Origin of the sequence: Bradyrhizobium sp. Ec3.3 (genome assembly GCF_000472925.1) — a bacterium.
Taxonomy (GTDB): Bacteria; Pseudomonadota; Alphaproteobacteria; order Rhizobiales; family Xanthobacteraceae; genus Bradyrhizobium.
This window is the reverse complement of sequence record NZ_AXAS01000043.1, coordinates 1-57,671: the sequence shown is the minus strand read 5'-3', so window position 1 is coordinate 57,671 and position 57,671 is coordinate 1. Positions and strand designations below refer to the sequence as shown.

Below are 57,671 nucleotides of genomic sequence, written 5' to 3'. Positions count from 1 at the left end.
TATCCGCTCGCCGCAAGGCTGTCGCAGCGGTTCGGACTGATCAACACAATGGTCTTCACACACATCCCCTCAAGCATCTGCCTGATCGCGGCCGCTCTCTTTCCGAATCTGACGGTCGTACTGGTCCTGCTTTCGATCCGAGCAGCGCTCTCGCAGATGGATGTGCCGACACGAACCTCCTACGTGATGGCAGTGGTCACGCCTGAGGAACGCCCGGCGGCGGCCAGCGTGACTGCCGTCCCGCGCAGTCTCGCCTCCGCAGTCAGTCCGAGCCTGGCCGGCGCGATGCTCGGTACGGCATTTTCGGGGCTTCCGCTCGTTATCTGCGGCGCTCTCAAGATCGCCTACGACATCACACTGCTCCTGTCGTTCCGTCACATCAAACCGCCCGAGGAAGTTGAAATGTCGATCGAGCAGGCAAGTGCTGGCGAGATTTCGAGGCCGGGGGGCATTCAATCGCGGAGAGCGGGATGACAGTCGATATAGAGCGCCGAAACTTTGTTGCAGGTGCGATCTCGGAGGCCGCTGGTCAGCACGCTCATCCTTGCGCAACACGACACGTCAGGTCGAAGCCTATTTGAAGCAGGCACAGTGAGCCGAGCCACGATTGGCTGATAAAGGCTGACACGCCAACGCAAGTGTTCTCGGTTGGTGGTTGGACCGGCAGTCGGTTAAGGGGCACAAGCGGACCTCGGCAGCTGCTCGACCTTTGGTCCGCTCATCTCCCGGAAGTACACATTGCGGCGGTCTCGGCAAAGGTCAGCTACGAGCCCATACCGGACACATTGCTCCGCAGCAGACAGGCAGTGATCCTCGGGCACGCAGAAACAGCTGCATCGCGTTGGTTCATCTTGATCTAGATCAAGGAATGTCCCCCTCGAAGCTCTGGTCTCCAGTCAAGAAGCAAGGGGATAAATCGAGATGCTTACGTTCAGGATCGCGATAACGGCGGCTGTGATCGCCTTCATTGCAACCCTGACGGCATGTCTTATTCTTGTCCAGCTCCAGACTTTTCATGCGGTCGCGAGAGCAGCGGCCTCTACCGCCATGGATGCTGCCAGTGCGAACACCCTTAGTCGGCTCGAGGCTGAGGTTTCCGGACTGAGCTCCGTCGTTGAAGTGCTGTCATCGAATCCGTCTCTCGCAGACTCCGACGACAGGAACGAGGAGGATAGCGCAATCGTCCTCTTCAAAGCTGCGCTCCAGAAACTGCAGCAGGTGGATAGCTTCTATATCGGGTACGAAAACGGTTGTTGGCTTCAGGTCCGGCGCCTCGATGTCCTCGAGCCGGCGGAGCGCCAAAAGCTGGGTGCCCCACCCGGTGCCGTTTACAACGTCAATTTGGTCCACCCGACTGCCGGCGGAGCATTGCCGATGCGGCGGATATTCGAAGACGCCGAAGGCAACAAGACTGACCAGGTCGATCTGCCGGACTACAATTATGACCCAAGAAAACGAGTCTGGTACCGCGATACGTTGCATGCAGGAAGGGCTCTCGTTTCGCCGCCATATGCTTCATTCAGCATCGGCACGCCGATGATCACCCTGAGTGCACCTCTGCACGGGCATGTCCGCGGCGTCATCGCCGCTGACCTCAAGCTTGATAAGTTCAGCGAGCTGGTCAACGCGCAACGCCCGGGGGAGCACGGAACAGCCGTCATCTTCGATTCGTTCGGCGTACTCATCGCTCACCCCGACTTCAAGCGGCTCGTGGATGAAGCCAGGGCTCATCCCTCGCGTCCGCAGCTCCCCGAGATTTGGGAAATCCGGACCGGGCTGGTCGGCGCCGTCATGCAAAGGTGGGACGGCCGCGATCGCTTTGAGGGGAGCGTGCGCGGCGAAGATGGACGAGACTACCTTTTTCGCGTGCAAAAATTTTCTCAAGGAGAGCAATACAGCGGCTATTCCATGTTGTTTGCGGCTGAAGATGATTTCTCACAGAACGTCAGGAAATTGCAGTTCAGGGGGCTAGTCATTGCCCTGATCGTCGGCAGCTGCTTTGTGCCCGCGGCCTGGGTCTTTGGCAGCCGGATGTCGACCTCGCTGAAACGGATAACTACCCAAGCGAGGGGACTCCAGGCTTTAGCGGCGCCGGGCGATGCTCCGGTCACATCGAATATCGCGGAGGTCAACGAACTCGGCAGGACGATGGCGGTTGCCCAGCGCAGCATCTGGTCGTTCGCACGCTTTGTCCCGAAGGACATCGTGAGAGGAATCGTCGATGGCTCGATCTCCACCGAGCTTGGGGGAACGAGGAGGGAGGTCTCCATCCTGTTTACCGACGTGACGAATTTTACCGGCATTTCCGAAGCCGCCGACCCTGACAGTCTGATGCGCCAGACCTCGCGCCATTTCGCGGCGCTGACGGAAGCGCTTCTTGCCGAGGGCGGAACCGTGGACAAGTTCATCGGAGACTCGGTGATGGTGTTTTGGAACGCTCCCCATTTGCAGGCCGATCATGTCGAGCGGGCCTGTCGGGCCGCCCTTTCGGCAAAGGCGGCGAGCGACGTGCTGAATGCTCAGTTTGAAGCCGAGGGGCTGCCACCGTTCGTCGCTCGCATTGGCATCCATGTCGGCGATGCCGTGGTGGGAAATGTCGGTTCGACGGAACGTATGAACTATACGGTTCTGGGTAACAGCGTGAATCTTGCTGCTCGTCTCGAAGGACTCAACAAGGCGTATGGGACGAGGATCCTTGTCAGTGAGGCTGTGCACAACCGCGTCGAGCATCGCTTTCGATTCAACGCCATCGGTTCGGTAACCGCCAAGGGGATGAAGGCGGAAACCCGCGTCTATGAGTTGGTCGAAGCCGTTGCGTAAATGACATCCGTTGGCCGCCGCTGCCCCGCCGGCAGCGAGGGACCGGGCCCCATGTTATTGGACCAGGCATGGGCCAGTACTGGCAGGATCGGGTTGCCAGCATGACGCACCGGTCTCGCTCATCAGGCGCTTCAGCGTCTCTGCCTCGCGATCGAGTACTGGGCGCGTCTTCTGCCCCCGCAAGACGATCAGCTGGAACGTCTCCATGAACACGCTGTCGAACTCGGCGTCGCGCTCGCCGAAGCCGACCGGCGGCAGCGCCGGCAGCGCATCCTTCGCCGACTGCATCTCTGCAATTGCACCGGCGCCCATCTTCAGGCCGAGATCAAGATCCGGCGGCAACTTCGCACTCACCACCGGGAAGAAGCCGACGGTACGAGCCAAGGTGATCTGCGTTGCAGGTTGGGTCAGATAGTCGATCAGCGCCATCGATTCAGCGATGTCGGGCGCGCCCTTCACCACCGCCAGGCCGACCAGAAGCGGCATGTAGCCGCGCCCCTTGGGTCCGGCGGGCGCGGGGAAGGCGACAAATTCGTTCGGTTTCTGACGCAGCGCCCCGAGCACGCGGGCGATGTGATCGAAGCCGATCCAGACGTCGCCGGAAAGCAAGGGCTGATCCATAAAATTGTAGCCGGTCGAGTTCGGGTTGACACTCCTCCATAACGACGCGAACTGCGTCCACATCGCTTCCGCCGCCTCCGAGCGGAACGGAACCACCACCCCGCCAGTATACGACGGGTAAAGGAAGCCCTCGAAAAAGCGATGCATCAACCCATGCGGGCCTGCTGGAAAACCGAGCAGGCGCTTGCCCGTCTTCTGCTGGAGCGTTATGGCCCACGTCCCGAGTTGATCGTAGGTGAGGGCATTGATGTCCGCTCCACTCGGCAAATAGGGTAGCGCCTGTTTGTTGGCGACCATGATGTAGCCAGCCTGCATCCAGGGTATATAGAGCTGGTGTGGGGAGCCAAATTTGCCAAGTGCCAACAGTCGATTGGGGATGCCGCGGCCAGCCAGCTTGCCAGCGAGGTCATCGAGCGGGACCAACGCGCCGAGGGTCGCGAGCGGCTGCAACTCTCCATGGAGCGCTCCCACGACATCTATGTTATGCATACCGACCTGTCGTTCCGTCTCTATGCGCGTCAGAAGTCGCTGCGGCAGATCGGTGATGTAGTCGACCTCAGGGGAGAACTCCTTGAGGACCAGGTTGCGCATCTTCTGCGCCTCGCCTATCGGCCGCAGTTGGGTCGACAGAAAGACCAGACGCCCGGTTGGGTCAGCTGCATCCGCGATGGTGGCCAGCAATCCGGCGCAAACCAACAAGCCGAACCAAGCCGGTGTTCGCCGCATATCGTCTCCCTCAAACGTGCCGCGCGCTCGTTCGTTGTCGAGTCTGTCGCGGGCCAAGATCAACGGGTTGAGATTGATCGAGGCTCTTGTTGCTGCCTCCGAGGCGCGCTGCGGCGTTTCCACCCTGTCGATCATCACCCCATTAAGAGCGGGAGTATGGCGGTCTCATCCCTGTCGCTTGTCTGCGATCCCTCGGATCACTCGTCGGCCACCGGCCGTGAAAACTCCGAATCGACCGGCTGTTCGCGAGTTTGTTGTGCTCCGCAATCGCCTATCTAATGTTTTCGATGAAACTGAACTATGCGCGCTGTTGGTAGCGGGTACTGGCAATTTGCGTGCGCAAACCTCAGCGTCCCGGGAGTAGATGAGAGCCGCGCGCTATCCACGTTCGGTCAAAGTCGGCGTGTGCAGCGCGGAGCAGGTTCCAGATCAAAAACTGGCGCCGCCAAAAGGATTGAGGTGGTCGATGCGCTGGAGGCACCGGCGGCTTCTATTTCGTGAACATTGGCCTTGGGGGCGTCGTTGGCGGCGTTGCCGCTGCAGGCGAAATATTGAACGTCAGCCAGAGGTTCCAGCCCGCGGGCCGACTGGCATTGGCGAATTCGCCGTAGGCCTTCAGGTTGAGGTAGCCCTGCAGCTTGTCTGCGAGCGGAAAGATGTAACCAACCTGCGGTCCGATGCCCTGCACCCGCGACCGGAAGCAGCCGACGCGATCACCGGAGCCGCTGTCGCAGCCGATCTCCTGATAGAGATAACCTACCAGGCCGACCTGCCACTGCTTGGTCAGGAATTGCGACGCGCCCCAGTCGAGGTGCATGTCGACACCGCTCTGATATTGAGTCGACGGGTTGACGAAGTTGTACGTGAAGCCGAGCACCGCCGAAAATTCGTGCCCGGTCTTTGGGTCAAAATAAGTGTAGCCGCCGCCGGCGTCGAGCGCCCAATGCCCGATCCCTATGTTGGCAAGACGGGCAGAGTCGTACATCCCGACCGGGATGTCCCCGGTGATGTAGGTCATGTAGTTGTTAACGCCGGCATTCCAGCGCAGCGCGAACTGCGGGTACACATCGCCAAATCCCATGATCGAGCTGTTGATGCTGTCGGAGCGCGAGAAAGGAAATGTGCCGCCGCCGGGGCCCGTCACCGTTCCCGTGAGGGTTCCAGCCAGCGACGTGCTGTTGGCGCCGTAGGCCGCAAGAAAGCCGGCGGAGGCCTGCCCGCCGAACACCGGCGTTTCGAAGGCGTAGTTCGCGATCAAAAAGCCAATATCCAGATTGGCGTGGACGTTGGCGTTCGCGGTGGCTGTGACATTCGCGGGAATATTGCCGAGGGTGATCTCCCGGGCGCGCGCCACGTCGCCGCTGGCAGAAACCGAGTCATGCCAATAAATGGTGGTCGCCGACCACCCCGGCGCCTGCTGGGGCACAGCTGCGAGGCTGCCATAGAGGCCGGGCACCCAAAAGCTGACGCCACCTTCGTCGGCGAGAGCGCTTCGAACTGGAAGCGCGAATAGAGCGGCAAACGATCCAATGCACAAAAGACGCAGTGCTGACCTCGATCCAAGATCCCACATGTGTCAGTCCCCTAATTCCTGGCCTTAATTCTCCCAAATCCCCCAAAATATGCCCACGACGTCAACATAGTCCGGTACCAGGGGGCTACGTCTATGCCGAATCGGCAAGCGTCCCGGCCTCCTGCTGTTTGTTCGAGACTGTGTCTCGGGTGTCACAGTTGCCGCGCACAACCCTGCCATTTTCCCACAGCGTCGCTCGACCGTCGTAAAGGTCGAGAGGCCATGGTGCGAAGTGTTGTTGAATGAGGGCTGAGCAAGGCAGCTGCCAAGCGTACTGCCGACGAAATCAGTGGGCGACAATGGTGGATCATTCTGGTGGGCGCGCCACCGCCTAGGTGGTGCTGGCCTAGTTCTGCTGCCCGCCTAGGCGAACAGAAGCGCCACTCACGATGCCGCCTCCCACGATGATAGCCCTAAAGGACCAGACTGGCACGGCATCAGCAGTGCATTCAGCCAATAGTCACGTATCAATGGCTATTGTTTCAAACGTGCGCGGAGTTCGTCGGTTAGACGAGCCAGGTTGCGGTCGTTTGGCGCGAGATGGGAGAGGCGCTCGAGATAGTCGAGTGCGGTACCTAGATCTCCGGAGTCGCGGCTGAAGGTTGCCAGCGCCAACAGGGTATCGCGATCTTCGGGATGCCGGGCCAGGTTCTCCTTCAGAACCTTCATCGACTCATCGATGCGGCCCGATGAATGCAGCGCCACGGCGTAAACATAGGCGTAGCGTGCCCGATCAGGTTCCAGCTCGGTCGCGTGGCGGAATTCGCCGAGTGCATCATCCGGCAACTTCTGTCGCGTCAGGGTGAGCCCGAGCGCATGGTGCAGTCCTGCGTCCCGGGGGGACGATACGATGGCTGTCCTCAGCACGCTCGCTCCGTCACCCTCACGGCCAAGTCGTCGGTACAAATCTGCGAGATTGATCGCGGCAGGCGCATATTGCGCGCTAAGGCGCAGTGCGCTCTTGTATTCGCTCTCTGCGTCGGTGGTGAGTCCGCGACTGACGAAGAAGTTTCCGAGCGCTGAGCGAGCTTCAGGTCGATCAGCGTTGAAACGTTGCGCGGCGATGAACTCGGCTGTTGCCGTCTCGTAAGCCGCACGATCGGAGACGGGCTGGTTGGCAGCGGGCACCGCAGCCAGCACCGACACTGCCCTGATACGAACGCCACGGCTTGAATCGGAGAGCAGGGGTGAGACCAGGGGCCAGAGCCGGTCGCCTGGAAGGCCGTCGAGCATCTCGAGGGCACCAATCCGAACCATCGGATCAGGATCGGCCAAGCCCTTGCGGGCAAGCTCGATAGTAGCGGGCGAGACCCGGGATCGAAGTTCGCTCAAAGCGCTTGCTCGCGCGATCGCCGGCATTGTGGGGCTAGCTGCAACGAACGCCAGCAGAGCGGCCGCGTCGCTACGATCAGTCCAAGAAGCCTGGAAGGCCTCAGCGTAATTCTGGAAACCTTTTCGACCCGGCCCATGCCAGCGCTCGACTGCATCGGTCGCCCATTGTGCGGATTTGTCGACGTGACAATTGTTGCAGGCGTTCGGCGTGCCAAGTTTCACGGAAAGATCCGGCCTGGGAATTCGAAGGCTGTGATCATGCCGCTTGTCAACCACCATATAGGTGCTGACCGGCATATGGCAGGACGCACAGGTGACTTTTGGTGTCACGTCACTGTGGTGGGTATGGGATGCAACCTCATAGCTGTCTGAAGCGTGGCACTGCAAGCACACGCCATCGTCGGACGCGCGCAATTTGGCGGCGTGCGGATCGTGGCAATCGCTGCAGGTGACGCCAGCTGCAAACATCTTGCTCTGCTTGAACGAGCCGTAGTTGTAGACTTCGTCGAGCATCTGCCCATCGGCGTGATAGAGACCGCGGGCCAGATTGGAGACCTGGTGCGTGTCGGACAATGGCCGCCCTGGTATCCAGTCCTCGGAAAACTGTGCCCGTCGCGCATGACACAAGCCGCAGGTCTCGACTTCCCGGCGTATCGCAGCAGGGGAGACGTTGCGTTGCGGATTGCCGGTCTTGGGATCGCGGTTCCAAATCACGCCGTCCCGCTCGTCGAGAAACACGGCAAGGCCCTTCAGAGGGTCTTTATCCCGTCCGAATGGCCACCAGCTCCGCTGACTGTATGCCCAGTTGACGTGTCGTGAGCCCTTGCCGTGGCATGCCTCGCAGCCGACACTGATCTCCGCCCAGTTGGTGTGGAACCGGTCGTTGGCCACGTCGTAGTTCTTTTGCACGCCCGTCGAATGGCACTCGGCGCACATGAAATTCCAGTTTTGATTGAGCTTGGTCCAATGCAACACGTCGTCGTGTTTGATCGCTTCATTTGGATAGAGATGAAACCAGCGTTGGCCGCCCTGGTCCTTCGGCCGGTTGTCCCAGGCGATTGAAAGTGCCTGTATGCGGCCATCCGGAAATTCGACCAGATATTGCTGGAGGGGGGCGATTCCGAAGGTATATTTCGCCTCGAAGGTCGCAAGCTTGCCGTCGGCGCCGTCGGTCTCGACGAAAAATTTGTTCCCTGTTTTGAAGAAGCGGGAATGGACGCCGTAGTAATCAAAGCTCGCATCGTTGAAGTCACCGAGCACGGAGGCGGCACTGGCGTGCTGCATGGCGTGCCGGTGCTGGGACCCGGCCCACAACGCTGCTTCAGTCTTGTGACATTCGCCGCAGGCTTCGCTGCCGACGAAGGCGGGAGCAGTGGCCGCACTCGTGCGATGTAGCGTCTCGGGCAAGCCGGCTCTTTCCTCGCCGAGGAGGAAGACGCCCAGGCTACCTATCGCGATCGCTGCAATTGACGCAAACACTGCAATCCGCAGCTTCGATGTCCGAGAGCGATGGGGTTGGGCGCTGACAGCTTCGTTCCGAGCGTCCGCGGCTGGCCTCGATGGGGCGGCGCGCTCTGACGGCTCGTCGCGGTTGCCGGTTCGTCCCTTCTTGCGCGCCACTGGCCCTACTCGCTAGACCTCGCCGACCCTTTAGAAGGGTAGATTGATCAAAGGATTCGGTGCGGGCTATGCAAATTCGGCAATTCAGAGCATTCCGGTCAGAAGGCTCCATGTTCCGCGGTGCCGAGGTGAATATGACGCGTGCCAAGCGATCCCTTTTCTCACCACCCGTAGCCATAGCCTTGATAGCAGCCGTTCACCCAGCCGTAGCCGTCCCAAACTAGACATTGGTCATAATCCGCATACGGTTTGCGAGCGCGGCCCCGGCGCCATGCGGGGAGCGCTATCTCAGTTGCTCCACCTTCGCTGCCATGTCGGGGTAGCGACTGATCCTGTACGTGGCGTTGCTGCATTGCAAAACCCAAACCTCGTAGTCCGGCCTTGATCGCTTCGCGTCTCGTATCGCGCGCTTGGGTTGTTCGCACGCAACGCCTTGAGTCCGGATCTGTGCTGCCAGCATGTCCTTGACTGTATTTCCAGGCAATGGGCTCCCGGACGGGTTTGTCTGCGCCGATGCCGGCTCCGTCGGGAGCGGTCCGGATAAGGCGGGCAACATCGTCAAGATCGAAACCAGAAGGCGACCGTTCGTGCGATAGTGCAGGAGAGAGAGCAAAGTCACCTCCTAATTCGTCGATGGGGGGAGCCTCAGCTTTTCCATCGCCTGCTCGACCGAGAAGCTGCCGGGCCGCTGGCGCGGGGGGAATTCGCGGAAGCTTGCGATATGTTGCGCAACGATCGCCTGCGCCGGCACAAGCAGGAAGGCGTGTTCAATGAACCATCGCACGTAGTCGCCCGATTCGTGCTGCGACCGCTCGAAAGGATCGGATCGCAAGTTAAGCAATCTGGGTAACCTCAGCTGCTGCAGAGGCTCCGCCCAGACATCGAGACCGTGGGCACGCTGCTCCAAAAACACCGCCTTCCACTGATCGTAGCGCAAGCCGGCCAAGTTGCCGTCGTCGGTCCAGTAGAAGAACTCGCGGCGCTTGTCCGCCCCCTTGCCTGCGAGCAGATCGCGCTGGTCGTATCCATCGAGGTGAACCTTGAAATTTCTGCCCGCCGCGTCATAGCCCTGCAACAGCTTGTTTTTGATATCGGGTTCGCCGGCCGCGGCGACCAGCGTGGTCGCCCAATCCTCGGCAGAGAAGATATCGTTGATCTCGCTACGGGGAGGGACCAGTCCAGGCCATCGCACCATCGCAGGCACACGATAGCCGCCTTCCCAATTGGTGTTCTTCTCGCCCCGGAAGGGGGTTGCGCCGCCGTCGGGCCAGGAGAATGTTTCGGCGCCGTTATCGGTGGTGTAGATCACGATCGTGTTGTTGGCGATGCCGAGGTCGTCGAGCTTCTTCAATAGCTGTCCGACCTGCCCGTCATGCTCGACCATGCCGTCCGGATAGAGGCCAAAGCCGGTCTTGCCTTGTGACTCCGGCTTTAGCCGGGTCCAGATGTGCATCCGGGTCGGATTGAACCAGACGAAGAACGGCTTTCCGTCGCGGTTGGCGCGTTCGATGAAATCAGTGGAGGCCTTGATGAACTCCTCGTCGACTGTTTCCATGCGCTTCTTGGTGAGCGGCCCGGTATCTTCGCATTTTTGTTTGCCCCAGGGACCAAAGCGTGGATCGTCACCCGGCGTGTCGGTGGTCGTTGCAATGCATTTTAGGACGCCGCGCGGACCGAACTGCGCCCTGAACGCCGGGTTCTTCGGATAGTCTGCGTGCTCCGGTTCATCCTCGGCATTGAGATGATAGAGGTTGCCGAAAAACTCATCGAAGCCATGTACGGTCGGCAGGAATTCGTTGCGATCGCCAAGATGGTTCTTGCCGAATTGTCCCGTCGCATAGCCCTGTGGCTTGAGCAATTCGGCAATCGTCGGATCCTTGTCGGACAATCCCTCTTTCGCCCCGGGCAGGCCAACCTTTAAAAGTCCCGTGCGCAGCGGGCTTTGTCCGGTAATGAATGCGGCGCGCCCGGCAGTGCAGGATTGCTGACCATAATAGTCGGTGAAGATCGCGCCCTCGTTGGCGATACGATCGATGTTGGGCGTGCGATAGCCCATCTGTCCCCGGTTATAGGCGCTGATGTTCCAGTACCCGATGTCGTCGGCCATGATGACGAGGATATTAGGTTTCTGCGGCTGCTGTGCAGATGCCGGTGCAAGGATTGAGGTTGCAGCTACAAGAACCGCGAGCAACCTGAGGAATGTGTTTTTCGGATTGCACATGATCAATCCTCCAAACCCGGCTCGCAGCCGGCCCACAGTTCTGCGAGCTCTATTGGATTCCTGATCCAATAGAGCTCGCATCACTCTGGAAAGCTTCATCACTTCAGTGGTCGTGATCGGGCTCGGTCGGGGCGCGCCCGATCACATCATGGCGCTTTGCGCAGCTAGTCGCTCGCTCCACTGGCATTGGCCTTCTTGACCTCGTCCAGCACCTGACTGAGGTTGTAGCTCTCCGGCGCCTGTAGCGGCGGGAACTTCTCGTAACTCGTCAGGTGCGCCAGCCACAGCCGCTGACCGATTGGCAGCATGTTCCAATCGTACTGGAAGGCGGTCGCCGGGGAGCCGAGCGCACCGCCCAAGCTCATCGCCGTCTTCTGGTCGATGCCGACCGCCTGCTCGAACGGATCGCGCTTGATGTTCTGGACGAGCGTGAAGTGGAACGGGATGAGCGGCATGATCCAGCCGGCCGGCCCGGGCTGCGACATGGTGTAGTACATCTTCCAGTTCTTGTAGCGCACCGCGGACGGCGTCGCGCCCGAGAAATAGAAGAAGTGGTCTCGAGCCGACTTGTCCGACTTGCCTTCGAGGTAGTCGCGCTGGTCGAAGCCGTCGAGGGTCGTCTTGACGATGCCGGGGTACTTCCCTGCCTCGATCTGCTGCTTCAACTCGTCGCCCTTGGGTCCACCGGCAATATTGACCAAGGTGGGCACCCAGTCGAGCGCCGCGAAGAGCTGGTTCTTCACCGTGCCCGGCTTGATGACGCCTGGCCACTTGATCACCATCGGTGCGCGGTAGCCGCCTTCCCAGGCTTCGCCCTTCTGGCCCTTGAACGGTGTCACGCCGCCGTCCGGGAAGGAGATCGCCTCGGCGCCGTTGTCGGTGGTGAACACAACGATGGTATTGTCGGCCTGGCCCATGTCGTCCAGTTTCTTGAGCACGACACCGATGTTGTCGTCCATCTGCTTCATGCCGGCTTCGTTGACGCCCCAGTCCTTACCGCCGCGCTCGCCCACCATGGCCTCGTACTTCGGCGGCAGTACGGTGACGACGTGCATGCGCGCCGGGTTGTACCAGACGAAGAAGGGCTTATTGGTCTTCTTCGGATCGTTGCGGTCGAGGAAGTCGACGACCTTCTCCGAGATCTCCTCGTCCACCGTCCTCGAGCGGTCGAGCGTCAACGGGCCCTCATCGCTGCACATCTGGCTCTTGGCCGTGCCGTCCGGAGATTTGCACCAGAGGACGTTGCGCGGGGGCGTCAGACACAGCGTGGTCTTGGGATCGACTGCGCCGGGCACTTCCGGCACGCCGGGAATCGGCGTGTTCTTGCACGGCGGCGCAACCGTCTGTTGGAGCGGAGTCTTGTTGATGTCAGGGAAACTGACCTGCTGCATCGCATCGAGGTGGTACAGATAGCCCCAGTATTCCTGGAAGCCGTGCGCGGTCGGCAGGGCCTCGGTGTGGTCGCCGAGATGGTTCTTGCCGAACTCGCCCGTGTTGTAGCCGAGATCGAGCAGGAACTGGGCGAGCGCAGGCGTGCCGGGCCGCAGGTAGGACGGGCTCCCCGGGAGCTGCGGCGGGATCATGCCGGTGCGCAGCGGATACATGCCGGTGAAGAACGCGTTGCGACCGGAGGTGCAGCTCTGCATGGCGACGTAGTCCACGAACATCGCACCTTCGTTACCGATGCGATCGATGTTCGGCGTCTCGCCAACCATCAACCCGCGGTGATAGATGCTCGGCTGCATCCATCCGATGTCGTCGCCCATGATGAAGAGGATGTTGGGCTTTTGTCCCTGCTGGGCGGAGGCAGGAATGCTCGCCATTGTCGTGGTGGTACACAACACGACAAGAGCGCCCCAGATTGTTCTGAACATGCTCATGGTTGCTTCCCTTGATGTCGGGCTGCTGAAGCTGAAGCGCGGGCCGCAGCCTTCGCCCACCTCCACCCGCCGACCGCGCCTGCTCTTTATCCATGGGGGATCGTGCCCCGCGCATTCGGTCGACGCTCTCGCGACTGGAAAATTCGCCGAAGCGCCGTGGGTGCGCTATGCGATTTCGGCAGCTTGGGCCTAACTTTGCGGAGTCTGTTGCAGTGTGACCGAAGGCGATTCACCGAAGGTGATGCGATACGTCACCGCGAACCGCCCAAGTTCGAGGAACTGATGATTTCGGGCGACTTCCGACACGCTCGTTGTCGAAGGATCGGCACGTCGCAACGCGGCGCGAGCCTTGTTCAATCGTCGCAATAAGAGATATCGCGTGGGGCTTACGCCAAAAAATTCAGTGCAGCACATGCGCAGTGTTCGCTCTGGCACGCCGATCTCTGCACAAAGCGCGGACATGCTTAGCTTTTGGTCGAAGCGTTTGCTTATCGCTTCTTCGAAACGAGCGATCACTGCGCCGTGATGGAGTCTAGTCTTGGGATTGTCGCCCGTCTCGTTGGCGGCCAGGCAATTGATCGTCGCGTGAAGTAGTTCCCGCTCCAGCGCTCTTGCCGCCTCGGGAGCCAGTTTTTGCCTTTCCGCAAGGCGGCAGGCTTTCGCAAAAAGACGCTGGAATCTCAATGCCTCCGCCGGCGCCGGGCGGAGTATCTTGCTTGTGTGCGGCGGCGTAATCGTCCGACCCGTCAATGCCTTGCTGCAACTCCCAAGTACCCCAGGAGATAGCGCGATCAAACCCCATTGGCATGCGCCGTTGGTTTGTTGATGCGTGGGTTGGCCACGACCGTGCAAAACGACGTCGCCGCTACGCAAAGCAAATCCGTCGGATATGAGAGATTCCGCATCCACTGGAAACGACATGAACGTTCGCTCCGGGGGTAGCGAGACACAGGCAAAGCGCGGAAGGTTCTCGCAACACAGAGAGACTTCCAGATCCTTCAATTTCAGCCGTGTCAGCCGTGCCTTGAAATCGCCGGCACCTGTTATCGTGAGATTGATACATGCATCGGCGAATCCGGCTGAGTAACTATCGGGATCGCCAAAGGTAAGTATGCAAGTCTCTGCCATGTGTCCCGTCCCGTTGGACCGGCGGACAGTTCTTGCGACCAGTTGAATTACGGGTCTCACCGCACGCAGGAGTATCAGGCAACTGACCGCCTTCGGCTATGCAGGTTCGGAAGTTCGGTCCGGCGGGTGGAATGTGACGAATATGCAATTCCGGCAAGCTGTGATCTCGTCAGGCTGCGCGCCGTTTGTCTTCAGATGAGGCGCAAGCACAACGCCCGTGACAAATTTGAAGGGAGCAAGCAAGAAAGAAAGCGCGAAACTGAACGGAGATTAAAGCTAGAGTTGCAGCTATGTGCCGGGTTTATGGAGATACCGCGCTCTCCGCCAGCGTCACGTTCGGTTTGCCGCGGCATTGGCCCGGCTAAGCTCTCCGCATAGGCGGCCCCAAAATCCATTCTTCCTTGTTGTATTCCAGCAGGAGCATCTGTGACAAATGCGTGACAGTGCGGCGCGAAACGTCCCGGATTCCGGAGAGCCCTTCTGGATAAGTCGATCTTTCCTATTGCCCCGTCGCAGAGTTCATCTTCCCCTCAGTCTGGGGAACAGGGGACATTGCGATGCATCGACATACCGCTTGGCGGCTGCTTTTTCTTTTCATTGTTCTTGCAAGCACTCGGGTCAGTGCAGCGTGCATTGATCCCGCGCAGCTTGCACACTCGACCGTCAGCATCATGCGGTATTGGGATGACGCGGAGCGCGACGCGCATCCCAACGTGGTCGGCATCCGGGGCACTGGTTGGTTCCTGTCCCCGGCGACGATCGTCACCGCCGAACATGTCGCCGGAGCGATGAAGCTCTCGACAGAGGAGTGGAGGCCGCTCGAGATCAGGGACGAAGATGGCGCCCAGTTGATCGGGGCGCGCATCCAGCGCCTGGCGGGAGACGCCGCAGAAAAACTGGCCGTGATCGAACTCCAACAGCCCGTTTCCACCGCGCGGAGCTTTGCGATCCGGAGCAAGCCGCTCGTGCCGGAGGAGCAGGTCATGACGTTCGCCTATCCGGCCGGCCGCCCGCACCTCGTAGAAGGGCGGTTCGTTCGATTGGGAGATGGCGGGAAGCTCGACAGCATGGCGCTCCTGGAAATCTATGAAGGCGAGAATCGCTTCGTCATCGATCACGGCGCTTCAGGAGCGCCGGTGGTCGATTGCGACGGCCGCGTCGCTGCGGTCATCAGCAATGTGTTCACGCAAACTTTGGTGTGGGCTTCCCGCCAAATACGAATCTCTACGGCATGGGGAATGCCCAACGTCGTTTCTGTGCCCGTCCAGGCGCTCGATGAGGCTGCTCTAGCCGCTCCGACGCTTGTTCCGCCGCAAGGGAAGGCGGACGATTGAGGCCGATCGCAGTCCGGTCCGGCTACGGCATTTCCGGGGTCCCTGTATCTGGCTCAAGCGACCGGCAAGTGTGTGACTGCCAGCGATGAGGGACGATCGTGATGGACTTCCGGCTGCTCCGCAGGACGGCGCAGTGTATGCGAGGGTGTCTCTCCGAACAGCAGATTGTAGGCAACCGAAAAACGTCCGAGTTCCCAAAAGCCATGGTCCGTAACGATCTGCGTAACAGTCGCCTTCCACGGATCTGAACTCAGGAGCGCCCGCCGCACGAGGTGCATTCGGCGCAAGGTGAGATAGCGGATTGGGCCCATGCCGAGATGCTCTTTGCAGGAGGCGCGAAGCGATCTCTCGGCAACACCGATCGCCGCGCAAATTTCGACGAGATAAAGCGGCCGGCTGGGATTTGCTTCCAAGAATTCCTCAAACTGCGCCACGATGATCTCGTGGCGACGGCCCCCGGCGCTTGGCTCGACGGCAGCGCCTTCGGCGAGGCACCTCACCATGAGGTGAATGAGCTCATGCTCTAACGACCGAAGCACTTGCGGCAACTCAAGAATATCCGGATTATCATGAGCAAGCTGCCCGACGCTCTTGTGCAACTTTAACAGTCGAACCGTCAGTGCAGAATGTGGGCGAACGATTTGCGTTTGCCGCGTTTTCGGAAACTCACGGCCGATTATTGTCTCAGCAGCAGCATCCAGATCATCAATCGGAAGAGACATTGTTCCGTAGTGAAGGTTAGCGTCGGATCGTTGATGTACGACATCGGACCGGTTCAGTATGATGTCGCCAGGCAAAATCTCGACGCCACAGTGCAGGAATCGTGACGAACCGGGTTCGGAAAGAAAGCCGATCGATCTACGCCCGGGCTTGACCGCGACAGTGTTGACCTGAGGAAGGGACACATGGAACCGATGAACCAGGAGCCTGTTCATGCCGATCTGTGTGATCTCGGCATGGAAACGTCCCCTCACGGTCGGGATCAGTTCGAGTTGTGCAGACCGAATGACTGCGGAGCACGCCGACGGTTCGGTAAAATCAAATACTCTACTCCACGCCACTGCTATCCTCCCCTGAAAAAAACAGAGGCCGTTACCTGTCGGACAATAAGTGCGCCAGCATCCGTGGAATTGGCTTCGGATCGCAAAAGCAGAGCAGGGTGATCGCGGCGACACCCAAGTGGGGGTTGTATTTTAGCCCCTTCTTACTTGTGGTGCGTGCACCACTGTTGACATAAATCAATGCGGGAATTGTGACATGAACGGCGGCGTTGCTGCGCAACACAGTTAGCTCAACATCTTATGGGCGTTCGCTGCTCCCAAACGGAAATCGCTTCGTGTCGACGACGGTCCAAGTGTTCGTAGCTGCGAGGTCTGGCGCGACATCGAGCCACCCTCCCACGGTTCAAGGCGCGCATGATGCCGATGCGGGCGAACATCGTCGGGCTGGCTCGCTCTGCGACCAGGATCAGCGCCTCCATGGCGGCCTGCCATTCTGGCCGATCATGCACCGCCTTCGGCAGCGCGGCGATGTACTCGCCAGCATCGCGTAGCGTGACGAGCTTCCGCCGCCAACCTCTATCGGCCCCTAACCGCGCGAGTACGCAGGTCGAGCATCAGACCATCCCGCTCGGCGACGAGAGACGTACCTGGAACTGCAGTTGCGCGACAACACGAATCCGTAAGGGATGAAGGTTAAGGACGCGCACGGCCGCGTGTGTCTACGCGGTATGTCGGTAGATGACAGCAGTGCTTTGTTGTCCACAGTGTCGATCGCGACACACCGCATTCGCGCGACTCGTCGTAGGCTCTTGTGGCGTCCTTCATGGCGCTTTCTCCCTCAGCCTTGAGCCCGTCGCGAATGGCGGGCTTCCTTAAAACGTGCAGGTGACATAGGACAGAGCTTGTCACTCGCGGTGAAGCGCTTCCTTAGGCAAGTTAGCAGCAAGAGCTCCGCTCCCATTGGCGTCGTTTGTACATTGCGAAGGAGGGACTACGATGTTGGACGCTGCCGCGCTGCGCGAAGATCTCGCCGCAATGGAAAAGCAAATCCGTTTTAATCCCAACGACTATGATCTAATCAACAAATACCTGACATATGCCCGCAAGGTGCGTGAGATCGAACATCGCGAAAACGGCTATGTGACTGCACGGAGGGAGCATCAAAATTAGATCCCCGGTGCACGAGGGAATTGTAATAACGCAGCAGATTTTGTTGAGAGCCTCACCGTTACAGAAGTTTCGCTTCTCATTTGCGGGCATGGTGGACAGTAAAGAACAGGCCCCAGCTCAGGGGGGAAAGCTGGGGCCATTCACGCGGGTCCCTGACACTCGGGGATCAGGTAACGTATTTACAATCTGCTTCCGAAGGTCTCGTTCCTTCTAAGCTCAAAGAATCGCAATCTGAGGCGATCCTTGGGCTTCTGATCCTGTGTCTGCTGAGAGGCAACTGGTCCTGGTCCTTTTCGGCCATTGCTCAACGCCTTCAACTGAGGGCTTAAGTCCAAAAGTGAACATTCGTTCCCGGGCAGTCCATATCCGAGAAACACAAAATCCACTGCGTGAAGGTGTCATGGGTGGCGGTCAGGTCGTCGCCGTGTCCGGCCGGTCACCGGGAGCATCTGTCGGCTGTGTCCCTTGCGGGGAGCCTCGCATTCCAGCCTGGGAGCGTGTCCTTTCGGGGCCCTTTGGTCCAAGCACGCGAGGCCACTGCCGCGGCGGCCGAGCGCAAACAATGCACCGTTGCGAGCCCGCACCAATCGCGCAGGAAGCGAAACCGCCAGCCGCTGGCGGGCTATCCTTTAGGGAATGCTAGAAACAGGTTCACCATGAACCAGAGTATGGGCGCCCATATCAGGGCGAGTATCAGGCCCATGAAGATCTGGCAGAACCGACTTGTAGGTTCGTTTGTGCCTCGGCCAACCATGATCAGACGATCGAAGGGCTGCCCCGGCTCACCACAAAACAGATATGAGGACCACCAAGCCGCCCGCGGCCAGTATCCAGGACAGCAAATGGATCATCCGTGTTCGGTCGCGCGTCATGTTGCGCCTCCGGCTCCCGCCCATCTCGAAGCAGGCGCCTGAGCGGGAGCAGACCATTGAGCCAGATCAAGGCTGCCCTTGGTGTGCAGAATCGGCCGGAGTCTGATGCGCGGCCATAGGCGCCCAGGGGCGCCGGTAGATCTCGATACCGGACAACCGCGCCAGACCTGGCTCGCCGTAAGCGACGAGCCGGCCGCCTTGGTCTGCGGTCGTTACTGGCATCTCGTCATGGTCGGGTAGTCGTAACCGGTGGTGCTGGCGGCGAAGTCGCTGTCGATCACGGCGCCGCTGTAGCCGGCGGTCTTCTCGAAGGAGGAGCCGGTGGAAATCAGGCGACGCAACTGTTCGACCTCGACTAAAGGGGTGTTTTGCTGGGGGTATTCGAGGCCCTGCGCAGGCGGCGAAAAAGGGGCTCAGCGCGGCTGCTGCATCATCAGCCAGAATGGGCAGTGTGGGGCCTTCTCGATCTTGGCTTCGCCCACCCGATCGTCCTTACATCGGTTCGATCCGGCCTGGATTTGGGGAGTTGGGGAGGGGATAAGGAGATGCGAGACATGCGGAGCGTCGCATTGAGCCTTGAAGGAGCGACATCACTTGTCTCTTGGTCGCAAGGCCTTGAGGAGCTTGCCCTCGATTGAATCGATGAGGAATATCGAGCCGTCCTCAGTGAGGTGCACGCTGTCTATGGCCGCAGGAGAATGGTCGTTTAAACGTGTGAGACATCCATCGGCATTGCAAAATACCTGCCAAGCCGAAATGTATTCGGCACCTTGTTGTGTGAAGAACATGCGGGCCTGTTCGTCATCCCAAAGGTTGTTCACAAAACTGCTAGATCGTGCGGGCAGTAACTGTCTGCGCGTGATGTAGTAGCTTAGGGCCTGCTCCGGTAAACCGCGCTTCCACGATGGTACCGGGCCTAATACAATTATTCTTGGACCGATCAGTTTCAATGCAGCCAGCGTGTTGCTCCAGCCTGTCCTCGTGCTTACGTCGAGAGGGCCATTTGCGTGCAGCAGGACGACGTCGGGTCGAATAGAGCTGAGGATTTGTCTCACACGCTCATTGTTTTCCGCGCAGGCGACAGAAATCGGACCGCTCAGGAGCGGCATACAAGAGCTGGCGGTAACTTGAACAAGTCCGGACGGCTGACGCGACTGGAGAACTCGGAGCCCGGGCATCAGCGATCCAGCTGTGGAATCACCCCATACGGATAAGAGCGGGCGAACGTGCTCGAAGCATTCATCGGCGAACTCTGTTTGAGATCCCAAGTCCAGCAGACATCGGCCGAGTCGCCATGCGATTGGCCGCTCCGCTGCAGCCGCTCTCAACTCAGGTGGAAAGCGGCCGGAGAAACCGTCGGATTGGATTACGACGAATCCGGCAATTGCTGTCGCCAGCATGCCGCCGGCCAGCAGACCAATTCTCTTGTTGCTCAACGCTCCGAAACGGATTGGCGTCTCAATGAGGGCAAATGTAGCCCAAGCGAGGGCATAGGAAGCAACAACGGCCAAGCCGCGCTCTAGCAAGGTCAGTGGCAGGAACTTCACGGCAGCAGACAGCACCAAGACGGGCCAATGCCACAGGTACAACGGATAGCTTATCTTGCCGGTAAGCACCGTGGCACGATTAGAGAGCATGAGAGCAGCCAAACGACTTCTTGCGCCACCCGCGATGACCAGCATCGACCCAGCGACCGGCAAAGCTGCGCGCCAACTCGGATAGTCCGCCTTCTGATCGATCAAGAGAGAACTCGCCACCACTAAGGCCAGCCCAATTGCAACCACAGCATCTGGATTGGCAACGCGCGCGAGGGGCGCGTGCCGTTCGCGCCACGCAAGGATGGCCCCGGCCATCAATTCCCACGCTCTAGTGATCGGAGAGTAAAAATCCAGATCGCGATGGTGATCGAGGAGGACCGAAACCCCGAAGGATAGCGCACCGACGAGCAATATCGCGGTCCACCATCGACGTGGGGCCGCAAGGAGCGATACAGCGAGGGGCCACAGGATGTAGAACTGCTCCTCTACCCCAAGCGACCAAAGGTGGAGCAGCGGGAATGTATGCGTGTCCGGGCTGAAATATCCTGACTGAAACCAAAAATAGAAGTTCGCGGCGAATACTGAGCTCGCGGCAACTTGCGCTCCAAGGCGAACAAAGGAATCCGGCAACAATATAAACCATGATGCCAACAGAACCGTCGACATAACAAGGATAAGGGCGGGGAAAAGCCGTCGTACGCGCCGCGTGTAGAACTGCGTGACCGTGAATGACCCTTGCGCGACTTCATCGAAGATAATTCCGGAGATGAGATATCCAGAGATCACAAAGAAGACGTCAACTCCGATGAACCCACCGGGGACGTACTCTGGATAGGCGTGAAAGAAGACAACGGCCGATACGGCAACGGCGCGCAGCCCGTCGATCTCCGGCCGGTAACCCGGTGCCTGTCCCATTGGTCCGCCTGAATGCTATGCAACACATCCAGTATTTCGCGACATTTTCGGGGCGCGGTGGAAGCGGGCGAGGCCGGTTCCCCTTTCGACGATCGGGCTAGCACCTGACAAATCACTGATTTGCCCGACCTGGAGAAGAAATTTACTTCGATTGCCTGCTGCGCCTCGCCAATCGCACGCCAGCACCGCTCCCATCCTCCGGAATGAACTCGACGCCGGCCTTTTCGAGGGCGGCGACAAGTGCTTGGCCGGTTTCGGCGCGGCCGCCAATTGGCCCATCGACCGATTCCAACTGCTACGCCAGGCGAAGATCAAGGCACGAGAGGCCAAATGCAGCGATCGGGGTTAGCGATCGATCAGGCCGATCTGCGCCGTCCAAACGCCACGATAGGCGTCAAGGCCGGCGATCGCAGCTGCGTCGACGGGCATCGGCGCCGCGATGGGGTAGGAAGGCGGCCATTGAGCAAGCATTGCGGCACCGCGCGCCGTGCCTGCGGCGTCTTCCGCTGCAAAGACGCGCTGCGTCGGTCGTAACGCGCCGAGGGTCTGACAGAATGGAAGATTGCCGGCGAAGGTCCCTTCGACGATGAGATCGCCGCCTATTGCTCCCATGCGCGTCAGCATCAGATCGCTGACCAGGGCGCAATAGAGCGTCGCAAGCGCGGTTCGATCGCGCGCTGCAACTTCGCCGCGGATCACGCCTTTGGTCGTCGCATAAGGTCCGCCATGGCCGGAGAAGCAGGGCAGAGCCATCGCGCCCGAGGCGACGACGCGCTCGATCGCGTCAAGATCAGGATTGCCGCCGCCCGCGATGACGGCGTATTCACGCCCGCCCATGAAGCGCCCGCAGGCGATGGGGCGGCCGAGCGCGTCGACGTTGGCGAGCGTGTCGTCGCGAGGATCGAGCTGATCGAGTGAAAGGCCCACGCTCATCAGGATCACCCAGGTCCCGGTCGACAACACGGTGAACGGCGCCTGGCGCGAGACGAGGTAGGGCAGAAGTGAAGCGTTGGAATCGTGGATACCGCAAAAGACTCGCGTTTCAGGCGCGAGCCCGGTCAGGGCGGCGATTTCAGGCTGAATCGGACCGAGCGGATCGAAGGCGCGGCGGAGCGGCGGCAGCAAGTGGTCGACGCTGAGAGCTTTGACGAGGCTCGAGATCTGTCCCTGCCGCGGCGCCCAGAGGTCGGTATGGGCGCCGAGGGTCGTGATTTCAGAGACAGCGATGCCGCTCAGGCGCCAGGTCCAATATTGCGGGTAGCCAACGAAATACCTCGCATCGGCAAAGAGGTCCGGACAGCGCCACTTCTGATAGGCGAGCTGCCGGCCGAGATTGAGACCGGCTGGCAGTCTCGGCGACAGGCTCTCCGAAAAGGGCGGCCGCAGGCTGGCATAGTCGGGCTCGATCACTTCTACGCCCGTGAATTCGTAGTCCATGACCGGAGCGGCGAGCGCGCTCTCGCCGATCAAGGCGCCGGCTGCGCCATGCGCGGTCGGAACGATCGCACTGATCTGATGCGTGCGTGCGGCCTCACGAAGCGCATCGAGAAAGAAGTTCCACGCGCTCTCAACATCTTCGTGCGGATAGGGCGGGCCCGGCCGAATGCAGTTGGGCGCCGACTTTTCCCAGAGAAGTCGGCCGTCACCGAACAAGGCAAGCTTTACATTGGTCTTGCCGATGTCGAGGACTGCGACCGTCTGGCTCATCGTCAAGCTACATCTCAACAAGCAACGTCACGCGTGTCATGGCCGGCTTGTCACGGCGATGACAACGAGGCCCAAAGTGCGTCGCCCGGCCGCGTTCTGCGGCGGCCGGGCGACGAGCCTAGGTCAAAAATCGAAGTCCTTGATGTTCTGCTTGGTGAAGATGAAGGGCGAGCCAAGCAGGATCTCGCTGCCATTGACCACGTTCAGCTTGCCGAGCTTGCCCGCATCCACCGAGGTCGCGCCGGGCTTCAGGGTACCGTCGACGACGGCACGCATCACGTAGGTCGCGGCATAGCCGAGATCGACCGGATTCCACAGCACGACCGACTTGACGCAGTCCGCGTTGACATAAGGCTTCATCGCATTCGGCGTGGCAAGGCCGACCACCGCCACCTTGCCGCAGAGCTTGGCCTTGGTCACGGCCTCCGCCGAAGCCGGCGTCGCGACCGAAGTCATGCCGAACAGGCCAGCAAGCTTGTCGCCATGCTTGTTGATCAGCGTCGTCGCCTGGTTGAAGGACAGGTTGTTGTCCTCCTGCGCTTCGACTGTCTCCAGCCATTTCAGCTTGGGGTGACACTTCTGCGCATAGGCCCACATCTCGGCGATCCAGCGTGCCTGGTTCGGCGTCGTGAACGTCGAGGTGACGATCGCGAAGCTCTTATCTTCGCCGGCCTCGTTGGCCATCGAGTCGATCATCGACTTGGCGATGCCGTTGAACTCGGCCTGGTTGACGAACCATTCGCGCGCGTCCGGCGTCGAGTTGGCGTCGTAACCGACGACATGGATGCCTTTCGACAGGGCCTTCTTAAGCACCGGCGCGATCGCCACCGGATCGTTGGCGGCGAAGAGAATGCCGTCGACGCCGCTGGTGATGTAATTGTCGATGAACTTGATCTGTTCGTCGATCTTGGCTTCGGTCGGGCCGTCGGTCTTCACCGTGACATTGCCGAGCGCCTTGGCGGCCTCCTGCATGCCTTTCGACGTCGCGTTGAAATAGCCGATGCCGATCAGCTTCGGCACGTCAACCAGCGTGATCGGTTTGCCGGCCTTGTCGGCCGCATTGGTTGGCCGGCCGCCGTCATAAGGCTTGGCCGCTGGCGCGGCGTTGGCCTCGCCAGCCGCACAGGCAAGCGGATTGACCGGCAGGTCGTCCGCGCCGTCCCATCTCTTGTCCGCTGCCGAGGCCGTTCCGGCCAGAAGCGTCGCGCTGAGAAATGCAAAGGCTAATCCGAGCTTCATCTTGTTGTCCTCCCATGTTTAAGCCGCTGTTTTCGCGGTCAGACACTCCATCAAACGCCGTCGCGGCGCCGTTGGAGCGAACTCGCCACAAGAGTTGAAAGGATGAGCACTGCGCCGATGACCACGATCGTCGCATCGCCCTTGACGCCGGTCAGGGCCAGTCCGTTCTTCAAGAGCTGGATCATCGCCAGGCCAACGACCGTGCCCCAGATCGTGCCGACGCCTCCGAATATGCTGGTGCCGCCGAGCACCACCGCCGCGATCACGTCGAGCTCATAGCCGATCCCCATGTCCGAGCGGGTCGTGGTCACGCGTGAGACGAGAACACAAGCGGAAAGGCCGGCCATGAGGCCCGATAGCGTGTAGATGATCAGCTTGACGCGATCGACCGGCAAACCGGAAAAGCGCGCGGCGGTCTCGTTGTTGCCGATCGCATAGAGAGTCCGGCCGAAAGTGGTGCGGTCAAGAACGATTGCCGAGACCACGATCGCGATCAGCAGGAGCCAGAGCTGCGCCGGCACGCCGAAAAGGTTTTCCTGTCCGATGAAGTAGAACCATTCCGGGTAGCCGCGCACCGAACGCGCCTGGCTGATCCCCTCGGCGAGGCCGCGATAGAGCGCGAGCGTCGCGATCGTCATGATCAGTGGCGGTACTTTCACCCTGGTGATGACGATCCCGTTGAGAAGACCTGCCGCGGCACCGACGAGCAACGAGAAGCAGATCGCCAGCGGCAAGGGAAAGCCGAAATTCTTCCACGAATAGCCGAGCAAGATGGCGCAGAGCCCGACGATCGAGCCGACCGAGAGATCGATGCCCCCGGTGATGATGATGAAGGTCATCGGCAGCGCAATCAGCCCGACCTCGGTCGTCAGCCTGCCTTGATTGAGCAGATTGTCGAGCGTGAGGAAGCGGCTGTTCAAGCCGCCGAGCACGATCAACGCAAGGAGAAGGATCACCGCGAGCATGGTCTCGTGGCGCAGCAGCCACCAGGGGACGACGCGCTTGGCGGTCTGGGGAAGAGGGATTTCGCTCATGGCGCTCATGCTCCGGCCATGCGCCGGCGCCGCAGAATGTCGGCGATCACGGTCACGAGGATGAGCACGCCCTGGACCGCGCGGATCCAGTAGGGCGAGACGTCGATGAAGACCAGCGCGCTCGCGATCTCGGCGATCAGTACGGCGGCAAGGGTCGAGCCGATCACCGTGCCGACGCCGCCGAGGATGCTGACGCCTCCGACGACCGACGCGGTGATGATCGTCAGCTCGAGATTGGGCGGCACGGTCGACTGGATGACGCGCAGCTGCGTCGCATAGAGCAGGGCGGCCGCCCCGGCAAAGAATCCGTGCAGCGCGAAGACCATGACGATCGTGCGCGGCTGCGAAATGCCGCAGAGCCGCGCCGCTTCGGCGTTGCCGCCCACGGCGTAGATGGCGCGGCCTGAGGCCGAATAGCGCATCCATAAGGCCGCCAGGATCGTCACCAGGATCATGAGAAAAACCGGGAACGGCAGCACACCGAAGAGTTCGATATCGGCGAGATGGAAACTGTCGGGCAGGTCGGTGATCCATTTGCCCCCGGTGACGCTGATCAGGCCGCCTTTGAGGATCGACAGCATGCCGAGCGTAACCACGATCGCCGGAATGCGCAGGTAGGCGATGATGGCCCCCTGCAAGGCCATTACGAGGACGCCGGCAACGAGCGCCGCCAGCCAGGCGACCACGATCGGCGCGCCGTTCACCGCCAGAGTGCCGCTGATCGTCGCCAGGACGCCGATCAGCGCGCCGACGGAAATATCGATGTTGCCGGAGACGATCACCATCGACATGCCGACTGCTGCGACTGCGATATAGGCGTTGCCGAGCAGCACGTCGGAAAGATTGCGCGCCGCCAGAAAGCGCGGATTGTAAAGGCCAACGGCGATGGCGAGGCCGATCACCGCGATCGCGAGCAAAGCCTCCTGCGAGGCAAGCACCTTCAGCCGCCGCCGCGGATCAGCCTCGGTTCCGGCCAAGGTCAACGTCGTCATGCCGCTTTCTCCGCGTTGTCATGACTGCCCATCATCGCTGCGCCGATCGTTTCCTGGGTTGCTTCTTCGCGCGAAAATTCGGCAACGATACGGCCTTCGCGCATCACGAGCACGCGGTCGCTCATGCCGAGCACTTCTGGCAGCTCGCTCGAAATCATCAGGATGGCGAGCCCCTGGGCCGCAAGCTCGCCCATCAGCCGATGGATTTCCGCCTTGGCGCCCACATCGATGCCGCGCGTCGGCTCATCGAGGATCAATAGCTTCGGCTCATTGGCGAGCCATTTGCCGAGCACGATCTTCTGCTGATTGCCGCCGGAGAGCTTGCCCGCGATCTGCTCGAGCGAGCTCGTCTTGACCGCAAAGCGCTTGACGCCGTCGTCGGCAAGCTTGCGCTCGGCGCCGCGATCGATGAAGCCGCCGAATGCGACCTTGCCAAGCGCGGCGAGGCTGAAGTTCTCGCGCACACTCATCGGCCGCACCAGGCCCTGTGTGCCGCGATCCTCGGGGACATAGGCGAGGCCCAGGGACCGCGCCTGTGCCGGCGAGCGGATATCGACCTTCCGTCCGGCGATCCGGATTTCGCCGCTATCGGCCGGCGTGACGCCGAAAATGGTTTGCGCCAGCTCGCTGCGACCCGAGCCGACGAGGCCGGCAAGGCCGACGATCTCGCCGGCGCGCACCGTGAGCGATACGCTCCTTGTCAGCGGCCGTCGTTCGAGGTCTTTCACCTCCAGCACCGGCTTGCCGATCGGAACCGTGATCTTCGGGAACAGGCTTTCGATCCTGCGGCCGACCATCAATTGCACGAGCTCGGCCGCGTCCGTGTCGGCGACGCGCTTGGTCGCGACATGCGCGCCATCGCGCAGCACGGTGACACGATCGGCGATGGCGAAGATTTCGTCGAGCCGGTGGCTGATATAGATCACGGCGACGCCGCGGGCTTTCAGCTTGCGAACGATATCGAACAGCCGCGTCACGTCGTACTCGGTCAGGGCCGCGGTCGGCTCGTCCATGATCAGGATGCGCGCGTCCTGCGACAGCGCGCGCAGGATTTCGACGCGCTGGCGATTGCCGACGCTGAGGGAACCGACGACTCGGTCGGCCTGCAGGTCATGAATCTCGAGCGAAGCGAGCAGCGCATTCGTCTTCTCGTGCATCGCCCGCCAGTCGATCCGGCCGAGGCCGGCGCGCGGCGCATGCCCCATGAAGATATTCTCGGCGACGGTAAGCTCCGGAAACAGCAGCAGCTCTTGATAGATCGTGGCGATGCCGGCGCGCCTTGCATCGTCCGGACGCGCTAGGTCGACCGGCTTGCCGTCCACGAGTACCTCGCCGCGATCGGGCGGGAACACGCCGGAAACGATCTTGATCAGCGTCGACTTGCCGGCGCCGTTCTCACCGAGCAAGGCGTGGACTTCTCCCCTGGCGGCGTCGAACGAGACGCCGGACAGCGCCCGCACGCCTGGAAAGGATTTCTCGATCGAGCGTACCGACAGAAGCGGCGTTCCGGGAGTTTCACTATGCGCGTCCGTTGTCATGGTCACGCCGCCGCATTGGTTTGAGCGCCTGCATCGACGGCAACGACGCGGACACCGTGCCCGCGCAGCATGTCGAGTGCGTCGTCTGGCGCGCCGGAATCGGTGATCAGCGTATCGATGCGCGAGAGCGGGCAGACGACTAGGCTGCCGCGCGAGACGAATTTCGAGGAATCGGCCAGCACGATCAGCTTGTCGGCACGCTTCAGCAGTTTCGACTCGGCGCGGGCGAGCAGGGGATCACCCTCGATCACCCCGAGCGGGCCGATTGAAATCGCGCTCATGAACATCCGCGTCGCCGAATAGTGCTGGATCGCATCCTCTTCAAAGGGCGAGACGATCATGCCCTGCTCACGATAGACCTCGCCGCCCGGCAAGGCGACGCGGCATTTCGACGTGTGGATCAGCGCGTCGGCGAGCAGATAGGAATTGGTCAACACCTTCAGGCGGCGCTCGCGCAGATACTCGCCCATCTGGTACGTGGTCGTGCCGCCATTGATGATGATCGTCTCGCCGTCGGCGCAGAGTGCGACTGCCGCCTTCGCAATGGCGCGCTTGGCGTCAATATTGAGCGTCTGGCTGACGTCGAAGGAGCGGGTGGCAAGGGAGAGGACGTCGCCCGGTGCGCTGGCGGTTTCCGGCAGGGCTTCTAGTCCGCCGTGCACCCTGATCGCGACACCTTGCTCAGCGAGTCTGGCGAAATCGCGCCGTATGGAAGCTTCGGAGACGCCGGTCGCGCGACAAGCGTCGGCGATGCGCACCAGCGACCGCTCACGCAAGAGTGCCTTGATGACCTGCCAGCGTTCCCGCTCGTGCACGTCGCCCTCCCTTTTGCCCGCAAATAGGTCATGCTCTCGACCATTGGTCAACTGCGAACCGTCAAGTTCGCTCAATATCGCGCTGCATCAATCATATTGCGTCGCGATGGTGAGCGTGGATGATTGACCGTGATTGAATGGCTGACATAAGCTGCATCAAGGTAAAGCACAGGGAGAACGCCTAATGAGCGAGGTCGCGGCCACGCCCCTGCCAAACCTATGGGACGACGCGCTCGCCGCCGGGCTCGATGAGGCAGGTCAGTTGCTGTACCGCTCGAACCTGCTCGGGGCCGATCTGCGCATCACCAATTTCGGCGGCGGCAACACCTCAGCCAAGATCGAGATGAAAGATCCGCTGACGCGCGAGAGCGTACGCGTGCTCTGGGTCAAAGGCTCAGGCGGCGACATCGGCTCGATGAAGCGCGACGGCTTTTCGACGCTGTACCTCGACAAGCTCGAGAGCTTGAAAGGCATCTATCGCGGCCTCGCCCATGAGGACGAGATGGTCGCCTTATTCAATCACTGCACCTTCGATCTCAATCCGCGTGCGAGCTCGATCGATACACCCTTGCACGCCTTCGTGCCGCACCGGCATGTCGATCATGTCCATGCCGACGCGGTCATCGCCATTGCCGCCTCAGTCGACGCCGAGCGTTTGACCCGCGAGGTTTTCGGCGGCAAGCTCGGGTTCCTGCCGTGGCAGCGGCCCGGCTTCGATCTCGGCCTGAAGCTCGGCGAGATGGCTGCGCGCCATCCCGACTATGTCGGCGTGGTCCTCGGCGGGCACGGGCTGTTCACCTGGGCCGAGACGTCGAAAGCCTGTTACGAGATGACCTTGCGCGTGATTCAACAGGCTGCCGATTGGCTTGCTGCGCATGAGCAGAAGCCGGCTTTCGGCGGCGCCAAGGTCCAAACGGCCTCGCCGGAGAAGCGCCGCGCGATCGCGGCCAGGCTGATGCCGCTGATCCGCGGCAAGATCTCCACCGACGAGCGCAAGATCGGCCATTTCACCGATGCTCCGGAGGTGCTGGAGTTCGTCAACTCGAGCGCGCTGACGAAGCTGGCGCCGCTCGGCACCTCCTGTCCGGATCACTTTCTTCGCACCAAGATCCGACCGCTGTTGCTGCCCTACGATTCCGTGCGCGACAATCTCGACGAGGTGATCGCCGGCCTCGACGACGTTCTCGCCGCTTACCGGCACGACTACGCCGCCTATTACGGGCGCTGCAAACGTTCGGATTCGCCGGCCATGCGCGATCCCAACGCGATTGTGTATCTCATTCCGGGCATCGGTATGTTCACGTTTGCCAAGGACAAGGCAACGGCGCGCGTTGCGGCCGAGTTCTATGTCAACGCAATAAACGTCATGCGTGGCGCCTCGGGCGTCAGTGCCTATGTCGGCCTTGCCGAACAGGAGGCCTTCAACATCGAATATTGGCTGCTGGAAGAGGCCAAGCTCCAGCGCATGCCAAAGCCGAAATCGCTCGCCGGGCGGATCGCCTATGTGACTGGCGGCGCCGGCGGCATTGGCGGGGCGACCGCGCAGCGGCTGCTCGGCGAAGGCGCGTGCCTTGTCATTGCCGATATCGACGAGAAGGCGCTGAACGAGCGCGTTGCGGCGATCACGAAACGCCATGGTCGCGACGCGGCGATCGGTGTCAAGCTCGATGTAACCGACGAGGCGGCGGTGGTCGCCTCGTTCGAAGAGACCGCGCGCGCCTTTGGCGGTGTCGACATCGTCGTCTCGAACGCGGGGATCGCTTCGGCTTCGCCTGTCGAGGACACGAGTCTTGGGCTCTGGCAGAAGAACATGGACATTCTCGCCACGGGTTATTTCCTCGTCTCGCGTGAGGCGTTCCGGCTGATGCAGCGTCAGAACATCGGCGGCGCCATCATCTTCGTCGCATCGAAGAACGGCCTTGCCGCTTCGGCAGGCGCTTCGGCCTATTGCGCAGCCAAGGCGTCGGAGATCCATCTCGCCCGCTGCCTGGCGCTGGAAGGCGCGGCACATGGCATCCGGGTCAATACGGTCAATCCGGACGCGGTGCTGCGCGGCTCGAAGATCTGGGAAGGCGAGTGGCGTCAGCAGCGTGCGGCGTCCAACAAGGTCACCGAAGATCAGCTCGAGGAAGTCTACCGCCAGCGCTCGATGCTCAAACTGTCGGTTTTCCCCGAGGATATCGCCGAGGGTATCTACTTCTTCGCGTCCGACCTTTCGGCCAAATCAACCGGCAACATCCTCAATGTCGACGCCGGCAACGCGCAGGCCTTCACGCGATGAGCACGCCGTTCTCGATCAGCGCGGATTTCATCGCCGACCACAACGCGCGGCTCGAAGACGCCACCACTGAAGACTACGACGCCCTGAAGCGTGCACTGGCGCGGCAGGGGATCGACGCGGAGGCCCTGGTGCAGAAGGTCATGGCCTTCGGCGTCGCCATTCCGACCTGGGGCGTCGGCACAGGTGGCACGCGTTTCGCTCGCTTTCCGGGGCCGGGTGAGCCACGCAACGTCTTCGAGAAGATCGACGATTGCGCCGTGATCCAGCGATTGACGCGGGCCACTCCGACCATCTCGCCGCACATTCCGTGGGACAAGGTCGATGACTATGTCGCCTTGCGCGAGAAGGCTGCGACGCGCGGCCTTGCCTTCGATGCGGTCAATTCCAACACGTTCCAGGATCAGCCGGGGCAGGAGCTTTCATACAAGTTCGGTTCGTTGTCGCATACCGATGCGCGCGTGCGCGCTCAGGCGGTCGCACACAACATCGAATGCATCGAGATCGGCCGCAAGCTCGGCTCGAATGCGCTGACCGTCTGGATCGCCGATGGCTCGAACTTTGCCGGCCAATCGAATCTGACCAAGGCGCTCGACCGCTATGTTGATGCGATGCGCGAGGTCGTCGCGGCGCTGCCCGCCGACTGGCGGGTGTTCCTCGAGCACAAGCTTTACGAGCCGGCGTTCTACTCGACCGTGATCTCGGATTGGGGCACGAGTTTTGCCGTCGCGCAGGAGCTCGGCCCCAAGGCCTATTGTCTCGTCGACCTCGGCCATCATGCGCCGAACGTGAATATCGAGCAGATCGTCGCCCGGCTCGTTCGCTTCGGGAAGCTCGCAGGCTTCCATTTCAACGATTCAAAATATGGCGACGACGATCTCGACACCGGCTCGGTCGAGCCGTTCAGGCTGTTTCTCGTCTTCAACGAGCTGATCGACGCCGAGCGCCGCAAGGCGGACGGCTTCGCGCCAGCGTATATGATCGACCAGTCGCATAACGTGACCGATCCTATCGAGAGCCTGATGCAATCGGCGACCGAGTTGCAGCGCGCCTATGCGCAGGCCCTCATCGTCGATCGCGCGGCGCTCGAAGCGGCGCAAGAGGCGAATGACGCGCTCGGCGCGCATCTCGAATTGAAGCGCGTTTTCACGACCGACGTCTCGCCGCTGCTCGCCATCGCCCGCCTGCGCGCCGGCGGCGCGATCGCGCCGATCGCGACCTATCGCGCATCCGGTTATCGGGCGCAAAAGGCAATGGAGCGTCCCGCCATCGCCGGGACGTCGGCGGGAATTGTGTAGGCGAGGGGCCTTGCTTTCGCCGTCAGAGCTTCCGCAGCGCCAGACCGCCATCGACGTGGATGACGTCTCCCGTCGAATAGCCGAGTTGGCCTGTCGCCAGGGTGGCAACGGCTTTTCCGATATCCTCCGGCTCTCCCCAGCGCTTGATGGGCGTGAGGCCCTCGCCAATGAGCCGGTCGTACTTGTCCTTCGCGACGGCAGTCATTTGCGTTCGGATGATCCCTGGCCGAAGCTCGTAGGACCCGATGCCGTGATCGGCGAGCCGGATAGCGAAAAGCCGGGCCATCATGGACAGTCCCGTCTTGGAGACGCAGTACTCGCCGCGGTCAGTCGAGGCGAATTCGGCATTGATCGACGAAATCGTAATGATGCTGCGAAAGTGCTGTGATTGCGCGCCGATCATTCGCCGTGCGACCTCCTGGGTCAGGAAGAGGGGACCGCGCAGGTTGATCCTCATGACGCGGTCATAGCTCTCCTGCGTCATCTTCAAGAGATCATCGCGGACGGTCACGGAAACACCGGCATTGTTGACGAGGCATTCGATGCCGCCAAAGGCATTCCAGGCTTCGTCCACGAATTGATGGTGCTGCTCGACCTGCGAAATATCGAGGCTGATGGCCTTTGCATCCCCGCCTATTTCGCGGATGGCTGCTACCGTCTCGTCAACATCTTCCGAGCCGGGAAGATCATTCACGATGATCGAGAAGCCGGCTCTCGATAGCGCGAGCGCGATTGCGCGGCCGATGCCGCGCCCCGCTCCCGTCACCAGGGCGCCAGGTCGTCGCTGATCGTTCATATCGGTTTCCCTCCATGCGCTCGAGCCCAAGCAAACGGGCATCTCCTGAATTTGGAACGTTCTATAATATGAAGGTTCTGGCGTTCGAGGCCATTTTTCCGCATTTGCCGCATTTTTGAGGTCTTGTGTCTTGGTTGGAATAGGAGTATTGGAACGTTCCAAAAGATGCGGAGGTTCGCAGAGGGCATGGCGCGTGCGGGGCGTAAATCTCGTGCAGTGACGATCCTCGACATTGCCAAGTCGGCGGGCGTGTCGAAGTCGACGGTGTCGCTCGTGCTCAAGAGAAGTCCTCTCGTCAGAGAGGAGACGCGCCAGCGCGTGGCGGGGGCGATGGACGCTCTCGGCTATGTCTACAACCGCGGTGCCGCGAGCTTGCGCCGCGCGAGGGCCGACATCGTCGGAATGGTCATCAATGATCTGTCGAACCCGTTTTTCGCGGAGCTTGCCATTGGCATCGAGCGCGCCCTGCAAAACTCCGGCTTTGTTCCATTCATCGCCAATACCGCCGAGAGCGTCGTCCGGCAGGCCGAGGTGGTCCGCTCGATGCGGGAGCATGGCGCCGCCGGCCTGATCCTTTGTCCGGCGCTCGACACCGACGTGGCGGAAATCTCGCGGCTCGAGGCGCGTCTGCCCATCGTGCTTGCGATCCGGCGGATCATCGGAACCCGAGCCTCGCTGGTGGTTTCCGACAATCTGGCCGGTGCAGCGCGGGCGACCGAGCATCTGATCGAGCTCGGCCATCGCGATATCGCCTTCGTCGGCGGCGTTGGCCGGATGGTCGTTTTCCAGGACCGTGTCGCCGGGTTTGCGCGCGCTATGGAGCAGGCGCGACTTGTCGTCGAGCCCGCACGGATCATCGAGAGCATGCCGACGAAGGATGGCGGCTTCGATGCCATGAAGCGCCTGCTGTCGTCGGAAAGGCGACCAACGGCAGTGGTTTGCTTCAACGACGTCGTGGCCATCGGCGCGATGCTGGCGATCGCACGACAGGGGCTGACCGTCGGGCGGGATGTTGCCATCGTCGGTTTCGATGATACCGCCGAGGCCCGTCATGTCTCTCCCGCTCTGACCACCGTGTCGGTTGACGCCGGCAGTCTCGGAGAACGCGCCGCGCAGATGCTGCTGAGGCAGATCAACGAGGGCGAGCGTCGTCTCGAGAGTTACGTGGGCGAAGCGCGGTTGGTCGTTCGGGAGAGTTGTGGGGCGACATTCAAACGGAGGATCGCATCTTGAGTGGCCTGCGTTGGGGATTGATCGGTGCAAGTACGATCGCGCGCGAGTGGATGATCGGGTCCATCCGTGGAGCGGGCGGCGAGGTGGTGGCTGTGATGAGCAGCGATCCGGAGCGCGCGCAGCGATTTGCCGGCGAGAACGGGATCGCGACTGCAACAACAGACCTCGACGCGTTGCTCGGAAGCGGTATCGATGCGGTCTACATCTCGACAACGAACGAGCATCATTGTTCGCAAACGCTGGCCGCAGCTGCGGCCGGCAAGCACGTGCTGTGCGAGAAGCCGCTCGCATTGAACCTGGCGGATGCAAGGCGAATGGTCGCGGCCTGCAAGGCGGCAGGGGTGCAAATGGGGACGAACCACCATTTGCGCAACGCGGCCACCCATCGCGCAATGCATGCTGCGATCAAGGCGGGCCACATCGGCAAGCCCCTGTTCGCCCGCGTGTTTCATGCGGTCTATCTTCCGCCGCACCTGCAGGGCTGGCGGATCGAGCGGCCTCAGGCGGGTGGCGGCGTGGTGCTCGACATCACCGTTCATGACGCCGACACCATGCGTTTCGTGCTCGACGACGATCCTGTCGCCGTAACCGCGATGACGTCGCGGGCCGGCATGGGCCAGGCAGGGCTCGAAGACGGCGTCATGGGGGTTGTCCGCTTCGAAAGCGGGCTGATTGCCCAGTTCCACGACGCCTTCACGACCAGATACGCGGTGACCGGCTTCGAGGTCCATGGCGAAGACGGATCGCTGATCGGGACCGACTGCATGACCCAGCAGCCCAAAGGCGAGGTTCTGCTGCGGAGCAAGGACGGCGAGAAGCCGCTCTCGATTGCGCACGAGGATCTCTATCTGCGGGCGGTGCGCTTGTTCGGCGATGCTGTTGCCGGTCGTGGGGCACCGTCGGCTACGGGCGAGGACGGAATCAAGTCGTTGAGCGTCGCGTTGTCGACGCGCGAAGCGGCGCAAACGGGGCACGAGACGCCCATCGATCTGACGACCTGAGGCGGATATGGCACGAACGAAGGTCTTGAGTGCTTCGGAGGCGGCCCATCTGATACCCGACGGCGCCGTCGTGACGGTCTCTTCGTCGTCCGGGCTGGGCTGCCCGGATGTCGTGCTCGCCGCCATCGGCGCAAGATTTGATGCGGAAGGCCACCCGCGCAACCTGACGACGCTGCATCCGATCGCTGCCGGCGACATGTGGGGTGTCAAGGGCATCGATCACATCGCAAAGCCTGGATGCCTCAGGAAGGTCCTGGCCGGCTCTTATCCATCCGGCCCTTCTTCCGCCGCTCCCCCTGCGATCTGGGAGATGATCTCGGGGGACACCATTCCCGCCTACAATGTGCCGTCGGGAATCCTGTTCGACATGCATCGTGAAGCCGCCGCGAAGCGCCCGGGTGTGCTGACCAAGGTCGGCATGGACACCTTCGTCGACCCGATGCGTGAAGGCTGTGCGATGAACGGCAAGGCTGCTGCCGAGCCGATCGTCAGTCGCGTGAACTTCGCCGGCGAGGACTGGCTGTTCTTCCCGAGCATCGTTCCGCAGGTCGCGATTATTCGCGCTACCACCGCGGACGAGCGCGGCAACCTCTCCTATGAGCACGAGGGCGGCATTCTCGGGCCGCTCGATCAGGCGCTGAGCGTGCGCAACAATGGCGGCCTCGTGATCGCGCAGGTCAAGCGCCTCGCGGCTGCCGGCACCTTGCGTCCTCATGACGTCGTCGTGCCCGGCGTGCTCGTCGACGCGATCGTCGTGGCCCCGGACCAGCTCCAGACCACGAACACACCGTATGAGCCCGCGATTTCCGGTGAGATCTTTCGACCAATCGCCTCGTTCGAGACGCCAAAATTCGACGTCGGCAAAGCCATTGCGCGTCGCGTCGCGATGGAGCTTCGCGACGGCGACGCCGTCAACATCGGATTCGGCATTTCGGCCAACGTCCCGCGTATTCTGATCGAGGAAGGCCGGCACGGTGCGGTCACCTGGGTGATCGAGCAGGGCGCCATCGGCGGCGTTCCGCTGCTCGATTTCCAGTTCGGCTGCGCCGCCAATGCCGAGGCCATCGTTCAGTCGCCGCATCAATTCACCTATTTCCAGGGCGGTGGCTTCGACATGTCGCTGCTCTCGTTTCTGCAGATCGACCGCTCGGGCTCGGTCAACGTTTCGAAGCTCGGCCTCCGTCCCCATGTGACGGCCGGGGCTGGCGGCTTTGTCGACATCACGGCGCGAGCCAAGCGCATCGTGTTCTCCGGTTACTTCACCGCGGGCGCAGGCCTCGAGATCGCCGACGGCTCATTGCGGATTGCCAGGGAAGGCAAGGTCAGGAAACTCGTCAACGAGGTCGAGCAGGTGTCCTTCTCGGGAAGGCGGGCGGTCGCGCAGGGGCAGGAGATCGTCTACGTCACCGAACGCTGCGTCCTGAGGCTCGAGCCCGAGGGCGTCACCGTCGTCGAGATCGCGCCCGGTGTTGACTTGCAGCGCGACGTGCTTGCACAATCCGAATTCCCATTGCGAGTGGCGGGCAATCTCAAGTTGATGCCGGCCGTGCTGTTCCGCCCCGAACCGATTGGCCTCGAATTGCGGAGGGCAGCTTGAGCCCGTTTGTCGAATTGACCTTCCAGGGATCGATCGCCCGTCTCGGCCTCAAGCGCCCCGACAAGCTCAATGCGCTCGATCGCGACATGGTCGAGGCGCTCGGTGAGGCGGCGCGGGCCATCGAGGCCTCGCGCGAGACCCGCGTGGCGATCCTGTTCGGCGAAGGCAAGGCATTTTGCGCCGGCGGCGATATTGCGGCCTGGGGCGGCTTGCCGGCGCTCGACATGTGGCGCGATTGGACGCGTGCGGGCCATCGCGCGTTCGAGGCGCTGGCGCGCCTGCGCGTGCCGCTCATTGCGGCGCTCACCGGCCACGCATTCGGCGGCGGACTGGAGCTCGCCGCGGTGGCGGACGTGCGCATCGCCGAGCGCGGCATCAAGCTCGGACTTCCGGAGACGGGATTGGGCATGGCGCCGGGCTGGTCGGGAACGCAGCGCCTGGTTCGCCGCTTCGGCGCCTCCGTGGTGCGCCGCATGGCGCTCACGGGCCGGCTGTTCACCGCCGAAGAAGGCTGCGAGCTCGGGCTCGTCGACGAGGTAACCGACGGCGGCCAGGCACTGACCCGCGCCGAAAGCCTGGCGTCCGACGTTGCCGCGCGCGGTCCGCTCGCCGTGCAGATCGTCAAGGCCATGATCAATGCGGCCGAAGGGGAGGACAGTGACGCCCCCATCGAAGGGCTTGCCGGCGCGCTCACCGCCACGACCGATGATCTCGCCGAGGGTGTTGCTGCCTTCAAAGGCAAGCGCGCCCCTCGTTTTGTTGGACACTAGGAAAGGAGCGTTGAAGGCGGGCCGCTTCGAGTGGGTTCGGCGGCAACCGCGGACGACAACGATAATGAAATTCAAGAGCCGAACAGGCCTCTCGAAACGGTGCCGGACCGCTTCCGGCAGGAAACGACCAAAAAAGGGAAGGGACACGCGCATGAAGTTCCGCGCATTTCTGATCTCGACGGCTTTGACTGCCGTCACCATCAGCTATGGGACGCTGGGGCACGCGGCGGACATCAAGGAAGTGCAGATGCTGCATTGGTGGACGTCGGGTGGCGAAGCGGCTGCGCTCGACGTCATCAAGCAGGCCGTCGCCAAGCAGGGATATGCCTGGAAGGACGTGCCGGTCGCCGGCGGCGGTGGGGGTGCGGCGATGACCACGCTGAAGGCCAATGTCGCCGCGGGTAATCCGCCGACGGCATCGCAGATCCTCGGCTACTACGCGCTGGAGTACGCCGAACAGGGCTCGCTCGCCGACATTTCGTCGCTTGCGGACAAGGACGGCTGGGACAAGGTCGTACCCGTCGCACTGCAGAAGTTTGCCAAGACCAACGGCAAGTGGGGGGCCGTTCCGATCAACATTCATTCCGTCAACTGGATCTGGCTAAATAAGGCCGTGATGGAGAAGATCGGCGGTACGGAGCCGAAGAACTTCGACGAGTTTGTCGCGCTGCTCGACAAGGCAAAGAAGGGCGGCGTTATTCCGCTCGCGCTCGGCGGTCAGCCCTGGCAGGAAGCGACGATGTTCGATTCGATCGTCGCCTCGACCGGCGGCACCGAGTTCTACAAGAAAGCTTTCGTGGACCTCGACGAGGGCGCGCTCAAGTCCGACACGATGAAGAAGGCGTTCGACAACCTCGCCAAGCTGCGTGACTATGTCGACCCAAACTACACCGGACGCGATTGGAATCTCGCGACCGCCATGGTGATCAAGGGTGACGCGCTCGTGCAGGTGATGGGCGACTGGGCCAAGGGCGAGTTCGCGGCAGCGCACAAAGAGGCTGGGAAGGACTACCTTTGCTACCGCTTCCCGGGCACGGACGGGTCAGTGTTCTACAACTCCGACATGTTCGCCTTCTTCAAGGTGCCGGCGGATCGCCAGGCGGCGCAGCTTGCACTCGCGCAGGTGACGATGAACCCCGACGTCCAGTCGGCGTTCAACGTCATCAAGGGCTCCGTCCCGGCGAGAACGGACGTTTCCGACGCTGCCTTCGACATCTGCGGCAAAAAGGGCATCGCCGACGTCAAGACGGCCAACGCAAAGGGAACGTTCTTCGGCTCGCTCGCCCAGAACTACGCTCAGCCGCCGGCCATCGCCACGGCGTACTACGATGTCGTGACGAAGTTCATGCACGGCGGGATCAAGACGTCGGATATCGCTGTGACAGAGCTGGTGAAGGCAATCAACGCCGCCAAGTAGTGGCTCGACGGCTCCTCTCCTGTTTGCGCTGCTCTGTAAACGGGAGAGGCTATCGAAATCGAAGTCATTGCTACGCCTGCCTCGCCCTCCAGGGCTCGTCGCGGCGACGGAGCGTGGCTTTCGGAGGATCATCATGACCGCGATGACCGAACGCGAGGCGGCAACCGCAATGGCCCGGCGGAAGCTCGGCCCGTCTTTACGCGGGTGGTTCCAGGACTGGCTGCCACGGCTTGTGCTGGCGCCGTCATTCCTGCTCGTGCTGGTCTTCGTCTACGGCTTCAATCTCTGGACCCTGTTTCTGTCGTTCACGAGTTCGAAGGCGTTTCCGACCACAAACCTCGTCGGCTTTACCAACTACGTGAGGCTGTGGAACTGGACCTTCGAGACCGATCCGCCGTCGAACTGGTACACCGCGCTCGTCAACATGGGGCTGTTCGGCGGCCTCTACATCTTCTTCTGCCTTTTCCTCGGCTTGCTGCTGGCGATCCTGCTTGATCAGAAGATTCGCGGCGAAGGCATTTTGCGGCCGATCTATCTCTATCCGTTGGCGCTGTCATTCATCGTGACGGGCACAGCCTGGAAGCTGTTTCTCGATCCGCGCATCGGGCTCGAAAACGCCTTGCACGAGTGGGGATGGACCAGCTTCCATTTCGATTGGGTCGTCGATCCGCAGATGATGATCTATTGCGTCGCGATCGCCGGCATCTGGCAGAGTTCGGGCTTCGTCATGGCGATGTTTCTCGCCGGGCTTCGCGGTGTCGACGGCGAAATCCTCAAGGCGGCACAGATCGACGGCGCCTCGACCTACCAGACCTACCGCCGCATCGTCATTCCGATCATACGCCCGGTCTTCTTCTCGGCGCTGATCGTGCTGGCCCACATGGCGATCAAGTCCTATGACCTCGTGCTGTCGGTGACCGGCAAGAACCCTGGCGGGGCGGCGGAGCTGCCGTCGACGTTCATGTACTCCTATACGTTCACCCGCAACCAGATGGCGGTTGGATCGGCCAGCGCAGTGATCATGCTGATGACGATCGCGGCGATCATGGTTCCCTACATCTACTCCGAAACCAGGGAGCAGAGCCGATGAGCGCCGCCGACCTGGTCACGTCAACGCCGTCGCGCCGCGGTCCGGGCCACTCTCGGACGACACGGATCGTCATCTATGGCCTGTTGTTTCTGTTCGCGCTCGTCTATCTCGTGCCGCTCCTGGTCATGGTGATGACGTCGCTCAAGCCGCTGGATGAGGTCACCGGCGGCAACATGTTCGCTCTCCCGCGGCACCTGACATTCGCGCCATGGTCCATGGCGTGGGGCGAGGCGCGCATCGGCGTGTCGGAGACGCGCGGGATCAGCGGCTATTTCTTCAACTCGGTGAAGATGGTCGTTCCGGCAGTGCTCATCTCGACTTTGCTCGGTGCATTGAACGGCTACGTCCTGACCAAGTGGAGCTTTCCCGGCCACAAGCTCGTGTTCGGGATGATGCTGTTTGCCTGCTTCATCCCTTTCCAGTCGGTCATCATTCCGATGGCCGTGATCCTCGGTATGCTCGGCCGCATCGGAGTCAACCTCGCTGACTTGACCGGCTGGTCGTTCGGTCTCGGCAACGCGACGGTCAATCTGGTGATCGTGCACGTCATCTATGGACTGGGATTCACGACCCTGTTTTTCCGCAACTATTACGCGGCGTTTCCGTCCGAGCTCATCAAGGCCGCCATGATCGACGGTGCGAGCTTCTTCCAGATCTTCCGCCGCATACTGCTGCCGAACTCCACGCCGATCATCATCGTCACCGTGATCTATCAGTTCACGAATATCTGGAACGATTTCCTGTTCGGTTCGACCTTTGCGGCCGGCGATACCGCGCCGATGACGGTCGCGCTCAACAATCTCGTCAACACCTCGACGGGTGTGGTCGAATACAACGTCAACATGGCGGCCGCGATCATTGCCGCCGCGCCGACGCTGCTCGTCTATGTCATTGCCGGTCGATATTTTGTCCGCGGCCTGATGGCTGGCGCCGTAAAGGGATGATGAGATGGCCACGCTCGAGATCAACTCGCTTCGCAAGCGCTTCGGGACGATCGAGGTTCTGAAGGGGATCGATATCACGCTCGAGAAGGGCGGCTTTCTGGTGCTGGTCGGTCCGTCCGGCTGCGGCAAGTCGACCCTGCTCAACACCATTGCGGGCCTGGAGGGGATCTCTTCGGGCGAGATCCGCATCGGCGGCGCTGTCGTCAATGATCTGCACCCGTCGAAGCGGGACATCGCAATGGTGTTCCAGTCTTATGCGCTCTACCCGAACATGTCGGTCGCCGAGAACATCGGGTTCGGCATGGAGATGCGGGGTGTTCCGAGAGCGGAGCGCGACCAGGCGGTCGCTTCGGTCGCAAAGACCTTGCAGATCGAACATCTCTTGTCGCGCCGGCCGAGCCAGCTCTCCGGCGGACAAAGACAGCGGGTCGCCATGGGACGGGCGCTCGTCAGACGACCCAGTGTCTTTCTGTTCGACGAGCCGTTGTCGAACCTCGATGCCAAGCTGCGTGTCGACATGCGGGTAGAGATCAAGCGTCTGCACCAGACGACCGGCACGACGATCGTTTATGTCACGCACGATCAGATCGAGGCCATGACGCTGGCGACAAAGATCGCCGTACTGAAGAATGGCGAACTGCAGCAGGTGGGAAGTCCGAGCGAGATCTATAATCGTCCCGCCAACATGTTCGTCGCGGACTTCATGGGATCACCGGCGATGAACCTGCTCGAGGGCACGGTCGTGCAGGCAGATGGCCAGCAGCGGATCGCGCTCGCGCGCAAGGATGGGTCATCGATCATGTTGCCAGTGCCGGCGAGTGCCGATCCTGCCGGGTTGAAGGACGGTGCCAAGGTGATCTTCGGCATTCGTCCCGAGGCCGTGAACGATGACGAGAGCATGGACCGCAACGCCAGATCGGTTATCCGGTTCGATGCGAGCGTGGAGATCATCGAGCCCGCTGGATCGGACACCTATGTCGTCATCCGGGTCGCGGGCAAGGAGGTGACCGCCCGCATGCGCGCCGATGCTGACGTCCGGCTCGGACAACCGCACACCTTCGCGTTCAATCTCGACAAGGCGGTGCTGTTCGACCCAGCGACCACGCGCCGCATCTGATCGAGCGCTGCGAGAGCTGCATGAAGATCACGGAGACAGCCGATGTCCTCGTCATCGGATCGGGCATGGGCGGTGCGACCTTTGCCGCGGGCCTGGCGCCTACAGGCGCAAGGATCGTGATCCTCGAGCGCGGCCAGCGTTTGCGCGACTGTGAGGCTGCGCGGGATGCGAGGGCGATCTTTCAGCGCGGGGTGTTCCGGCCGCAGGAGTCCTGGCTCGATGGGACAGGGAAGGCCTTCAACCCCGGCAATTACTACTATGTCGGCGGCAATACTAAGCTTTACGGGGCGGTGCTGATCCGCTACCGCGCGGAGGACTTCGCGCCTGTCGCGCACCGCGACGGAACGACGCCGGGCTGGCCGTTCAGCTATGGCGAACTGGAGCCGTGGTATACCCGCGCGGAGCAGCTCTACAACGTGCGCGGCGCGCTCGGCGACGATTCCTCGGAGCCTTTTCACTCCCTGCCTTATCCGTTCGGCCCGGTGCCGGATGAGCCGGCGATCGCCGCGGTACGACAGCGGCTCAAGAAGACCGGGCTCAACCCGTTTTCACTGCCCCTCGGCATCGACATCGAGACATGGCTCAAGCGCGCCAGGACGCCCTGGGATGCATTCCCGGACGCCGGGCACGGCAAGATGGATGCCGAGTCCTGCGGGCTTGCCTGTGCGCTCGCTCACGACAATGTCGAACTGCGTGAAGATGCACAGGTCGAGCGGCTTGTCGCCGAGCCGGACGGCAAACGCATTGCCGGCGTCGAGGTCATCCAGGCTGGTGAGCGGAGGATGATCTGTGCCGAGATCGTTGTGCTCGCGGCGGGAGCCGTCAATTCGGCCGCGCTGCTGCTGCGCTCGTCACAGGCCGGCATTGCGAACCGTTCCGATGCAGTTGGCCGTTATTTCATGAACCACAATTCCTCGGCCGTGCTGGCGATCGACCCGCGTGTCGTCAACGACTCGATCTACCAGAAGACGATCGGCATCAACGATTTCTATCTCGATGATGGGCACGGCGGACCGCCGCTCGGCAACGTCCAGTTGCTTGGACGTGTCACAGCGCCGATTCTGAAAGCCAGCATGCCGCTCGCACCGGAATTGGCGCTTGGGCTCATGAGCCGGCATGCGGTCGACTGGTACGCGATGAGCGAGGATCTGCCGAGCGCCGAGAGCCGTGTGACGGTCGACGGTGCGAACATCCGGCTCGATTGGCAGCGTTCGAACTGGACGACCCATCTGGCGCTTGTGGCGGCATTGAAGGAACGGTTGCGTGCTGCGGGCTATCCGATCGTGCTGTCAAAGGCGTTCGACCGACGCACGCCCTCGCATCAGTGCGGGACGGTGCGCATCGGCCTCGATCCCGCGACATCACCGCTCGATCCGTTCTGCCGCGCCTTTGATCACCTCAATCTGTTCGTTGTCGATGCGTCGTTCCTGCCGACGTCGGCGGCGGTGAACCCGTCACTGACGATCGCCGCCCAGGCGTTGCGCGTCGCGGATCATGTCGCGAGGACCGATCTTCGAACTCATGGGGACATGAGATGACGGCTTACGATTACATCATCGTCGGCGCCGGCTCCGCCGGCTGCGTGCTCGCGAGCCGCCTGAGCGTCGATGCGTCGATCAGGGTGCTCCTGCTCGAGGCCGGCGGCAGCGACAACAACCCGCTGTTCAGCATGCCGGCGGGTTTTGCCAAGATGACCAAGGGCATCGCCTCCTGGGGATACTCGACGGTGCCCCAGCGCCACCTGAGCGGTCGGGTGCTGCGCTATACCCAGGCGAAGGTGCTCGGGGGTGGCTCCAGCATCAACGCGCAGGTCTACACCCGTGGAAATGTCCGCGACTATGATGGCTGGGCGGCGGATGGTGCGACAGGTTGGGGCTACGCGGATGTCTTGCCTTACTTCAAGCGCGCCGAAGACAACCAGCGCTTCGTCGACGCCTACCATGCGCGCGGTGGTCCGCTGGGCGTCTCGGTGCCCGTCAACCCTTTGCCGATCAGCGAAGCTTTTCTGCGAGCCGGGCAGGAATACGGAATGCCCTACAATCCTGATTTCAACGGTGCGCGGCAGGAGGGCGTTGGGCACTATCAGGTGACGGTGCGGGATGCGCGGCGCTGCTCGACCGCCACCGCCTATCTGAAGCCGATCCGCGGCCGACCGAACCTCACCGTCCTGACCGGCGCCTACAGCACGCGGATCGTGGTCGAGAACGGGCGTGCTGTCGGAATCGAGTCGGTGCGCGGAGGGGAGCGGGAGATCGTTCGGGCCGAGCGGGAGATCATCCTTGCGTCCGGCGCCATCGGATCGCCTCGTCTTCTGCTGCTATCGGGGATCGGTCCGGCCGATCATCTGAATTCAGTCGGTGTCAGGCCGATCCACGATTTGCCTGGTGTGGGCGAGAATCTTCAGGACCATCTCGACCTCTATGCGATTGCGGAGTGCAAGGGCGACTTTACCTACGACAGCTATGCGAAGCTGCACCGCACGATCTGGGCGGGGCTGGAATATCTGCTGTTCAAGCGTGGACCGGTCGCGTCCACCCTGTTTGAGACCGGGGGCTTCTGGTACGCCGACCCGGCGGCAAGAGCGCTGGAATGGCCGGACGTGCAATTCCATCTCGGGCTCGGCTCGGGAATCGAGGCGGGCGTGGAGAAGCTCAAGCATGCAGGCGTCACGCTCAATTCGGCATTCCTGCGGCCCACCTCGCGTGGCACCGTGCGGCTCGCAAGCGGCGATCCTTCCGCGATGCCTATGATTGATCCGAACTACTGGTCTGATGCGCGTGATCGCTCGGCAGCAATCGAGGGGCTGAAGATGGCCCGCGAGATTCTCCGGCAACCCGCGCTCGAGCCGTTTGTCATGGTCGAGCGAATGCCTGGCATCGCGGCAACGAGCGAAGATGCTCTCGCCGACTACGCATTCAGGTCCTGCAAAACCGACCACCATCCCGTGGGTACCTGCCGGATGGGTGTCGACCAGCTAGCGGTGGTCGATCCGTCGCTGAGACTTCGTGGACTCGATGGCCTGCGGATTTGCGACGCTTCCGTGATGCCGCGCATCACCTCATCCAACACGAACGCGCCGACCATCATGATCGCGGAAAAAGCGGCAGATCTGATTCTCGGGAAGACGGCGCCCTCTGCACCACACTTGGCGAACACAGAAGATGAGACGACCTTGATCGCGGCCGCCCATTCAGGGCTTGTTTGAGCGTGCCTCAGCTATGAGCCAGTCGCGGAACGCCTTCACGTTGGGCCGTTGCAAGGCACGCGGCGGACAGACGACGTAGTAGGCGAAGCCTGCCGGCAGACTCAGGTCGAACGGCCGCACCAACCGGCCTGCTGCAAGGTCATCCCCGACCAGGGCGCTGCGGCCAAGCACGACTCCCTCGCCCCGAATTGCGGCTTGGATCGCGTGGTCGGACGACAGAAACCTCGGGCCTCGATGCGGATCGACATTGTCGATTCCGCCACTATGCAGCCAGATGGCCCAGTCGACGGTGAAGACGTCATGGAGGAGTGTGTGACGAGCGAGGTCGGCCGGGCTGCGCAACGGACACCGGCCTTTGAGCAGTTTCGGGCTGCAGACCGGAAAATGATCTTCCTTCATCAACAGTTCGGTTGTCAGACCCGGATATTGGCCGCCGCCACAGCGAATGGCGATGTCGATTCCGTCGGTGACAAAATCAGCGAGCCGTTCCGACGTCGCCACTCGCACGTCGATATCGCCGTGGATCTGCCGGAAACGAAACATCCTGGGCATGAGCCATCTGGCAGCGAATGAGTCGATAGTGCTGACGCTGACTATTCCAGAGGATTTTCCGGCGGCGGCCGAGGTCGCCGACGCGAGGTGCTCCAGGGCGCTGCGAATTTCGGCTGCATAGGATGCGCCAATTGGGGTGAGCCGCACCGAGCGGGTCGCCCGTATCATCAGTTGCACGCCAAGATGATCCTCGAGATTGCGGACTGCTCGACTCACGGCCCCGTGGGTAACGCGCAACTCGTCGGCCGCTCTGGAAAAACTCAGGTGGCGCGCCGCGGCCTCAAAACTCGGCAGCGCATTGAGGGGCGGAAGGGGGCGCGGCATGGTCACGGCCAATTTGTGAGAAATCATCACATATTGAAGCCGATTTATCGTTTGCGATCAATGACGATTGAGCCGTGCCTCAAGGTATGGCGGGGCAGACCGCGCAAAGGAGGTGACCATGCAGGACGGAAAAACACGCATTCCGCCGGTCGACGTTGAGACCTGTCCGGACGACCTGCGCGAAACGCTCGAGGAGCAACGCAAGCTTTGGGGCGCACCGCTCTATCCCTATCTCTTCTACGCGCGCCACCCGCCTTACCTCCGCGCCGCCAAGAAGATGTGGGCGGCCCTTCAGGAAGAAGCAGCGCGCGGGCTTGATACGCTTCGAGCGCTGGTGAACCGACGCGTCGCCTGGTCGAACGGCTGCGAGTACTGTCAGGACGCTCATGCGGCAAAAGCCAGCAGGCTGGGTGTCTCGACAGACAAGATCGACGCTCTCAACGACTACGCGAGGAGCCCGCTTTTCAGCGAAGCGGAAAGGGTGGCGCTCGAGTACGCTGACGCGATTACGGAGACGCGCTGCGACGTTGACGACGAGCTGTTCGCGCGCCTCCAACGGCATTACGACGACGACACCATTGCAGAGCTTACGATGATCATCGCGTGGCAAAACGCGTCCTCGCGCTTCAATCACGCGTTCCGTATTCCCTCGCAAGGGTTCTGGACGCGATGATTGAGGCCTCGAGCTGGACTGCGTGAGATCGAGCATGGTTGCCAGCGAAAGCTTTACGGAGTTTCTGCGCGAGCAGCTCGCATCTCTCGGACGCATCACAATGCGCCGCATGTTCGGAAAGACGGGTGTGTTCTGCGACGGGTTCATGCTCGGCATGGTGAGAGACAACACGCTCTACTTTCGGGTGGATGAGCATAACCGGGCGACCTTCAAGGAAGCCGAAACCTTTCCACCTCTCAACTACGAGAAGAGAGGCGAAACCATCGATCTCTCCTTTTGGCGCGCGCCGGAACGGTTGTTCGACGAACCCGACGAGCTTCTCACGTGGGCGCGACTGGCGGTGGCGGCGGCGCGGCGGGTCGCTGCAAAAAGAGAACGGACGGTGCGAAGGCGCCATCGCTCCCCTCGGGAGCCGGGAAAGCAGAAGAGGCGCAGCGTAAGATCGTAGATTGTCGCAAAATTCGCCTTCAGGCAAATCATCTAACCGAAAAGCGGTGCCACGCTCATCCCGCGAGAATGCGCCGGCAGGCGTCCACGAACACTTGGGCGCCGGTGACGATATCAGCGTCAGCCGTGTTCTCGGTCCAGTGATGGCTGATGCCGCCGATCGAGGGCACGAACAGCATCGCCGCAGGCATGATGGTTGCGAGAACCTGGGCGTCGTGGCCGGCGCCGCTGGGCATGCGGACGGAGCGTCCGTTCGCAAAGGCCTTGCTCGCAGCTTCAATGGCCGCCTGGAAGGGCGGATGCATTTTGGCGGGCACGCCGGTGCGTAGCCGCTCCAGGGTGACTTGACAGGGGCCGTGCGCGTTGGCCTCATCGATCATCGTTCGCAGGAGGCCCTCCAGCCGGGCGATCACGGCCGGATCGTCGTCGCGGATCTGGAACAGCATCTCGGCGCCGCCGGGAATGATGCTCGGTGCGCCCGGATCGAGCGTGATGCGGCCCGTCGTCCAGACCGTGCGCGGCCCGGCCACGGCGGGAAACCGTGCGTCGATCGCCACGCAGAATTTGGCCAGCGCCAGGCCCGCGTCCTTGCGCGAAGCCATACGGGTCGTGCCCGCGTGGTTCTGCTCGCCGACGAAATTGATGCGGTACTGCCAGATGCCCACGATCGAGGTGACCACGCCGATCGCAAGGCCGCTCGTTTCGAGCGCATCGCCTTGCTCGATATGGGCCTCCAGATATCCGATGTGACGTCCCGGTTCAGCCGCGATGCGAGGGCGGCCGGCAAGGCCCGCATCGGATAACGCCTCGCGCATGCTCTGCCCGGTGGTGCGGTCGCGCGCTGCGTCGATGTCGGCTTCGCTCACGCCGCCGACATAGGACCGCGAGCCCAGGAAGTGACCGAAATGCCCTTCCTCGTCGCACCAAGCCGCGACTTCGACGGCGCCGCGCAGCGACGGATCGGAATTGATGACGCGCGCGGCCTCCAGCGCATAGACCACCCCCAGCGGACCATCGAGCCAGCCGGCATAGTTCTGGCTTTCGAGATGCGATCCGGCCAGCAGTTTCGGTCCCGCCCGTGTGCTCGTGCCGAGGATGTTGCCGATACCGTCGATCGCGCCGGTGAGGCCCGCCTCGGGAAGTTTTTCGACCAGCCATTCAAGCGACTGCCTGTGCGGCTCTGAAAACGTAGGCTTGTGCACGCCGGTCTTGTAGGCGCCGATGGCGCGGAGCGCATTGAGATCGGCGAGCACGCGCTCGCCGTTGGCGACAGAACGATTGTCAGACATGTTCAGCCACCTTCAACGCCTCGGTGCGGATCTCCTCGACGAGGCGCTCCTTGAGACGGACGAACTCTGGCGTGGTCTTGATCTTGTAGGAGCGCGGATGCGGCAGGTCGACGGCAATCTCGGCCTTGATGCGGCCGGGCCGTGCGCTCATGACGATGACGCGGCTGCCGAGAAAGATCGCTTCCTCGATGTCGTGGGTCACGAACAGCACCGTCTTCTGATCGCGCTCCCAGATCCCGAGCAGCATCTCCTGCATCAAGGCGCGGGTCTGGTTATCGAGCGCGCCGAAGGGCTCGTCGAGCAGCAGGATCTTTGGATCATTGGCGAGCGCGCGCGCGATCGCGGTGCGCTGCTGCATGCCGCCGGACAATTGCTTCGGCCAGTGTTTTTCAAAGCCGGACAGTCCCACCTGGCGGATGAAGGCGTCCGCGATCTTGCCGCACTCAGCTTGCGAAACTCCGCGCTCGCGCAGGCCGAAGGCGATGTTCTCGCGCACGGTGAGCCAGGGGAACAGCGTGTAGGACTGAAACACCATGCCGCGATCCGCGCCGGGACCGCCCACCTCGCGCCCGTCGAGCAGGACGCGGCCGCTGGTCGGCCGGTCAAGACCGGCGACGATGCGGAGCAGGGTGGATTTGCCGCAGCCGGACGGACCGAGGATGGTGACGAAGTCGTTGTCGCCGACGTCCAGGCTGGTCGGCTCGAGCGCCTTGGTCGGCGCATGGCCGGCCCGCGCAGGAAAGGTTCGCGATACCTGATCGATCCTGAGCTTGGTCATGCGAGTTTCCACGGAAACAGCCACGCATTGAACGCCTTGAACAGGAAGTCGGAGACGAGGCCGATCAAGCCGATGACGATGATGCCGAAGATGATCTGGCCGGTGTTGAGCAGAGCCTGGCTGTCGGTGATCATGTGGCCGATGCCTGACGATGAGCCGATCAGCTCGGCGACGATGACGTAGGTCCACGCCCAGCCCAGCACCAGCCGCAGGATTTCGGCGATCTCGGGGGCGGAGGAGGGCAGCAACACGCGGCGGATGATGCCGCGGTCGCTGGCCCCTAACGTATAGGCCGCCTCGACCAGGTCGCGCCGTGTGGCGCCGACGGTCACGGCCACCATCAGGATGACCTGAAACACCGAGCCGATGAAGATGACGAGCAGCTTTTGCAACTCGCCGATGCCGGCCCACAGGATGAGGAGCGGAATGAAGGCGGAGGCCGGCAGGTATCGCGCGAAGGACACGAAGGGTTCAAGGAAAGCTTCGATCGGCTTGTAGGCGCCCATCAGCACGCCGAGCGGCACGGCAATGACGGCGGCAAGCGCAAAACCGCCGACCACGCGCCAGACCGTCATCCCGATGTCGAACAGGAAGCCGTGTCGGGTCAGGAGCTCAAAGCCTTCCTGCACCATGGTCAGCGGGTTCGCGAGGAAGGTTTTCGATACATGGCCGCCGAAGGTCGCCCAGGACCACAAGGCAACGAACAGCACGAAGAACGCGAGGCCGTAAGCTGTACGTTGCTTCGCAGTCACGGGATCGAGGGGACGCATCACGGGCGAGGTTTCCAGACGAGAACGAGATCCAGGGTCGGTCCGCTTCGCGCGAAGCGGACCGACCAGGCGTTAGCCGCGGCTACTTGATGAAGCTCGCGTCGAAGAGATCCTCGACCTTCGGCGCCGCCTTGATGATGCCGATCTCGAGCAGCAAGTCCGCGGCGTCCTTGTTGAACGCCAGGAACTCGCCGCCGAAGAACTTCTGGTTCGCGGCCTTGTCCTGCCAGCGCAGGTACTTTGCCGAGTTGCCGAACTGCTCGCCGGTCTGCTTCACGTCGGCGCCCATGATCTCGTAGGCCTTGGCCTGATCCTTCGCGATCATGTCGAGCGCCTCGAAATAGCTGTCTGCCAGCGCCTGGGCGGCCTTGGGATTCTCGCTCAGGAATTTCGGCGTGCAGCCGAACGTGTCCATCACCATCGGATAGTCGAGCGTGGTGGCGATGATCTTGCCCTTGTCGGGCGCGGCGCGCACCGTCGAGAGGTAGGGCTCGTAGGTCATCGCGGCATCGTTCTGGCCGGAGACGAAGGCCTGCGCGGCCGCGGCCGGCTCCAGGTTCACGACCGTGACGTCCTTCACCGACAGGCCGTTCTTCTTGAGCATCCATGCGAGCGCGAAGTAGGGCGAGGTGCCCGGCGCGGAAGCCGCGACCGTCTTGCCCTTCAGGTCCTTGATCGCCGCGAGATCGTTGCGCACGGCCATGCCGTCAGCGCCGTAGCTCTTGTCGAGCTGGAAGATCTGCTTGGTCGCGACGCCGTTGGCGTTCCAGGAGATCCAGGTCTCGACCGTCGTTGCGGCGCACTGGACGTCGCCGGAGGCGATGGCGAGGTGGCGATCCTTCTGCGGGATCTTCTTGATCGTGACGTCGAGGCCGTTCTTCTTGAAGATGCCAGCCTCCTTGGCGAGCGTCAGCGGCGCAAAGCCGGTCCAGCCGGAGATGCCAATGCCGACCTTGACGTCATCGGCGAGCGCCGGCGTTGCCGCTGCGAGAGCAATGATGGCTGCGAATGCTTTTGTATTACGCATGTTTGTTGTCCTCTTGCCGATCGATGAATTGAACCCGAGTGATCTCTTCACATTGGTCTCTTGCTGCATGAATTGTGCCGCTTGCGACATCGCCGCTCAACCTCCCTTGAAGCGGGCGACGAGACGGTGGGACTCGCCGGGATAGTGCAGCCGCACCGCGGTCAGCGTCCGCGCGCTGCGCCAGGTGTAGCGGTCGATCACCAGGCAGGGCGCGCCGACGGCGATGCCGAGCGCGTCCGCGGTGCGATCATCCGCAACGACGGCGCTGATCGTATGCTCGGCTTCTGTCCACGGGACATGATGAAGCAGCCACGAGCCGGGCGGCTCGGCCGCAAAGTCGGCGTGTGCCGCTTCCGGCACCGCCTCGAGATCGATCAGCCTGTCCTCGAGCGCGAACGGCACGTTGTCGGCGCTGTGGCGGCAGGTGATCGCGATCACCTTGCCGGCCTTTCGCACTCCGAGGCGGGCGCGATCCGCGGCACTTGCGGCGCGGCGTGCGCATTGAACGAGCTGATATCCGTAGCTGCGGCCAAGCGCGGTAATCTCTGCGCGAATGTCGGCGATCTTGAGCACTGCGGACAGATGCTGCGGACGGCGGACGAACGAGCCGGCGCGCCGGCGCCGCTCGATCAGGTCGGCCTGCGCAAGCTCCGACAGCGCCTTGTTCACCGTCATGCGCGAGCAGCGATAGCACGCCATCAATTGATGCTCGAACGGGATGCGATGGCCCGGTGGCCACTCGCCCGTCAAGATCCTGGTCTCGATATCGCGCCGGATCTGCTTGTACAGCGTCGGCTTGTCGTCGAGCTTGTCGGTTGCGAGGCTCATGCGATGAGCCTCCGCACCGTCGTGTTGAAGCGTTCCCGCGCTGAGCGGCGAAGCATATGTTGCCCGCCCTCGACGACCTTCCTGCCGCCGGCCCAGACGCAATCGATCGCGCTCGTGCCCGCCGCAAAGATCCAGCCGTCGAGAACGGCGTCGCCACTGCGGCCGGCGAGCGAGGGATGGGTGGTGTCGAGGGTGACGATGTCGGCGCGCGCGCCGGCCTTGAGGCCCACGACGGGTTGCGCGAGCGCCTGGCCGCCACCGGCCAATGCGCCGTCGAGCAGGGCGCGTCCGGTCGAGACACCGGGCCCGTTCGACAACACGTTGCGCTCGCGGTGCTTGAGCCGCTGACCATATTCGAGCTGGCGCAACTCGTCCGCAATGCCGACCAGCACATTGCAGTCGGTGCCGATGCCGAAGCGGCCGCCGGCATCGAGGAATTCACGCGCGGGAAAAATGCCGTCGCCGAGGCTTGCTTCGGTGACGGGGCAGAGGCCCGCGACAGCGCCTGTCTTCGCGAGCGAAGCGACTTCCATCGGCGTCGTGTGGGTCGCGTGAATCAGGCACCAGCGCTGATCGACAGGCGCGTGTTCGAGCAGCCATTCCACGGGGCGCCTGCCGGACCAGGCGAGGCAATCCTCGACTTCTTTGGTTTGTTCCGCAGCGTGGATATGAATCGGACCGCCGTCGGCAAGCGGAACGATCGCGGCCAGCTGGTCCGGCGTCACGGCGCGCAGGCTGTGCGGCGCGATGCCGATATTGGCGCCGGGTAGCTTGGTGACGGCCTCGCGCGAAGCAGCAAGTAATTTTGCAAACTGATCGACCGAGCAGATGAAACGGCGCTGGCCGGCATGCGGCGCGGCGCCGCCGAACGTGCCGTGCGCATAAAAGCTCGGCAGCAACGTGAGACCGATGCCAGCAGTCTCGGCGGCCTGCGCGATGCGCATCGCCATCTCCGCCGGGTTGGCGTAGGGCGCGCCATCATGATCGTGATGCAGATAATGAAACTCGCCGACGCGGGTAAAACCCTGCTCCTGCATCTCGACATAGAGCAAGGTGGCGACGCTCTCGACGTCGTCGGGCGTCATCGTGAGCGCAAAACGATACATCGTCTCGCGCCAGGTCCAGAATGTATCGGCCGTGTTGCCGCGCGTCTCGGCGAGCCCGGCCATACCGCGCTGGAACGCGTGGCTGTGCAGGCTCGCTAGTCCGGGAATGGCGAGTTGATGGCGCTCGGCTCCGGCTGCCGGCGCGACGCCGGCTGTCACCTCGGCGATGGCGCCGTCGGTGACGACGACCTGCACGTCGTCGGCCCAGCCCGAGGGCAGCAGCGCGGATGCGAAATGCAGTCGTGTCATGTTTCCTGCCGGCTGGACAGAACCGCGCCACGATTATATGTCTAGACATATAAGTCAAGCGTCCGGCAGCGAAGGATTACCTGCATGGCAGAGCGCTTCGATCGGATCTGGCACAATGCCCACCTCGCCACGATGCGGGATGATCTGCCCGATCTCGGCGAGATCCCGCATGGCGTGATCGCGGCGCGCGATGGCCGCATCGTCTTTGCAGGCGCACACTCCGATTTTCCGGCGGATGCCGATGTGGTGGAGTGGATCGATTGCGCGGGGCGGTGGATCACGCCCGGTCTCGTCGACTGCCACACGCATCTGGTTTACGGCGGTAACCGCGCGCACGAATTCGAGCTGCGGCTCAAGGGCGCCAGCTACGAAGAGATCGCGCGCGCCGGCGGTGGCATCGTCTCGACGGTTGCAGCAACGCGGGCCGCGAGCGAGGCGGAGCTCGTTGCGAGTGCGCTGCCGAGGCTCGACGCGCTGATCGGCGAGGGCGTGACAACGCTGGAGATCAAGTCCGGCTATGGGCTCGATACGGACACCGAGCTGCGGCAACTCGGTGCCGCGCGTGCGCTCGCGCGCGTCCGGCCGGTTGCGATCCGCACCAGCTTCCTCGGCGCGCACGCGCTTCCAGTTGAAGCCGGCGACGACAAGGATCGCTACATTGACCTGGTCTGCCGCGAGATGCTGCCGGCGGTGGCGGAGTCCGGGTTTGCCGACGCCGTCGATGCCTTCATGGAAGGCATTGCGTTTTCGGCCGAGCAGACGGCGCGCGTGTTCGCGGCGGCGAGGGCGCTCGGCTTGCCGGTGAAGCTGCACGCCGACCAACTCTCCAATCTCGGCGGCGCAGCGCTCGCCGCAAAATTCTCGGCGCTTTCCGCCGATCATCTCGAGCACACCGATGAGGCCGGGGTCGCAGCGATGGCGCAGGCGGGAACGGTGGCGGTGCTGCTGCCCGGCGCCTTCTATTTCATCCGCGAAACGCAGAAGCCGCCCCTCGAGCTGTTCCGCAAGCATGGCGTCAGGATCGCATTGGCAACCGACTGCAATCCCGGCAGCTCGCCGCTCACCTCGCTTCTGCTCACGATGAACATGGGCGCGACGCTGTTCCGGATGACGGTCGTCGAATGCCTCGCCGGCGTGACGCGCGAAGGGGCGCGCGCGCTTGGCATGCTTTCCGAGACCGGCACGTTGGAGGCCGGCAAATGGTGCGACCTCGCGATCTGGGATGTCAAGCGGCCGGCCGAGCTTGTCTACCGGATCGGGTTCAATCCGCTGCATCGCCGTATCTGGAGAGGCCAGTGAGCGGCGCGGCGACACCGATCGTGGTCACACCCGGCCGCGTCAGCCTCGGCGATCTCGCGCAGGTGCTGGCGGGCGCGACCGTGGTGCTCGATCCCTCGTTCTGGCCTGCGGTCGATGCTGCCTCGGCGATCGTGATCGCGGCCGCGCAAGCGCCTGCACCGGCCTATGGCATCAACACCGGGTTCGGAAAGCTGGCCTCGAAGCGCATCTCGCCGGACCAGACCGCGACGCTTCAGCACAATCTGATCGTGTCGCATTGCTGCGGCGTGGGACCGCCGACGCCGGAGCCGGTGGTGCGCTTGATGATGGCGCTGAAGATCATCTCGCTGGGGCGCGGCGCATCAGGGGTGCGGCGCGAGGTCATCGCGCAGCTCGAAGCGATGCTGGCGCGCGGCATCTGCCCGCTGGTGCCGCAGCAGGGGTCGGTCGGCGCCTCCGGCGACCTGGCGCCGCTCGCGCACATGGCCGCGGTCATGATCGGCGAGGGGCAGGCGCTGGTTGGCGGAACGATCATGCCGGGCCGTGAGGGCCTGGCCTGCGCTGGTCTCGCGCCATTGACGCTTGGTCCCAAGGAAGGCCTCGCGCTCATCAACGGCACGCAATTTTCCACGGCCTATGCGATCTCCGGCCTGTTGCGCGCGCATGCGCTGGCATGTGCATCGCTCGTGACGGGCGCTCTGTCGGTCGATGCGGCGATGGCCTCGACGGTGCCGTTTCGCTCCGAGATCCACGCGTTGCGCGGCCATCCCGGACAGATCGCCGCCGGCGCGACGTTGACGGCCTTGCTCGACGGCAGCGATATCCGCCAGTCGCACCTTGAAGGCGACGAGCGGGTGCAGGATCCCTATTGCCTGCGCTGCCAGCCGCAAGTCGCGGGCGCCGCGCTCGACGTGCTGGCGCAGGCCGCGCGCACGTTGATGATCGAGGCCAATTCCGTCACGGACAACCCGCTGGTGCTGGTCGAGACCGGCGAGATCGTATCGGGCGGCAATTTCCACGCCGAGCCGGTTGCCTTTTCCGCCGACGGAATCGCGCTCGCGCTGTCGGAGATCGGCGCGATCAGCGAGCGGCGTATCGCAACGCTGGTCGATCCCGCGCTGAATTTCGGCCTGCCGCCATTCCTGACACCGGATCCAGGCCTCAACTCCGGCTTCATGATCGCCGAAGTCACCGCGGCGGCGCTCTACGCCGAGAACAAGCAGCGCGCCGCGCCATGCTCGATCGATTCAACGCCGACCAGCGCCAACCAGGAAGACCACGTGTCGATGGCCGCGCACGCCGCACGGCGGCTCTCCGATATGGCGGATAATCTCGCCTCCATTCTCGGCATCGAGCTGTTGGTCGCTGCGCAAGGCATCACGTTGCGCCTGCCACACCTGACCAGCCCCGCGCTTGCGGCCGTCATCGCCGCGTTGCGCGAGGAGGTGCCGGCACTCGGGCCCGACCGCTACATGGCCGACGACCTCGCCAGGGCCAAGGCGCTGGTCGAGGCCGGCGCGCTGCCGCGCATTGCGAGCGCGGCGCTCGCGAAAGATCCGTTTCCATCGCTTGCCTCAGAGGTCGCCCCATGAACCGCCGACTGGACAATGAACGCACGATCCGCGCGCCTCACGGCTCCGACATCAGCGCCAGGAGCTGGCTGACGGAAGCGCCGCTCCGCATGCTCATGAACAATCTCGATCCTGATGTCGCCGAGCGGCCCGGCGAGCTCGTCGTCTATGGCGGGATCGGTCGCGCGGCGCGCGACTGGGAGAGTTTTGACCGGATAGTTACTTCGCTGCGCAAGCTCGAAGGCGATCAGACGCTGCTCGTGCAGTCCGGCAAGCCGGTCGGCATCTTCCGCACCCATGCGGATGCGCCGCGGGTGCTGATCGCGAACTCCAATCTCGTGCCGCACTGGGCGACGCTCGATCACTTCAACGCGCTCGACAAGGCCGGCCTGATGATGTTCGGCCAGATGACGGCAGGCTCGTGGATCTATATTGGCAGCCAGGGGATCGTGCAGGGGACCTACGAGACTTTCGTCGAGGTCGGGCGGCGCCATTACGGCGGCAGCCTTGCAGGCAAATGGATTTTGACGGCGGGCCTCGGCGGCATGGGCGGCGCGCAACCGCTGGCAGCGACGATGGCTGGTGCTTCGCTGCTCGCGATCGAGTGCCAGCCGAGCCGCATCGAGATGCGCCTGCGCACCGGCTACCTCGATCGTCAGGCGAGCTCGCTGGACGAAGCGCTCGCGATCATGGCGGAGGCAGCGCGGACCAGGAAGCCGGTCTCGGTCGGCTTGCTCGGCAACGCCGCCGATATCTTCCCCGAGCTCGTCCGCCGCGGCGTCAAGCCCGACATCGTGACCGACCAGACCAGCGCCCATGATCCGATCAACGGCTATTTGCCGAAGGGATGGACGCTTGAGGAGTGGGAAGCCAGGCGTAAGGACGATCCCAAGGCGGTGGAGCTCGCGGCAAAATCCTCCATGGTCGACCACGTCAGGGCGATGCTGGATTTTCACGCGCAGGGCATTCCGACGCTCGACTACGGCAACAACATCCGCCAGATGGCGAAGGACATGGGGCTGAACAACGCGTTCGATTTCCCGGGCTTCGTGCCGGCCTATATCCGCCCGCTGTTCTGCCGCGGCGTTGGGCCGTTCCGCTGGGCGGCGCTGTCTGGCGATCCCGAGGATATCTTCCGCACCGATGCTCGCGTGAAGGAGCTGATGCCGCACGACAAGCACCTGCACAACTGGCTCGACATGGCGAAGGCGCGCATCAAGTTCCAGGGGCTGCCGGCGCGGATCTGCTGGGTCGGCCTCGGCGATCGTCATCGGCTTGGCCTTGCCTTCAACGAGATGGTCGCGCGCGGCGAAGTGAAGGCGCCGATCGTGATCGGCCGCGATCATCTCGACAGCGGCTCGGTGGCAAGTCCTAACCGCGAGACCGAGGCGATGCGCGACGGGTCGGACGCGGTATCGGACTGGCCGCTGCTCAATGCGCTCTTGAATTGCGCCAGCGGGGCGACCTGGGTGTCGCTGCATCACGGCGGCGGCGTCGGCATCGGCTATTCGCAGCACGCCGGCATGGTGATCGTCGCCGACGGCACGGCGGAGGCAGCCCGCCGCCTCGAACGCGTGCTGTGGAATGATCCGGCGAGCGGCGTCATGCGTCATGCCGATGCAGGCTACGAGACAGCGATCCACTGCGCCCGCGCAAACGGGCTCGATCTGCCGAGCCTGGTAGGCTAGCACTACTCTGGCAGTTTAGTTTTGCCTGGGTCGACGAGGAGTTTCTCACAGTGCGGGCATCGCCGGGGTGGAGGCTGAGCGAAGAGCTCGAGGATGGCTTGCCTGACGGCCGGCATGCTCGGCTGTGGCGGTGGTCCCGCGATTCTTTTTTTTTCGTCCCGCTGCTTTAAGGCGGCGGGATTGGAGGAAGGCGTAGGCGATCATGGTCATCAAGGCGTGTCGGTGTAAGCCCGTCCAGGATCTCCCTTCGAAGTGGTCGAGGCCAAGCT

At 62.4% G+C, this 57,671-nt stretch carries 43 protein-coding genes and 2 pseudogenes (1 of these 45 running past the window's edge); 21 read left to right on the top strand and 24 right to left on the bottom strand.

The window, feature by feature from the left end:
* On the top strand, positions 1-474 hold the end of the coding sequence (locus YUU_RS52425) for an MFS transporter (RefSeq protein WP_084801644.1). 840 nt of this gene lie to the left of the window's left edge; only the last 474 of its 1,314 coding nucleotides appear in the window; its start codon lies beyond the left edge, outside the window; it ends in the stop codon at positions 472-474.
* A 447-nt stretch (positions 475-921) separates the two neighbouring features.
* Positions 922-2,820 carry an adenylate/guanylate cyclase domain-containing protein gene (locus YUU_RS0131760; RefSeq protein WP_027525974.1) on the top strand — a complete coding sequence of 633 codons (1,899 nt, stop codon included), beginning with the start codon at positions 922-924 and terminating at the stop codon, positions 2,818-2,820.
* Between the two features lie 54 nt (positions 2,821-2,874).
* On the opposite strand, the gene YUU_RS0131755 is transcribed toward YUU_RS0131760, so the two are convergent.
* From YUU_RS0131755 to YUU_RS56910, 6 genes are all read right to left on the bottom strand, one after another.
* On the bottom strand, positions 2,875-4,167 hold the full coding sequence (locus YUU_RS0131755; RefSeq protein ID WP_035663940.1) for an ABC transporter substrate-binding protein: 1,293 nt from the start codon (positions 4,165-4,167) through the stop codon (positions 2,875-2,877).
* Between the two features lie 490 nt (positions 4,168-4,657).
* On the bottom strand, positions 4,658-5,740 hold the full coding sequence (locus tag YUU_RS0131750; protein ID WP_084801641.1) for a transporter: 1,083 nt from the start codon (positions 5,738-5,740) through the stop codon (positions 4,658-4,660).
* 474 nt (positions 5,741-6,214) lie between these two features.
* A complete protein-coding gene (locus YUU_RS52420; RefSeq protein WP_371260525.1) occupies positions 6,215-8,692 on the bottom strand; it encodes a multiheme c-type cytochrome in 2,478 nt (825 codons plus the stop codon).
* A gap of 622 nt (positions 8,693-9,314) precedes the next feature.
* Complete coding sequence (locus tag YUU_RS52415; RefSeq protein ID WP_051389995.1) at positions 9,315-10,913, bottom strand: arylsulfatase; 1,599 nt, start codon at positions 10,911-10,913, stop codon at positions 9,315-9,317.
* 164 nt (positions 10,914-11,077) lie between these two features.
* On the bottom strand, positions 11,078-12,736 hold the full coding sequence (locus YUU_RS0131730; protein ID WP_035663905.1) for an arylsulfatase: 1,659 nt from the start codon (positions 12,734-12,736) through the stop codon (positions 11,078-11,080).
* A 246-nt stretch (positions 12,737-12,982) separates the two neighbouring features.
* A complete protein-coding gene (locus YUU_RS56910; protein WP_084801638.1) occupies positions 12,983-13,921 on the bottom strand; it encodes a helix-turn-helix transcriptional regulator in 939 nt (312 codons plus the stop codon).
* Positions 13,922-14,478: 557 nt separating this feature from the next.
* Here YUU_RS56910 and YUU_RS0131725 point away from each other — a divergent pair.
* Positions 14,479-15,255, top strand: a complete 777-nt coding sequence (locus YUU_RS0131725; RefSeq protein WP_027525969.1) for a serine protease — start codon at positions 14,479-14,481, stop codon at positions 15,253-15,255.
* A gap of 53 nt (positions 15,256-15,308) precedes the next feature.
* On the opposite strand, the gene YUU_RS56905 is transcribed toward YUU_RS0131725, so the two are convergent.
* Complete coding sequence (locus YUU_RS56905) at positions 15,309-16,316, bottom strand: AraC family transcriptional regulator (protein ID WP_156944604.1); 1,008 nt, start codon at positions 16,314-16,316, stop codon at positions 15,309-15,311.
* A gap of 936 nt (positions 16,317-17,252) precedes the next feature.
* Here YUU_RS56905 and YUU_RS59055 point away from each other — a divergent pair.
* The gene (locus YUU_RS59055; protein WP_156944603.1) at positions 17,253-17,426 is read left to right on the top strand and encodes a hypothetical protein; all 174 of its coding nucleotides are present in this window, start codon (positions 17,253-17,255) and stop codon (positions 17,424-17,426) included.
* A 1,096-nt stretch (positions 17,427-18,522) separates the two neighbouring features.
* Here the strand turns inward: YUU_RS59055 and YUU_RS59045 are convergent.
* The 8 genes and pseudogenes from YUU_RS59045 to YUU_RS52400 form a co-directional block, all read right to left on the bottom strand.
* A pseudogene (locus YUU_RS59045) lies at positions 18,523-18,639 on the bottom strand (RidA family protein); the annotation flags it as partial.
* 249 nt (positions 18,640-18,888) lie between these two features.
* The gene (locus YUU_RS52405) at positions 18,889-20,751 is read right to left on the bottom strand and encodes an acyltransferase family protein (protein ID WP_051389994.1); all 1,863 of its coding nucleotides are present in this window, start codon (positions 20,749-20,751) and stop codon (positions 18,889-18,891) included.
* A 345-nt stretch (positions 20,752-21,096) separates the two neighbouring features.
* Positions 21,097-22,458: an FGGY-family carbohydrate kinase gene (locus YUU_RS0131685; protein ID WP_035663899.1), complete on the bottom strand. Its 1,362-nt coding sequence runs from the start codon at positions 22,456-22,458 to the stop codon at positions 21,097-21,099.
* Between the two features lie 123 nt (positions 22,459-22,581).
* Positions 22,582-23,697 (bottom strand): substrate-binding domain-containing protein, encoded by a 1,116-nt coding sequence (locus tag YUU_RS0131680; RefSeq protein WP_027525964.1) that lies wholly within the window; start codon positions 23,695-23,697, stop codon positions 22,582-22,584.
* A gap of 50 nt (positions 23,698-23,747) precedes the next feature.
* Entirely contained in the window at positions 23,748-24,740 is a 993-nt protein-coding gene (locus tag YUU_RS0131675) for an ABC transporter permease (protein ID WP_027525963.1), read from the bottom strand.
* Positions 24,737-25,723 carry an ABC transporter permease gene (locus YUU_RS0131670; protein ID WP_027525962.1) on the bottom strand — a complete coding sequence of 329 codons (987 nt, stop codon included), beginning with the start codon at positions 25,721-25,723 and terminating at the stop codon, positions 24,737-24,739. Before YUU_RS0131670 ends, YUU_RS0131675 begins: the two co-directional genes overlap by 4 nt.
* On the bottom strand, positions 25,720-27,261 hold the full coding sequence (locus tag YUU_RS0131665; protein WP_035663895.1) for a sugar ABC transporter ATP-binding protein: 1,542 nt from the start codon (positions 27,259-27,261) through the stop codon (positions 25,720-25,722). The genes YUU_RS0131670 and YUU_RS0131665 overlap by 4 nt, the downstream gene beginning before the upstream one ends.
* A gap of 2 nt (positions 27,262-27,263) precedes the next feature.
* The gene (locus tag YUU_RS52400) at positions 27,264-28,076 is read right to left on the bottom strand and encodes a DeoR/GlpR family DNA-binding transcription regulator (protein ID WP_035663928.1); all 813 of its coding nucleotides are present in this window, start codon (positions 28,074-28,076) and stop codon (positions 27,264-27,266) included.
* A gap of 184 nt (positions 28,077-28,260) precedes the next feature.
* Here YUU_RS52400 and YUU_RS0131655 point away from each other — a divergent pair, with 184 nt between their 5' ends.
* Positions 28,261-30,357 (top strand): bifunctional rhamnulose-1-phosphate aldolase/short-chain dehydrogenase, encoded by a 2,097-nt coding sequence (locus tag YUU_RS0131655; protein WP_027525960.1) that lies wholly within the window; start codon positions 28,261-28,263, stop codon positions 30,355-30,357.
* Positions 30,354-31,652 (top strand): L-rhamnose catabolism isomerase, encoded by a 1,299-nt coding sequence (gene rhaI / locus YUU_RS0131650; RefSeq protein ID WP_084801635.1) that lies wholly within the window; start codon positions 30,354-30,356, stop codon positions 31,650-31,652. Before YUU_RS0131655 ends, rhaI begins: the two co-directional genes overlap by 4 nt.
* A gap of 22 nt (positions 31,653-31,674) precedes the next feature.
* Here rhaI and YUU_RS0131645 read toward each other — a convergent pair whose 3' ends face one another.
* Positions 31,675-32,448 carry a 3-ketoacyl-ACP reductase gene (locus YUU_RS0131645; RefSeq protein ID WP_027525958.1) on the bottom strand — a complete coding sequence of 258 codons (774 nt, stop codon included), beginning with the start codon at positions 32,446-32,448 and terminating at the stop codon, positions 31,675-31,677.
* Between the two features lie 165 nt (positions 32,449-32,613).
* Here YUU_RS0131645 and YUU_RS0131640 point away from each other — a divergent pair, with 165 nt between their 5' ends.
* The 10 genes from YUU_RS0131640 (at position 32,614) to YUU_RS52395 (ending at position 44,822) form a co-directional block, all read left to right on the top strand.
* Positions 32,614-33,681, top strand: coding sequence for a LacI family DNA-binding transcriptional regulator (locus YUU_RS0131640; protein WP_245288155.1), 1,068 nt, complete (start codon positions 32,614-32,616; stop codon positions 33,679-33,681).
* Positions 33,682-33,686: 5 nt separating this feature from the next.
* Positions 33,687-34,682 (top strand): Gfo/Idh/MocA family protein, encoded by a 996-nt coding sequence (locus YUU_RS0131635; protein WP_035663925.1) that lies wholly within the window; start codon positions 33,687-33,689, stop codon positions 34,680-34,682.
* A 7-nt stretch (positions 34,683-34,689) separates the two neighbouring features.
* A complete protein-coding gene (locus tag YUU_RS0131630) occupies positions 34,690-36,279 on the top strand; it encodes an acyl CoA:acetate/3-ketoacid CoA transferase (protein ID WP_027525955.1) in 1,590 nt (529 codons plus the stop codon).
* Positions 36,276-37,049, top strand: a complete 774-nt coding sequence (locus YUU_RS0131625; protein ID WP_027525954.1) for an enoyl-CoA hydratase/isomerase family protein — start codon at positions 36,276-36,278, stop codon at positions 37,047-37,049. The genes YUU_RS0131630 and YUU_RS0131625 overlap by 4 nt, the downstream gene beginning before the upstream one ends.
* Positions 37,050-37,200: 151 nt before the next feature.
* Positions 37,201-38,466, top strand: coding sequence for an ABC transporter substrate-binding protein (locus YUU_RS0131620; RefSeq protein ID WP_027525953.1), 1,266 nt, complete (start codon positions 37,201-37,203; stop codon positions 38,464-38,466).
* A gap of 142 nt (positions 38,467-38,608) precedes the next feature.
* Complete coding sequence (locus YUU_RS0131615) at positions 38,609-39,556, top strand: carbohydrate ABC transporter permease (RefSeq protein WP_051389998.1); 948 nt, start codon at positions 38,609-38,611, stop codon at positions 39,554-39,556.
* Entirely contained in the window at positions 39,553-40,500 is a 948-nt protein-coding gene (locus YUU_RS0131610; RefSeq protein ID WP_027525951.1) for a carbohydrate ABC transporter permease, read from the top strand. Before YUU_RS0131615 ends, YUU_RS0131610 begins: the two co-directional genes overlap by 4 nt.
* Before the next feature lie 4 nt (positions 40,501-40,504).
* The gene (locus tag YUU_RS0131605) at positions 40,505-41,617 is read left to right on the top strand and encodes an ABC transporter ATP-binding protein (protein ID WP_027525950.1); all 1,113 of its coding nucleotides are present in this window, start codon (positions 40,505-40,507) and stop codon (positions 41,615-41,617) included.
* Positions 41,618-41,637: 20 nt separating this feature from the next.
* Positions 41,638-43,155 (top strand): FAD-dependent oxidoreductase, encoded by a 1,518-nt coding sequence (locus tag YUU_RS0131600; protein WP_035663892.1) that lies wholly within the window; start codon positions 41,638-41,640, stop codon positions 43,153-43,155.
* Positions 43,152-44,822: a GMC family oxidoreductase gene (locus YUU_RS52395; RefSeq protein ID WP_051389993.1), complete on the top strand. Its 1,671-nt coding sequence runs from the start codon at positions 43,152-43,154 to the stop codon at positions 44,820-44,822. Before YUU_RS0131600 ends, YUU_RS52395 begins: the two co-directional genes overlap by 4 nt.
* Here YUU_RS52395 and YUU_RS0131590 read toward each other — a convergent pair.
* A complete protein-coding gene (locus YUU_RS0131590) occupies positions 44,808-45,704 on the bottom strand; it encodes a transcriptional regulator GcvA (protein WP_371260527.1) in 897 nt (298 codons plus the stop codon). The two genes, YUU_RS52395 and YUU_RS0131590, sit on opposite strands and share 15 nt — an antisense overlap.
* 112 nt (positions 45,705-45,816) lie before the next feature.
* On the opposite strand from YUU_RS0131590, the gene YUU_RS52390 reads away from it, so the two are divergent.
* Together YUU_RS52390 and YUU_RS0131580 are read left to right on the top strand one after the other, a co-directional pair.
* Positions 45,817-46,371 (top strand): carboxymuconolactone decarboxylase family protein, encoded by a 555-nt coding sequence (locus YUU_RS52390; protein WP_035663920.1) that lies wholly within the window; start codon positions 45,817-45,819, stop codon positions 46,369-46,371.
* Between the two features lie 34 nt (positions 46,372-46,405).
* Complete coding sequence (locus YUU_RS0131580) at positions 46,406-46,819, top strand: TfoX/Sxy family protein (RefSeq protein ID WP_027525947.1); 414 nt, start codon at positions 46,406-46,408, stop codon at positions 46,817-46,819.
* Between the two features lie 55 nt (positions 46,820-46,874).
* On the opposite strand, the gene YUU_RS0131575 is transcribed toward YUU_RS0131580, so the two are convergent.
* From YUU_RS0131575 to YUU_RS0131550, 6 genes are all read right to left on the bottom strand, one after another.
* The gene (locus YUU_RS0131575; RefSeq protein WP_027525946.1) at positions 46,875-48,107 is read right to left on the bottom strand and encodes a Zn-dependent hydrolase; all 1,233 of its coding nucleotides are present in this window, start codon (positions 48,105-48,107) and stop codon (positions 46,875-46,877) included.
* On the bottom strand, positions 48,100-48,885 hold the full coding sequence (locus YUU_RS0131570) for an ABC transporter ATP-binding protein (RefSeq protein WP_027525945.1): 786 nt from the start codon (positions 48,883-48,885) through the stop codon (positions 48,100-48,102). The genes YUU_RS0131575 and YUU_RS0131570 overlap by 8 nt, the downstream gene beginning before the upstream one ends.
* Entirely contained in the window at positions 48,882-49,655 is a 774-nt protein-coding gene (locus YUU_RS0131565; protein ID WP_027525944.1) for an ABC transporter permease, read from the bottom strand. The genes YUU_RS0131570 and YUU_RS0131565 overlap by 4 nt, the downstream gene beginning before the upstream one ends.
* Before the next feature lie 82 nt (positions 49,656-49,737).
* Positions 49,738-50,682 (bottom strand): ABC transporter substrate-binding protein, encoded by a 945-nt coding sequence (locus YUU_RS0131560; RefSeq protein WP_027525943.1) that lies wholly within the window; start codon positions 50,680-50,682, stop codon positions 49,738-49,740.
* A 96-nt stretch (positions 50,683-50,778) separates the two neighbouring features.
* Positions 50,779-51,510, bottom strand: coding sequence for a histidine utilization repressor (gene hutC / locus YUU_RS0131555; RefSeq protein ID WP_027525942.1), 732 nt, complete (start codon positions 51,508-51,510; stop codon positions 50,779-50,781).
* Positions 51,507-52,865: a formimidoylglutamate deiminase gene (locus YUU_RS0131550; protein WP_027525941.1), complete on the bottom strand. Its 1,359-nt coding sequence runs from the start codon at positions 52,863-52,865 to the stop codon at positions 51,507-51,509. Before YUU_RS0131550 ends, hutC begins: the two co-directional genes overlap by 4 nt.
* Positions 52,866-52,949: 84 nt before the next feature.
* On the opposite strand from YUU_RS0131550, the gene hutI reads away from it, so the two are divergent.
* From hutI to hutU, 3 genes are read left to right on the top strand one after another with little or no spacing between them, the layout of a single operon-like run.
* Positions 52,950-54,164 (top strand): imidazolonepropionase, encoded by a 1,215-nt coding sequence (gene hutI / locus YUU_RS0131545; protein WP_027525940.1) that lies wholly within the window; start codon positions 52,950-52,952, stop codon positions 54,162-54,164.
* Positions 54,161-55,735, top strand: coding sequence for a histidine ammonia-lyase (gene hutH / locus YUU_RS0131540; RefSeq protein ID WP_027525939.1), 1,575 nt, complete (start codon positions 54,161-54,163; stop codon positions 55,733-55,735). The genes hutI and hutH overlap by 4 nt, the downstream gene beginning before the upstream one ends.
* Positions 55,732-57,402, top strand: coding sequence for a urocanate hydratase (gene hutU, locus YUU_RS0131535; protein ID WP_027525938.1), 1,671 nt, complete (start codon positions 55,732-55,734; stop codon positions 57,400-57,402). The genes hutH and hutU overlap by 4 nt, the downstream gene beginning before the upstream one ends.
* Positions 57,403-57,447: 45 nt before the next feature.
* On the opposite strand, the pseudogene YUU_RS60435 reads toward hutU, so the two are convergent.
* Positions 57,448-57,671: pseudogene (locus tag YUU_RS60435) on the bottom strand (IS701 family transposase); the annotation flags it as partial.

What these genes read in the sequence shown, in the direction of transcription:
- YUU_RS0131680 (WP_027525964.1), bottom strand. Translation starts at nt 23,697, where the DNA reads ATGAAGCTCGGATTAGCCTTTGCATTTCTCAGCGCGACGCTTCTGGCC.
- YUU_RS0131630 (WP_027525955.1), top strand. Translation starts at nt 34,690, where the DNA reads ATGGCACGAACGAAGGTCTTGAGTGCTTCGGAGGCGGCCCATCTGATA.
- hutU (WP_027525938.1), top strand. Translation starts at nt 55,732, where the DNA reads ATGAACCGCCGACTGGACAATGAACGCACGATCCGCGCGCCTCACGGC.
- YUU_RS0131645 (WP_027525958.1), bottom strand. Translation starts at nt 32,448, where the DNA reads ATGAACGATCAGCGACGACCTGGCGCCCTGGTGACGGGAGCGGGGCGC.
- YUU_RS0131760 (WP_027525974.1), top strand. Translation starts at nt 922, where the DNA reads ATGCTTACGTTCAGGATCGCGATAACGGCGGCTGTGATCGCCTTCATT.
- YUU_RS0131550 (WP_027525941.1), bottom strand. Translation starts at nt 52,865, where the DNA reads ATGACACGACTGCATTTCGCATCCGCGCTGCTGCCCTCGGGCTGGGCC.
- YUU_RS0131665 (WP_035663895.1), bottom strand. Translation starts at nt 27,261, where the DNA reads ATGACAACGGACGCGCATAGTGAAACTCCCGGAACGCCGCTTCTGTCG.
- YUU_RS0131685 (WP_035663899.1), bottom strand. Translation starts at nt 22,458, where the DNA reads ATGAGCCAGACGGTCGCAGTCCTCGACATCGGCAAGACCAATGTAAAG.
- YUU_RS52405 (WP_051389994.1), bottom strand. Translation starts at nt 20,751, where the DNA reads ATGGGACAGGCACCGGGTTACCGGCCGGAGATCGACGGGCTGCGCGCC.
- YUU_RS0131570 (WP_027525945.1), bottom strand. Translation starts at nt 48,885, where the DNA reads ATGACCAAGCTCAGGATCGATCAGGTATCGCGAACCTTTCCTGCGCGG.
- YUU_RS0131750 (WP_084801641.1), bottom strand. Translation starts at nt 5,740, where the DNA reads ATGTGGGATCTTGGATCGAGGTCAGCACTGCGTCTTTTGTGCATTGGA.
- YUU_RS0131730 (WP_035663905.1), bottom strand. Translation starts at nt 12,736, where the DNA reads ATGGCGAGCATTCCTGCCTCCGCCCAGCAGGGACAAAAGCCCAACATC.
- rhaI (WP_084801635.1), top strand. Translation starts at nt 30,354, where the DNA reads ATGAGCACGCCGTTCTCGATCAGCGCGGATTTCATCGCCGACCACAAC.
- YUU_RS0131560 (WP_027525943.1), bottom strand. Translation starts at nt 50,682, where the DNA reads ATGCGTAATACAAAAGCATTCGCAGCCATCATTGCTCTCGCAGCGGCA.
- YUU_RS56910 (WP_084801638.1), bottom strand. Translation starts at nt 13,921, where the DNA reads ATGGCAGAGACTTGCATACTTACCTTTGGCGATCCCGATAGTTACTCA.
- YUU_RS59055 (WP_156944603.1), top strand. Translation starts at nt 17,253, where the DNA reads ATGTTGGACGCTGCCGCGCTGCGCGAAGATCTCGCCGCAATGGAAAAG.
- YUU_RS52390 (WP_035663920.1), top strand. Translation starts at nt 45,817, where the DNA reads ATGCAGGACGGAAAAACACGCATTCCGCCGGTCGACGTTGAGACCTGT.
- YUU_RS0131565 (WP_027525944.1), bottom strand. Translation starts at nt 49,655, where the DNA reads ATGCGTCCCCTCGATCCCGTGACTGCGAAGCAACGTACAGCTTACGGC.
- YUU_RS0131725 (WP_027525969.1), top strand. Translation starts at nt 14,479, where the DNA reads ATGCATCGACATACCGCTTGGCGGCTGCTTTTTCTTTTCATTGTTCTT.
- YUU_RS0131675 (WP_027525963.1), bottom strand. Translation starts at nt 24,740, where the DNA reads ATGAGCGCCATGAGCGAAATCCCTCTTCCCCAGACCGCCAAGCGCGTC.
- YUU_RS0131615 (WP_051389998.1), top strand. Translation starts at nt 38,609, where the DNA reads ATGACCGAACGCGAGGCGGCAACCGCAATGGCCCGGCGGAAGCTCGGC.
- YUU_RS52395 (WP_051389993.1), top strand. Translation starts at nt 43,152, where the DNA reads ATGACGGCTTACGATTACATCATCGTCGGCGCCGGCTCCGCCGGCTGC.
- YUU_RS0131600 (WP_035663892.1), top strand. Translation starts at nt 41,638, where the DNA reads ATGAAGATCACGGAGACAGCCGATGTCCTCGTCATCGGATCGGGCATG.
- YUU_RS52415 (WP_051389995.1), bottom strand. Translation starts at nt 10,913, where the DNA reads ATGTGCAATCCGAAAAACACATTCCTCAGGTTGCTCGCGGTTCTTGTA.
- YUU_RS0131670 (WP_027525962.1), bottom strand. Translation starts at nt 25,723, where the DNA reads ATGACGACGTTGACCTTGGCCGGAACCGAGGCTGATCCGCGGCGGCGG.
- YUU_RS0131580 (WP_027525947.1), top strand. Translation starts at nt 46,406, where the DNA reads ATGGTTGCCAGCGAAAGCTTTACGGAGTTTCTGCGCGAGCAGCTCGCA.
- YUU_RS0131605 (WP_027525950.1), top strand. Translation starts at nt 40,505, where the DNA reads ATGGCCACGCTCGAGATCAACTCGCTTCGCAAGCGCTTCGGGACGATC.
- YUU_RS0131755 (WP_035663940.1), bottom strand. Translation starts at nt 4,167, where the DNA reads ATGCGGCGAACACCGGCTTGGTTCGGCTTGTTGGTTTGCGCCGGATTG.
- YUU_RS0131575 (WP_027525946.1), bottom strand. Translation starts at nt 48,107, where the DNA reads ATGTCTGACAATCGTTCTGTCGCCAACGGCGAGCGCGTGCTCGCCGAT.
- YUU_RS0131610 (WP_027525951.1), top strand. Translation starts at nt 39,553, where the DNA reads ATGAGCGCCGCCGACCTGGTCACGTCAACGCCGTCGCGCCGCGGTCCG.
- hutC (WP_027525942.1), bottom strand. Translation starts at nt 51,510, where the DNA reads ATGAGCCTCGCAACCGACAAGCTCGACGACAAGCCGACGCTGTACAAG.
- hutI (WP_027525940.1), top strand. Translation starts at nt 52,950, where the DNA reads ATGGCAGAGCGCTTCGATCGGATCTGGCACAATGCCCACCTCGCCACG.
- YUU_RS0131620 (WP_027525953.1), top strand. Translation starts at nt 37,201, where the DNA reads ATGAAGTTCCGCGCATTTCTGATCTCGACGGCTTTGACTGCCGTCACC.
- YUU_RS0131655 (WP_027525960.1), top strand. Translation starts at nt 28,261, where the DNA reads ATGAGCGAGGTCGCGGCCACGCCCCTGCCAAACCTATGGGACGACGCG.
- YUU_RS0131640 (WP_245288155.1), top strand. Translation starts at nt 32,614, where the DNA reads ATGCGGAGGTTCGCAGAGGGCATGGCGCGTGCGGGGCGTAAATCTCGT.